The organism is Myxococcales bacterium, from assembly GCA_016703425.1.
GTDB lineage: Bacteria > Myxococcota_A > Polyangia > Polyangiales > Polyangiaceae > JADJCA01.
Genome location: JADJCA010000031.1, coordinates 288,358 through 343,156 on the forward strand (window position 1 = coordinate 288,358; position 54,799 = coordinate 343,156).

The window sequence follows — 54,799 nt, forward strand, 5'->3', positions numbered from 1 at the left end:
CGTGGCCCTCGGCAAGGGCCTCGGCGGCGGCTCGAACGTGTACGACGCGGTCAGCCTTCGCGCGCCAAGGGAAGCCTTCGAACAGAAGGCCGGTGCCCGGCGCCTCTGGCCCCAGCTCTACACGAGAGCCGCGCTCGATCCGTATTACGCGAAGGTCGAAGCGCGCCTGCGGGTGACGCGCCTCGCCTGGACCGACGCCGCAGCGCCGCATTGGGCGCTCGCGACGAAGCGCGACTTCGTGTTCGCCGAAGGTTGCCGTCGCATCGGAGCGACGGCGCTTCCGCTGAAGGTCGCGACCCACGACGACGCCAACGAGGGCTGGTGGAATCAAGGGCAGCGCTTTTCAGGCCGCCAGGACCTGACGAAGAACTACCTCGCCGACGCGAAGGCCTCGGGCGTCGCCTTCGCGACATCCTGCGAAGTCACGACCATCGCGCCGAGCAAGAAGGGCTACACGGTGAGCGGCATCGACCGCCGCGGCGGCGGCGAGGTGCCCTTCACGCTCGAGTGCCGACTGCTCGTCGTCGCCTGCGGCAGCATCGCCTCGTCCGCGCTCTTGCTTCGCTCGCGCACACAATTCAGTGAAAGCCGGACGCTCGATCCGAAAGGGGCCCTTGGGCGTTACCTGTCGTCGAACGGCGACTACGGCGTGTCGGGCGTCGTCGGAGATCGCTACGAACACGACGTCGAGGGCATGAAGGGCAAGCCCATGTCGAGCTTCTCCCCGACCTTCTGGGCCAAAGACAAGTTCATCCTGATCCCGTTCTACGCCGCGCCGCTTCACCTGGCGCTCGGGCAGCCGTCGACGCTCAAGGTCGCCCAGGACCCCGGGGCGCGAGGCCGCGGGTCGACGGAGGCGCGTTCCGGCGAGTCGGATTTCGGCCTCGCCTTCAAGAACCGACTGAAGCGCTTCGGGTCGCGCATGCTCACGATGGGGTGCCTCGCGCTCGACGAGTGCGAGGGCGAGATCAGCGTGGGCAAGTCGGGCGCCGCAGAGGTGCGTTGGCCCCGGACCAGCGACGCAACAGAAGCGCGCTGGTCGGCGGCCGTCTCGGCCATGGCGCGAATCTACGACGCCCTCGGCGGCGAGATGTACTTGGACAGCTACCGCGCGGAAGGGAGCGTCAACACGGCGCATCCGCTAGGCGGCTGCCGCATGACGGACCGCGACACCAAAGACGGCGTCATCGACGAGTTTGGCGAAGCGCTCTTGAACACGAACCTGTTCGTCGTAGACGGCGCATCCGTTCCCTCCGCTTTGGGGACGAACCCGTCCTTGACCATCGCCGCCGTGGCCGAGCTCATCGCCGACCGCCTCGTGCGCGGGGTCGGGACGACGAAGCTCGCGGAGCGCCTCAGCTAGGAAGCTAGGAAGCTAGGAAGCTAGGAAATCGCCATCGAGCCTGCGGTCACTCGCAGTGGGGCGCTGGTGCCACCGCCTCGGGTTCGACCTGGACGCTCACGTACTCCACGCCGAGCGTCTTCTTCAGCTTCTCGGAGACGCGAATCCCGAGGTCCGGCGTCGGAGCTTTCGAGAGGACGTGGACCATGATGGCGTCGTGCCCCGCGCCGAGGGTCCACACGTGGAGCGCGTGGATGCTGTCGACGCCGGGCACGGCGAGCGTCAACGTTCGGATCATGTCGACGGGGAGGTGACGCGGCGCCGACTCAAGCAAGACCATCAGGGCGTCGCGCAAGAGGCGCACGGCGCCGACGACGAGGATGCCCGCGACGACGAAGCTCATGATGGGATCGATGGAGGCTGGTCCTCCAAAGCGAATCACGAGCGCGGCGACAAGCGCCGCCACGGAGCCGAGCGTGTCCCCGAGAATGTGGAGGTGAGCCCCTCGCAGGTTGAGGTGGTGCCCTCCCCCGCCCCCCTTCGCCTTCGCGTGGTCGTGGTCATGGTCGTGCCCGTGATCGTGGCCATGATCGTGACCATGACCGTGGCCGCCGTGGGCGATGGCGCCGTGCAAGAGCCAAGCGCTGATGCCGTTGACGATGAGCGCGCCGATGCTCACGGCCAGCATAATGCCGGCAGCGGGCTTCTCATCGCCCCCGAGATGCTCCAAGCCATCGTGGACGATTTCAAAAACGGCGCCGAACACCAGCACGGTGTTGATGAGCGCAGCCAACGGCTCGGCGCGCCTTAAGCCGAAGGTAAAACGCTCGGTGGGCTTGCGCACGGCGACGCGCATCGCCACGAGGCTGAACGCCAAAGCCAGGATGTCCATCAAGAGATGGAGCGCGTCAGCCTTGAGCACGCTGCTCCGAGCGAGCATCGCGCCGGCGAGCTCAAGCCCAAAGAACAACGTCACGAGGATGAGCACGTACGTCAGCCGCCGCGCCTGTTTCGCCTCCTGCGCGGTGAAGCCCGGGTGCCCGCCCCCGCTCGGCGCTGCCTTCACCGTCTCCTTCGTCCCGACGTGCTCGTGCGCGTGCGCGTGGTCGTGGTCGTGGTCGTGGTCGTGGTCGTGGTCGTGGTCGTGAGGACCATGAGCCCCGTGACCGCGACCTTTGTGCGAATGCGGCGGTTCCACGTCGATTCCGTCTTGTCGGTTGCGTTTCGCGCGAGGCGAACGCCTCAGATGAGCACGAAGTCGTCGGCCACGTTGGTGGTCGAGTTTTCGATGACCGCGCTCGTCTCTTCGTCGCGCAGCACCGCCGACATGTAAAGGCTCAGCAGGATGGCGGGGTGGTCTTTGATGAGCGAGAGGAAGTCCTCTTTGGGCAAGTGCAGCGACACCGTTGGGTGCACGGCGACGACGTCGGCGTTGGCCTTGCGCCGAAGGACCAGCGCCACCTCGCCGGTCACCTCGCCGGCGCCCAACGCGGCAATGACCAGCGGCTCGCCTCCTTCGTACCCGACGACCGCGACCTCGCCGGACGCGATGAGGTGTAGACCTTGGGCGTCTTCGCCGGCGGTGATGAGCTTGTCACCCTTCTCGAAGACCAACGTCTCGAAGCGCTCGACGAGCGCCGGGCGATCGGCCGAGTGGACCGACATGAGGACGCGAGACGTGCGCACCAAGTTCGCGAACATGCGGCGCCGGCAGTGCGCGGCGAGCTCGGCGCCCACCTCGGGACGCGTCTCGGCGACGGACTCGAGCGACTCGCGGCGCGCCACGAGCAGGATGGAAGGTCGGCACGCGACGACGCTCGCCGCGCGCGGCGCCCTGGAGAGGAGCGCCATCTCGCCGAAGAGGGCGCCGTTGGTCAGCCGTGCCAGCGTGACGGGTTCGCCAACGTGGCCGTCCTCGGTATCCGGCGTTCGGCGGCGAACCTCCAGCTCGCCGCGCGCCACGATGTACGCTTCTGCGCCTTCTTCACCTTCAAGGATCACTTCCTTGCCCGCCGGCACGGTGATCATTTCGAAGGCGGAGATCAGGGCGCGCAGCGGTTCGGGTTCGAGCGCCGAAAACAGCGGGAGCGGCGCAATGACCGACTGGGCGCCGTTTTCCCCCGACTCATATTTCTGCCGCGCTTGGTGGACGATCGACTGGGCCTTCGACAAGAGGGCCGGCCCCGTGAGGTAGCTCGACAGCGGCTGAAACTTCTCGAAGCTCGGCAGGGGCGGCGGCGGCGGGGCCGTCTCCGCGAGCCGCGGCGACGTGGACGCGAATGACGCGGCGATGGAGTCGAGGTGCGCTTCGATGGACCGCCCCAACTGCCGAAGATCGGCGACGGCGGCCACCGCCAGCGGCAGGTTGCCGGTGTCGATGGCGCGCTTGACGCCCACTTCAAGGCCTTCGATGGCGGCTTCCGTTCGGCCCGCGTCGGCGAGGAGCCGGCACGTGAGGATCAGCGCGCTCGGCACCGACGCGTCGTGATCCACCACGGCAGCGCTCCAACGAAGCGCGGCTTCACGCTCGTCCGCGAGCATCAACGCGAGCGCTCGGTCGAGGGGCGAATCGGTGGTGTGCGTCCCGGGGAGCTCCGGCGGCCCGGTTCTCATGAGGGGTCGGAGGATACACCATCAAGTGCGGGCGGGCCGAGAACTTCGCCCCCTCGCAGTCGCGCTCCTTTGCGCTGGCCCACTGCGCTGGCCCACGCGGTCTCGAGCCAATCGGCGCTCAATCCTCGCCATCGTCCTTGTCGCGGCGCCGGTCGAGGAGCGCCGTCACCGCGTCGGCGGTGGCCCGCACGAGCGGCAAGACGCTGGGGTAGTCCATGCGCGTCGGGCCGATGACCCCCACCGTGCCGACGGGCTTGCCCTTCTCAAGGAAAGAAGCGCCCACGATGGCCAGGTGCCCGCCGCCCAGATCGCCGGCTTCGCTGCCCACGACGACAGAGCCGCCGGCGACAATGGTTTGATCGAGGAGGCGAACGATCTGCTCCGGGCTCCTCGAGGGCTGCGACGACCTGCCGGAGCCCGTCGCCACCAGCAAACTCGGGTCGCTCGAGGAGGCGCGATTGCCCCTCGATGAAGATGTCGGCAAGGCCGCCAGCGGCCTCACGAACGACCTCACTCCCGAGCGTGTACGCCTTCTGGCGGAGGGCATCGCCCTGCACATTTTCGTTGTTAAGGCGGCGCGCGAAGAAGTCGCGGAGCTCGCCGAGGGACCGGCCTTCCGTCACCTCGTCCAGGAGGTTGTGGATGCGCAAGAGCTCGGTGTCGGAGATTTGCGCGCGCAGGAAGCGGTTCTGGACGGCGCCGTTGGTCATGACGAGGACCGCCAGCAATTCGCCGGGCGTCGTGCGAACGAAGCGGAGGTGCTTGAGCTTGAGACTCTCGGCCTTGGGCGAGATGACCACGGCCGCCGTGCCCGTGAGATCGCTCAAGATGCGCCCCGTCTCTCGGAGCACGTTTTGCCCCGGCACGAGCTCGTCGAAGCGAGAACGGATGCGCTCTCGCTCCTCGGCGCTCAGCTTTCGGAGCTCCATCAGCGCATCAATGAAGAGGCGGAAGGCGCGATCCGTCGGTACGCGGCCGGCGCTCGTGTGCGGCTGGGCGAGGTAGCCGAGGTCTTCGAGATCGGAGAGAACGTTGCGAATGGTCGCTGGCGAGAGGAGGAGGCCATATTTCTTGGCGAGCGTGCGTGAGCCGACCGGCTCGCCCGTCGACACGTATTCGGAAATGGCAGCGTAGAGAATCTGCCGCGCACGCTGGTTGAGCTCCGTCATCGGTCAAAAGCGGAGGATAGCGCGCCTCCGCACGCGGCGCTTGCGCCTGGCCTCCGGCTATCGGCCTTTCCCGCCCTTGCGCGCCAGCCGCCCCAAAGTTCGGCGAGCCCCAAGGCGCGTGCTAGGACTGGGAGGTTCGGGCCTCCCCGGCCCGTGCCGCCGCATCCGAGATGCCCTTCGCCGCCCCCTCCCGAGGCCTTGCTCGTGCCGTCCGCGCCCTCTCGGGGCTCGCGGCGGCCGCCGTCGTTTGCACCCTCGACGGCCCCCTCGTGGCCGGCGACCCGGACGTTCAAACGCCAGAGAATCCCTCACAAACCCCCGCCGTCACGTACGCCGGCCTCGACGCGTCCGCGTGCCAGAGCGAGCTCACGCGCCGGGGCGTCTCGTTCCAGTCCGTGGACACCGCGCGCGGCGTGCTAGCCCCGCTAAGGCTCACGGGTCCTATCCGCGGGGTGACGTTCCGGTCGACCTTGCCCGAGAAGGCGCGCGCGACCGCCGCCTGGGAGATTGTCGACTGCCGGCTCGCGCTCGCGCTCGACGACTTCGCCGCCATCTTGGCGGAGCGCGACGTCAAAGAGGTCGTTCACTTCTCCATGTACCGACCGCCGCCGCTACGCGGCTGGATCGACGGGATGCTTGGAAAGCGGCACACGGGCGCCCTCGCCATCGACGCGGCCCGCTTCGTGAAGAGCGACGGCACGACGCTCGACGTCGAGACACACTTCGGCGGACGCATCGGACAGAAAACCTGCGGCACCAGCGCAGCGCCGCAGCCGAAGAGCACCGAAGGCCGCGTGCTTCGCGAGATTGTCTGCGAGGCGGCCGACAAGCATCTGTTCAACGTTCAGCTAACGCCGCACTACAACCGCGCGCACAAGAATCACCTTCACCTCGAGGTGACGCCCGGCGTGAAGTGGTTCCTCATTCGCTAGCGTGAGCACGGCTGCGGCTCACGGCGCCTTCGCGCGAAGGCGAGCGAGCGTCTCTGCAAAGTCCGCCGGCACCGGCACCGTGAACTTCATGGGCTCCTCGGTCTTCGGGTGCAAGAACCCGAGCTCGGCGGCGTGCAACATCAAGCGCGGCGCTGGGATGCGCTCGCCACTGTATTCGCGGCAATAGACGCGCTCGCCGATGAGCGGGTGCCCGACCTCGCTCAAGTGAACGCGGATTTGGTGCGTGCGGCCCGTCTCGAGACGACAGGTGACGAGCGTGGCGCCCTCCTTTGCGGCCGCGCCGCCGCTGAGCCGCTCGTCGACGTCCACGTGCGTCACGGCGCGCTGCCCTGCTTCGAGGCGCGGACGGTTTCCCTTCATGCGTTCGATGGAGCCGCGGAGCCCATCGCCGCGATCTTCGACGAGGTGCGACGTCAACGAGCGTGACGTCATGACGCCGTGAACCATGGCGCGGTAGAGGCGGTGCACCGAGTGGACGCGAAACTGGGAGGCCAGGCTCTGCTTGGCCAGCCACGAGCGCGTGAACACCACGAGGCCCGTGGTCTCCTTGTCGATGCGGTGAACGACGCCGAGCGGCGGGCGTTGACCGCGCTCGCGCCCGGAGCGCTGGAGCGCCGCGCGCACGCGCTCGTCGAGGGTTCCCGTCTCGGTGTCGTCGTACGGCACCGTGCTGATGCCCGCGGGCTTGTTCACGACGACGACGTGGGCGTCGACGAAGACGATGCGCTCCTTCTCGAGCTCGTCGGGTCGGGGCCGCCGCGCCGCGAGGTCGAGGCTCACCGTCACGCCCGCGCGCACGCGTCGCTCGACGACCGTCACGACTTCCCCGTCGGCCTCGATCTTCCCGGTCTCGATGTACCCGCGTGCCTTCCCCCACGAGACCTCGAAGAGGGCGCGCACGACGGCGTCGAGCGACTTGCCGCCAAGCTCGGCGGGGACCACGTGCGACGTCTTCATGCGAGGGCGAGTGTCGCACGATGTCGGCCCCGACGTCGCGAGAGGCGCCGGAAAGGCGTGCATTTGAGGCATGTGCACGTGCCCCCTTCACAAATCCCGCGAGCTTTGTATCGTAGGCGTCTCTGACAGCGCCTCCATAAGGAGCGCAGCCGCCCGTGAGTCCGTGAGGAGAAGCCCGTGCCGAAGACCCTGCTAGCCGTCGACGACAGCGTCACGATGCGAAAAGTGCTGGAGATCGCGTTTTCCGGTGAGGAGTTCAACGTGATCACGGCCGAGGGTCGCGACGATGCCCTCGGCAAGATGAGCGAGAAGCCGAGCGTCGTCTTGATCGACGGTGGCGAAGACTGGGGCTACGCGCTGGCGAAGGACGTTCGCGCCCAAGCGCCGGGCGCGACCATCCTCATGATGTCGAGCCGCTTCTCCCCCTACGACGCCGCCAAAGCGAAGGAGTCCGGGGCCGACGACAACCTCGAGAAGCCGTTCGAATCGAACGCCGCCGTCGACAAGGTGAAGAAGGCCATGGCCGCCCACGAGGGTGGTGGTGACGTCGCCGCCGCCGCCGCGCCCGCACCGGCTGCGGCTCCGGCTCCGAAGGCCGCACCCGTGGCGGCCGCCGCACCGGCTCCCAAGGCCGCGGCTGCCGCACCGGCTCCCGCCAAGGCCGCCGAAGCGCCCAAGCCCGCCGCCGCCGCGGCTCCCGCGAAGGCCGCCGCTGCGCCGGCCGCCACCAACGGCAAGGCCATGGCCGGCAAGCTCGCCGACCTCGGTCTCACGCCGCAGCAGGTGGAGGCGGTCATGGCGCTCTCGCGTCAGGCCGTCGAAGAGGTCATCTGGGAGGTCGTTCCGGTCCTCGCGGCGACGATGATCCGAGAAGAAATCACCCGCCTCACGAAGGAGTAACCATGGCCTTCGAAGGAAAAAAAGAGTCCACCGAAGCCCTCACCGAGGCCGACGTCAAGGCGCTGCTTCAGCAGGTTGCTTGGGACGTCGTCCCGCAGCTCGCTGAAGCGCTGCTCCGCGAAGAGCTCGACAAGCAGCTCAAGGACTGAGTCCACCAAGGCCAGCGGCGCACTGGGGCCACACGAGCCCCGTGCGCACGTCGCGTGACTGACGTGGAGGCCTCCCTCCGCGCGCCCGGCCGTGGTAATTCCGGCGGATGAGCGACGCGCCCCAGAACGACGGTTCCCCCGATCTGACCAAGGCCTACGAGCCGCGCGAGGTCGAAGAGCGCTGGTACGCGTTCTGGGAGAAAGAAGGCGTCTTCGACGCGAGCGACGCCCCCGACGGCCGCCCCGTCTACGTGATCCCGATGCCGCCACCGAACGTGACGGGCTCCTTGCACATGGGCCACGCGCAGCGTTGCACGCTCGAAGACGCGCTCGTCCGCTACCACCGGATGATGGGATATTGCACGCTTTGGCAGCCGGGCATCGATCACGCGGGCATCGCCACGCAGACCGTCGTGGAGCGGCAGCTCGCCCGCGAAGGCAAGACGCGCCACGACCTGGGCCGCGAGGCCTTCACGGAGCGCGTGTGGCAATGGAAGGCCGAGAGCGGCGGGACCATCGCGCGGCAGCAGCGGAAGCTCGGCGCGTCGCCCGACTGGAAGCGCAGCAAGTTCACGATGGACCCGGATATGAATCACGCCGTTCGGGAGGCCTTCGTGCGCCTCTTCGAAGACGGCCTCATGTACCGCGCCACGCGCCTCATCAACTGGTGCCCCGAGTGCCAGACGGCGCTCAGCGACCTCGAGGTGGAGAACGAAGAAGGGGCGCAAGGCGAGCTCTTCCAGTTCGCGTACAAGGTGGAGGGACTCGGCGACGAAGAGATCGTCGTCGCCACGACGCGCCCCGAGACGATGCTCGGAGACACGGCCGTCGCCGTTCACCCCGACGACCCGCGCTACACGCACCTCCACGGCAAGCGCCTCGTGCACCCCTTCCTCGAGCGAACGATCCCCATCGTGACGGACGCCATCTTGGTCGATCCGAAGTTTGGCACCGGCGCCGTCAAGGTGACGCCGGCGCACGACTTCAACGACTTCGCCACCGGCAAGCGGCACAACCTCGAGGAGATCAACATCCTCAACCTCGACGGGACCATGAACGCGGCCTCCGGCACCTTCGCCGGGCTCGATCGCAAGCGCGCCCGCACCGCCGTCAAGAAGGCGCTCGACGAAAAGGGCCTCGCGCGCGGCTCGAAGCCGCACGTCCTCACGCTGCCGCGATGCCAACGCTCTGCCGGCGTCGTCGAGCCGATGATCTCGACGCAGTGGTTTCTCAAGATGGAGGCCATGGCGAAGGCGGCGCAGCGCGCCGTCGATGACGGGCGCACGGAGATCATCCCCGTCGAGTGGAAGAAGACCTACGACCACTTCCTCTCGAACATCCAAGACTGGTGCGTCTCGCGTCAGCTCTGGTGGGGCCATCAGATCCCGGCGTGGCACGGCCCGAACGGCGAGATTCGCGTGGCCCGCGAGCGGCCCGCCGAGTGCTCCGAGGAGGCCGGTTGGAAGCAAGATCCGGACGTCCTCGACACGTGGTTTTCGAGCGCCCTCTGGCCCTTCGCGACGCTCGGCTGGCCTGAGAAGACGCCCTCGCTCGCGAAGTTCTACCCGACCAACGCCAAGCAGAAGAGCGATCTCGAGACGGGCTACGACATCCTCTTCTTCTGGGTCGCCCGCATGATGATGTTCGGGCTCTACTTCACCGGCGAGGTGCCCTTCCGCCGCGTCTTGCTCTCGGGCCTCATCGTCGACGAGACGGGCGACAAGATGAGCAAGGTGAAGGGCAACGTCATCGACCCGCTCGATCTCATCTACGGCGCCGAGTTCACCGAGATCGTCAAGAAGGCCCTGCCGGGGGCGCCCGAGGCGGAGGCGCTCGCGAAATTCAGGAAGGCGTACCCTTCGACGGCGCAGATGGGCAAAGGCTTTCCGGCCTTCGGCGCTGACGCGCTCCGCTACACGCTCGCGACGTTCCCGCCGAGCGCCAAGCGCATCGCGCTCGCGCCCAAACGCATCGAGGGCTACCGGTTCTTCCTCAACAAGGTTTGGAACGCGACGCGCTTCGTCCTCGGCAACTTGGGCGACCTCGCGTCGATCCCCGAGACGCGCCCCGAGCCGAAGAGCCTCTACGGGCGAGCGATCCTGGCCCAACTCGACCACGCGACACGCGTGAGCCACGAGGCCTTCGCGACTTTCCGCATCGACGACGCGGCCAACGAGCTCTATCGCTTCTTCTGGACGGACTTCTGCGACTGGTACGTCGAGCTCACCAAGATGGAGCTCAAGAGCGGGAGCCCCGAACAGCAGGCGGAGACGCGCCACGTGCTGGCGTACGTGCTCGAGGCGTCGCTTCGCCTCATGCACCCGCTCATGCCGTTCGTCACCGAGGAGCTGTGGCAACGGACCCCGAGGCCGCTGTCGCGCCCCAAGTCCATCGCCCTCGCGCCCTACCCCGCGGCCAAAGCTGACGTTGACGAGGCCGCGCTCTCTGAGATGACCCTCGTGCGGAACGTCATCTCCGCGGCGCGCACCGTCCGCAGCGAGCACGAGATTCATCCGGCGGCGCAGCTCGACGTCTCCATTCGCGGGCCCGAAGCGGTACTCACGACGCTGAAGCGTCATGGCGGAGCCATCGCCGCGCTCGTGAAGACGACGGGAGAACGTTTCGAGTCGCCGGACGCGCAGAGGGCTGCTGGCACCGTCGTCGCCGTTATCCCCACAGAGCTTGGGACCGTCGAGGTGCTCGTAAGCCTCAAGGGGCACGTCACCAAGGAGCAGGAGCTCTCGCGCATCGAGCGCGAGCTCAAGCGCATCGACAAAGACATCGCCGCGCTCGCGAAGAAGCTCTCGAGCGCTGGCTTCGTCGACCGGGCACCGGCCGAGGTCGTCGTCGAGGCTCGCGCCCAACTTCGCTCCTTCGAGGAAGCCAAGGAGCGGCTCGTCAGCGCGCGCGCCCTCGCCGACGAGCTTTCTTGACGTCAGCGCCCGTCGGCGCCCGTTGACCCGACGGACGCCGCTCAGAAAAGCTCGGCGACCACGTTGTCGAGGTGAAGCACCACGTCGGTGTCGCCGGAGGCGATGACACCGACGCCGATGATGGGATCCTTTAGCCACGGCGGGTTCGCGAGCGTGTCGGCAAGGGGCGCGCAATACGACTGCGCCAAGAAGCGGAGCAGCACACGCACGCCGTCGCCGGGCGCGTCGCACGCCAAGCCCTTTGCGAGGAAGAGCTCGCTTGTGCCCACCACGAAGTCGAACTCGATGCGGTTTTTGATGAACACCTCCCGATCGACCTCGGCAAGGCTGATGATGGGCAACACGGCGGCGCCGGGGCCGATGGCCCGCTGCTCGAGCGCAAGGCGAACCTTCTCAGACGAAGGCACCTCGTGGAAGACCAGGCTCATGCCGACGGGAAACGCCGAAAGGCCGCTCAGCCCCATGAAGGAGAAGTAGCGGTCCGGCGCACCGCCATCGGCGTCAAAGGCGACACGCTCGACACGGAGCTGCGCCTTGAAGCGAAACCCCTTCCCCGAGGCGCCTCCCGGCAAGAGCCGATGGGAGAAGAGGCCGACGGCCGCCGCCGTGGCGCGGACCGCGTTGGCGTGCGCCACAAGCTCCCGGGTCCCACCGGCGTCGTCGTCGAGGATCGCCATCGCGACGTCCCCGACTTGAAGCGGCTGCGGCACGTCGGCCGGTGCGGCCCACAAGGAGCTTCGCGCGCCGAGTGTGCCTTCTTGAAAGTCGTCGCAGAAGGCGGGCCGCGGGCAGAGGCTCGCGCAGTAGTTGGCCCCCACGATGCAGGCGTCGGACGCGTCGATGGAGGGGCGGCCGCGTCACCGGCATCGGGCGTCACGAGCGGGAGCTCCTCGAGCCCTAGGAGGAGCCGACATGCGCCGAGCCCGAACGCCGCGAGAGCCAGGGCGGAGAGCCCAACCGCCGGCCCCCTGGAAAAAGCGCCCACGAGGGGCGAGTCTACTCCCGTGAGGGATGACAGACCGCCCCCAAATCCGCGAAGATTGCCGGCTCATGGCAAAGAAGAACAAGAAGCCCTCGGCCTTGGCGGCCGCGGCATCCAAGCGTCTCGCGCGTATCGGTGCACCGGACCCCGGTGAGGTGGCCCACGCGATGTTCCACGCAGAACAAAACGGCGAGGTGGAGCGTGTTCCCCTCGAAGACGGAAGCTGGGCGTGGGCCGTGCCCGATCCGCAGGGCGGCCCGACGCGGCTCATGAAGCCGACGCCGGAGATGCTCGTGATGCTCGCGCAGTTCGAGCGCGAAGGGCACCCGCACCAGCACTGACGCGCCCATGAAGCGCGTCGGGATCATCGGGTACGGGCGCTTCGGGCGCGCCTTGGGCGCCCTCGTCTCGAAGCGCCTGCCGGACGCCGACGTTCTCTACTTCGACCCCGATGCGGCCCACACCGACGGCGCCGCGAGGCGCGTCGCGTCGATGGGCGACCTCGCACGGAGTTCGGACGTGGTCGTCGTGGCCACGCCCGTCGAGGTGATGCGGGCTGTCTTCGACGAGCTCGCCGGCGAGCTCGCGCCGCTCGCCACGGCGCCGCTCGTGATGGACGTCGGGAGCGTGAAGCTGCACCCCGCGAAGGCCATGGCGGCGGCTTTTCCCGAGGGCGCCCGCGTCATCGGAACGCACCCGCTCTTCGGCCCCGCGAGCCTCGCCGAGGGAGCGCCGCTCACGACGGTGCTGTGCCCGGCCGACGACGAAGCGGTGACGGCGGCCGCCGAGACGTTCTGGCAAGGGCTCGGGTGCGCCACCCTTCGCGTGACGGCTGAAGAGCATGATCGGGCGATGGCGCGCACCCACGCGCTAGCCTTTTTTTTCGCCAAGGGCCTGCTCGACGCCGGCCTCGCCGACAAGGCGGCCTTCGCGCCGCCGTCGTTCGCGATGCTCGCTCGCAGCGTCGACTCGGTGCGTGCCGACGCGGGCCACCTCTTTCGCACGATCGAGATCGAGAACCCTTTCGCCGCCGAGGCGCGGAGCGCGCTCCTCGCCGCGTTGGCTTCGGCGGACGCGAGCTTGACCTTGGGAGAGTCAAGCGACGTTGGTGCCTCCACCGGTCCGTCGCGGCCCCAACTCACAAGGCTGCGCGAGCGCATCGACGACGTTGACCGTGAGCTGCTACGCCTCCTCGCGCGGCGCGCTGCACTGGCCGAGGAGGTCTCGGTTGCGAAGGCCGCGCTCAACCTGCCAACGCGAGACGCGGCGCGCGAGAACGAGGTCTTTGCCACACGGCGAGCGTGGGCCGAGGCCTTCGGCTTGAACGGCGACGCGGTGACCGACGTCATGACGGCCATCCTGCGTTTCTCAAGGGGGCATCAGGGGTCAGGGCGAGGCTGAGCGATCTTCGCTCCGCGCTCCGACGGGCGACGGTTGGGCCCACGTCACCGTCGACGCGCCAGGGCCTCCGCGGATCGCTGCTGTCGTCTCTGTCAGCGCGGTGACGCGACTTTCGTTAGCGCCGTGACGCGACCCAGCTTGTCCCGCGTCCTCGACGTCACTTCGTAGAACGTCGTTCTGCCCGTGAACGTCGTGCCCGTCCCACCGCTGCGCGGCTTCCGCGTCTTCCGCTCTCTCGCGCTTCCGCGTCGTCTGAGCACATACGGTCGTCACCTCTTCCGCCAAACGATATTGACCCCCATGCGACAGCGAGCGCGCTGGCACTCCCCTTGCTTTGTGCCCCGCGATGATTCGTCCCCTCTGGCTCTCCGTTCCGCTCTCGCTGCTCGCCTGCTCCTCAACCGCGGACAGCGCTGTCTCCGTGTCACCAGCCCCAGAAGCCGCCGCGCCTCGCCTACCGAGCAGCAGCGATACGGACGCGAGCACCACGCCGCCTGACGCGCAACGGGCCACGCTCGTCGAGAGCGGCACGCCATGCGCGCTGACGGGCGTTCACAGCGTGGACGTGCCGGCGGTACACGCTTCGGCTCACGCAACCTTGTTGCGACATCGGTATCGCCTCTTCGCGGCAGCCCAGCCGAGCGGCACGACGGTGGTCGTCGTGCCCGGCGGCCCCGGGGGCCACATCATGGGAAAGTCGCCCGGCGACGACTATGCACTCGGTGCGATCCCGAACGACGCGTTCGACGTGATCTACACCGACGCGCGCGGAAGCGGATGCAACAGTTATCCCGCCCTCGTGGAGGCGCGGGAAGACGTGTACAGCATCGAGGAGGTCGCGCGTGACGTTGCCGCGGTCGTTCGCGCGCAGAAGCTCACCGACTACATCCTTTACGGCGCGTCATTCGGGACGACGGCGGCGACGGTGGCCGCGACCATCCTGGAGCACGACGGTGGGCCTCCGCCGAAAGCCGTCGTGCTCGAAGGCACCATGGGTCGGGCGTTCGACTCGTTCGACAGCTACTTCGCTGCGTTCCAAAACGAATGGACGCGAGTGAAGAGCCTAGTGTCGCCGGCTTGGCGCACGGAGTTCGAGAAGGAGCCGTGGTCACCTGCACTCTATTGGTCGAGAGAGCAGTGGGGCCTGTTCGTTTCGCAACAGCTCATCATCGGCGATATCCCTGGCTCCGGGCACTCGCTGAACTATTGGCTCGCGGGACTCTCCGCCAAGAGCTCTCGGGCCCAGAGCTACGTCGGAAACTTCATGGCCGCCGCGGCGAGCGGCGCCCCTGCTGGCGAGCTGTTTGCGACCATCGCGTGCAGAGAGCTGTGGGGCTCGTGGCGCGTCGCGCGCGAGATTAGAGACGGAAAGCTAGAGGCACCTGGCCCCGACATCTGTGGGGGAGCACCCAAGGCCGCGCCATACGATTCGGCCAAGTACGCGCTGAACGCGACGCTGGTCTACTTCCAAGGGCCTTTCGACCCCACGACGACGATGGCGCAGGCCGAGTATCACTTCGAGAGCCAATCCGCGGCGCGCGCGCGCCACCTCGTGAGGGTGCCAGCGGCGGCTCACGCGCCGCTCACGCTCGGTCTGAAGGGACGCGGCTGCGCCAAAGCCCTGTGGAGCGCGCTCGACAAGGCACCGCAGTCGCTCGCGCAGCTCTTGGCGACATGCACGCAGGGCGGTGCTGCCCCCGCAAGCGTCACGTCGTCCCCCTGAGCCCCAACATCAGGTGTTCGCGTCGGTCTCGCCGAGACCGAGCTCTCTGAAGAACTCACCGACCGAGCCGGCGAGGATCTCGTCCAGGCGGGACTCGGCTCCACCAACGCCGCGGTTGAGCGCCACATCACGAACTGCTCGGGAAGGCGACACGTCTCCAAGGCCTCGAACCGCTTCCTTCTCGCGACGCTGGAGTCGCGACGGCAGAGGTTGCGGCCTGCCCGCCTTCCCGCCCCTTGGCGGGGCTTCTTGCGGGGGCCGAAGCTTGCTATGACGCGGGTTCCGGCCCCTCCCCTATTTCTTCCCCGCCGTCGCCCTTAGCCAAACCGCGCGTGCCTTTGCCATGACCGACCGAAACGACTCCCCCCCCAGCGAACCTAGCGACAAGCCCGCAGCCGACGTCGCGAAGGACCCGTCCGCGAGCGAGGCAAAGCCGGCGCCGGCAGACAGCGGCGCCGAGGGCGCTCCGTCGGCCGACGCCGCGAACACCGACGCCCAGAGCGCCGCCGTCGCGCGAGTCTCCGAGGAGAGCGCCCCGGGCGATGCCGACGCGGCGCCGGCCGGTGTCGATTCGATGGCCACAACGGAGGCCGGCCTTGCGGCGCCGGCGGCCACCGACGAGAAGAAGAAGGGCACGCCGCGAGGCAATCCTCTGCGCCGCGGACGCGGGGGTGTCACCGCCGCTATCGGCGCCGTGCTCGCGTTCCTGTTCATGGCGCACGACGGGCAGCTGCGCTTTGGCGTCCCGCTGGGCATCGTGTGCTGCGCCATCGCCGCCTTCGGCTTGATGGACCTCTTGGGCACCTTCGACGACGGAGACGAGCACGTCGACGCGTCGACGACGCTGGGGGCGCTCGCATGGCCGCTGGCGCAGCTCGTGGCCGCCTTCGTGCTCTATGCCGCCACGATCGTCGGCGCTCAGAGCGGCCTGTGGAACCAGTGGGGCTGGGGCATCCTCGTGACGGCGAGCTTCCTCGGCTTCGTCGCGAGCGTCTTCGACCTCGGCGTGAAGCTCGGCCCGTGGGCCAAGGACGAAGACGGCCTTGAGCGCCCGCTCTTTCGCCGCCACGGCTTCTGGGTCCTCGCCATTGGCGCGACGCTCTACCTCCCGGCCCTCGGCGTCTTCTCGCTCTGGGATCCGTGGGAGACACACTACGGCGAGGTCGCTCGTGAAATCCTCGCGCGCAACGACTGGATTTCGCTCTGGTGGGCGCAAGACGGCTGGTTCTGGTCGAAGCCCATCCTGAATTTCTGGATCCAAGCCGTCGCCATGGCGACCTTCGGGACGCACTTCCAGCCGGATCGCATGCTGGCCGGTTACGCCGGCGGCCTCGGCCACCCCGAGTGGGTCGTTCGAACGCCGAACGTGCTCCTGACGCTCCTCGCAATGTACCTCCTCTACAAGGGCGTCGCGAAGGTGTTCGGACGGCGCGCGGGCCTCATCGGTGGGCTCGTGCTCGCCACGGTGCCCGATTGGTTCTTCTTGGCTCACCAGACGATGGCCGACATGCCGTTCGTCGCGCCCATGACGAGCGCCATGGGCCTCATGCTCTTGGGCCTGCACACCGACGAGGCGCGGCGCGTCCGCGTCTACGAGGTCAAGGCCGGCAAGTCGGTGTTCCGCTTCTCCGGCTGGCACGTCGTCTTCGGCGTGATCCTCGTCGTGGCGTTGCCCCAGATTCTGTACCTCCTCTCGCGCAACCTCGAGCTCGTGCTGAGCGGCGACGGCGCGCGGGGGTTTCGGCCCCACTGGGATGAGTTCAAGAGCGGCTCGGGCATGGGCAACTGCGGCCTGCCTGGCAACGAGGCGCAACGCGGCGAGACCCGCGAGCTTGCCAAAGGGCCTCCCCGCCAACGTCGACACGCTCGGCCTCGCGCTGCAGCGCTACTTCTTGGCCTTCGAGCCTTCGCTCCAGGGCATCGTGTGGAGCGTCTTGCTCGGCACGTTGCTCTACCTCAACTGGGGTGAACGCCGCGCGCAGCGCCTCTACTACTTGGCCGCGTGGTTCTTCGCAGCCCTCGCGACCATGGGCAAAGGGCCCGCCGGCTTCGCGCTGCCGATCCTCTGCGCGCTCACCTACATCGCGACGAAGCGCCGTTGGTCCGAGCTCACACGCCTCGAGCTGGTGAGCGGACTGATCGTCATCCTCATCGTGGCCATGCCTTGGTACGTGGCGATGTACGTCAGGCACGGCTCGCCGTTCACCGACCGTTTGATCTTCCACGACATGTGGAACCGAGCCTTCTCGCACGTCCACGACACCAACGAGGGCGACGACACGAGCCTCCGCTACTACGCGTGGCAGCTCGGCTACGCGCTCTTCCCATGGACAGGCCTCGCGCCTTTGGGGCTCGGCTATTGGCTACGCCGCTCCGACACATCCGACCGCGGGCGCGGCGACGTCTCGGTCTTCCTCTTCATGTGGTTCCTCTTCTCCTTCACGCTCTTTTCGCTGATGGGCACGAAGTTCCACCACTACATCTTCCCGGCGGTGCCGCCGGCGGCCATGCTGCTCGGCGTCACGTTCGACAACATGCTCGGCAAGATCGAACGGCCCAAGGCCGGCTGGCCGGCGGTCCTCTCGGCGGCCGCAGGCGTCGCACTCCTCGGCGTCGTGGGCATGACCATGGCGCGAGGCGGACACGTTTGGGGTGGGCCCGTCGCGGGTCTCCACGTGGCGCTGCTCGTCACATCGGTCCTGCTCATCGCGGGCTACTTCGTGATCCCGTCGCTACCGCTGCCAGGCCTCGCGTCCGCCGGCGTTGTTGCGGCGGCGCCCGCGACTGCGACCGCGACAGCCACGGAAGGAGCGCTCGTTAGCGTTCCCGAGCTCGCGAGCGGCTCTGCGGTGACGCTGCAGCGCTCTCTCGGCGGGAGCGAATCGGTTCGCGGCGAAGAAGAGCTGGTGGAGGAGCCCGTCACGGAGGTCGAACGTCGACGGGTGCACGAGACGCTGCTCCTCGGCGCGGCGGGCATCGGCGCCGCCTTCGTCATCGCGCTCATCGGCCGTGATCTGACCATGAAGGTCGCCGATGGCGTGGACCAACCGGGGGCGATCCGCCTCCTCCAACTCTTCACGTACAACTACCGTCGGCCGTGGCCCGACGACATCGACTTTGGCGCGGTGATCGGCTCGTTCGCCATCGCGGCGTCGGTCCTCATCCTGCTCGCGGCGCTCCTCCCGAAGCTCCGCGCGTGGGCCTTGCTCGGCTTCGCCGCCCTCGCCTTCTTGTGGGCCGCGTGGGGCGTTGACGTCTACATGGGCCGCCTGGGCCAACACTGGGGCCAACACGAGATCATCGAGGCGTACTACCAGAGTCGCAAGGGCACCGATGAGCAGCTCGTCGCCTACCAAATGAACTGGAAGGGCGAGAACTTCTACACGGGGAACAAGATCCCTGCCTTCGTCTCGTCGGGCGCAAACTTCACGACGTGGCTCAAGGCCCAACGGGACAAGGGCCAGAAGGTCATGTTCTTCGTCACGGAGCACTCGCGCGTGGCCGGCCTCAAGAACGAAGTCGGTGGCAAGGGTCTCCGCGAGGTGACCGACAAGAAGGTGTGCAACAAGTTCGTGCTCGTGCGCATCGAGCTCTGAGCATGGCGACGGCGACCCCCGGCGAGGCGGCGCTCCGCGGCTCGCCTCGCCTTCACTCTTCGGGGTCGGTCTCGCTGAACGAGGGCGCGACGTTGAGCGTCCCGTTCTGCACCTTGCCGGCGATGCTGAAGGTCGACAGCGTGCCGTCGCCGTTGAGGTCGCCGTTCGCCGTAGCCTCGAACGTATCGGCGCCGGTGGCGCGCGCCGACGCGACGTACGTGTACATGTAGTACTGGGGCTGCTCGATGGCGAAGCGGAGGCAGGCAAAGCCTTTGTTCGCGTTCGCGTCGAGGCCCCAGTCCTTGTTGGGGGAGCTGTCAGCTTGGTAACGCTTGCCGCGCACCCCGTCGGCGGTTGCGGGTACCGACGCCGTTGCGGAGTCGCAAACAGCCGCGACGTAGCCGGTCGACGCTCCCTGCGTCACGACCGCACCGGCCATCAGCTCCTTTTGGTAGGCGGTCACGGCGTCCTTTGAGATCTGACCTAGCGAGTTGCGCGCCTCGGCGGTCTTCGCGTTCGCCAGGTAACGCCGCACGCCGTAGACGGCCAAGACGGCGAGCACGCCAACGATGGCCACAACGATCATGAGCTCGATCAGCGTGAAGCCACGGCGACGTGGTTGGCGTGTTTGAACGGGGGTCACCACAAGGCCTCCTGCGGGGCTCGCACTCAGAACCCCGCAGTCGATCGGTAGCGAATTCACCGACAAGAGCAAACTTTACGCCAGTGCCTCACCGCACAGTCCCGGGCCTTAGCTCGGGCACCGCGACCTTGGCTTCGGCGAGCCACGCCAGCTCCGAGATCGACGTGTTGAACCACCACGAGAGCTTTCGCATCGGCACAACGCCGTCGACGGGCCAGCCGATCTTCTGCGCATCCAGCACAGCGTCGGCCCCGGCGCCGGCTGCCGCGGCCTTCGCCAACACGTCGGGAGCCACGCGGTCCGGATCCCGGCCGGGCCGTCGGGCCCGCGCGAGCGTCTCTTTGGCGCAAAACGCCAGCTCGTGATGGAGCGCCAGGATGGACTCGCCTTCTGTGGCGAAGCGCGAGAGGTCGACGCGGTACGCGGCCGAGGCGGGCACCGGAGGCTTGTCGTATTGCCCCGAGCGACGCAGCGCCAAGAGCGCCGCCGCCGTCACCGCCGTCGCGTCGGGGCAATGCTCGACATCGCTCCACTCGCCGCTGGGCTTGCGACGCCCCTCCTTCGTGATGCCGTAGCCGTAGAGCGGCGCGAGGAGCCGCGGCTCGTCATCCATCACGAACGGGCGGCTCGGCGACAGGAAGGCGTCGCCCAAGGGATTGTCTTTGAAGTACATCGTCCCTGCGTCGCGCATCGACCGCGCGAGTCGCACGAAGACCTCGTCGACGCGCGCGTCGCCGGTGACTTCGCGGTAGCGCATGAGCGGGTCGACCACGAGCTCGGCCATCCAGCTCGAACACCAAGGTTCGTCGGCGTTGCCCTCAGCTTGTTGGAGCGCGTTGTGAACGAAGCAACTCTGCGGCGGAAACTCCGTCTTCGTAATGGCCCGGAGCTCCGCCGCGTCGGTCGTCGTGATGTGCTTCAGCGCCGTCGCAACGAGGGCGCGCGCGCTCTCGAGGAAGCGACGCTCGCCGGTGAGCATGAATCCGTAGACCTGCCCTTCGAGCGACGCCGCGAGGAGCCGCTCGGTCCACAGCTTGTCGACGCCGCGCGTCGTGCCGTTGCGGTAAGGGACCACGAACAGCGGGTCGTCGTGCCACATGTCAGCGATGGCGCGCACCGCTTCGTAGGCGACCTCGTCGCCGGTCAGCGCGAAATACGCGTAGAGGCCTCGCGCGTGCGAATACTTAGTGTCGCGGTCCTTCTTCCCTTCGAAGATCCCTCGGCGCTCGCCGGCGAGCGCCACGTTGCGCGCGTAGTTGGCGCAGCTCAAGAGCGCGTGCTCAAAGTGACGCGCCTCGCCTCCGTCGGCGTACGCCAGGAGGTATGACGCGCAGCGGTCGTAGAGCCACGCCTCCGTGCCCAGCTCGAAGCCCTTCTCATGGATCGGGTAACCGGTGTGGGCCATCGCGCCGTCGGCGAACCGTCCGAAGGCCTCGGACAGAAACGCCATGCCCGAAAGACCGCGCGCAGCAAGGTCGCTCCGGGGCAGGAGATCGCCGAGGATGCGAGTCGCGGCGACATAGCCCGGCGGAAACGTCACAACGACGGGCGGAAGGACGGCGTCGAACAACGGGACGGCCTTCGCCTGCACGGGCGTCGCGCGCGCCGCCGCGCCGGCGCCCGCAACGGTCCAGCGAGCCGTCTTCACGACGAAGGATGCGGGCCGCGCGGTCTTTGAGAACGCGTAACTCGACGGCGATGACGCACCTCCGTCTCCGCCGAAGCGCACGTCGACGCGCAGCGGCAACGTTTGACCCGCGGGCAACTCGACGAGCACAGACCGAAGACCGGTGCGTTCGCCGGAGGTCGAGTGTTCGAAGACGAGCGGTCGCGTCTTGACGCCGAGGAGCCGCTTGCCCGAGACCCACACGGAGAGGCCGTCGGCCGTGCGGAGCGCACCTTTGGGAACGGGCAGCGCGAACGCCACCGCCGCCGAAGGCGCGCCGCCACGGAACTCCAAGAGCAAGGACACGCCTTTCGTGTCGTCACGCGCCGGCGCGGGCGGGCCGACCGGCATCGCGGGAGCCGCGGGGCCCGGCGGCGGCGCTACCGGGGCGACGGCGCTCACGCCGGCCAAGGGAGCGCGAAGCTCCGGCGGCGTCCAATCGGCGCGAGGACACGCCATGAGGGCGGGGAGCAGCGCGCACGCCGCCGCCCGCATCACCGTAGGGCCCTCTTCCATCACTCTCCGACCCATCAACGTTTCATAGCTCATCTCGCGGAGGACCCGAAGGCGTGCTCTCATCGGCGCGTGCGCCGCCTCGCTGTACCTCTCCTCGTTGCACTCTTGCCAGCACTCGCCCTGCCAGCGCTCGCGGGCTGCGGGCGCATCAAGTCCGTCGCCAAGCGAGTCCTCCGCGGCGACGACAGCGACAAGTCTAGCGCGGCGCCTCCGGTCATGAGCGGCCCCGCGGCGGCCACGCCCATCGGGCCTCACCCTCGCATCCTGCTCGAGCCAAAGACCCTCGAAACGTTGCGCGCTCGCGTGGCGGCCGCCGCGCCCACGTGGAAGGCGCTCGACGCCAAGTGCGCATCCCGAATGAACGGCCCCGTCGAATACCCCGACGGCTCCGACTACCCCACGCCGGGCATCGGAGAAGGCTATCAAGGCGAGGAGTACTGGCAGGCGATGCATGACATCGCCCTGTGCAGCGCCGTTCTCCGAACCATCGACGCGGCGCGCGCCAAGGCCCTCGCCGCGCGCGGGGCCGATCTTCTTTCGAAGATGAGCGAGACGAGCGGCCCCCACGCCGTGAACCCGCTGCGCGACGACGGCTTCGGCATTCGCTTCTTCGCGACGGCGATGGCCATCGGCTACGACTGGCTCTACGAGGAACTCTCACCGGAGCTGCGCGCGAAGGTCCGCGCGGCCCTCGCCATGTGGCTCGACACCTACGACGCGAAGGGCTTCGCGCGGGAGCATCCGCAAGGGAACTACTTCGCCGGGTATTACGCGGCGAAGGCCTACGCGGCGCTGGCGACGCAAGACGATGACCCGAAGGCGCTCACGTGGTTCGCCGACTGGCACGAGCGCATGCACCTCAAGATGGTGGTGCCCTACTACAGCAAGCACCTGGTCGGGGGCGGCTGGCCCGAGGGATGGAACTACGGCGCCCTCGCCACACTGAACATGACGTGGCCCGCTTGGGCCACGCAGACGGCGAAGGGCCGCGATCTCTTTCGAAACCCGGTTGCCCCCTTTGCGTTCCCTTTCGACCAGTCGATCCACCTTCTGCACTTCGCGTGGCCCGATCGCATCCACGTCGACGACCGCGGCACCAACTACGAAGGCGACGCCGCCGACGCCACAGCGCCGCTCTGGACCTTGACGGTGCTCCCCGAGCTCTTGCGCCGCCAAGGCGATCCCTTCGCAGCGACGCTGCAGCGCTACGCGAGAGAGATCCGCGATCGACGCGAGAAGAAGGCGCCCCCTTGGATGGACTTTCTGTTTTGGGATGCGGCTGCGCCGGAGGCCGACTTCACGAAGCTCCCGCTCTCGTACGTCGCCTGGGGCATGAACACCGTCGCGCTCCGCAGCGCGTGGGACGAAAGCGCGACTTGGGCGAGCTTCACCGCCGGGCCCCACGTCGCGAACGCCGAAGCGGGCCACATGCAATTCGACCAGGGCAGCCTCGCCGTCGTTCGCGGCGGTCGCCCGGTGCTCGTCAACGCTGCAACGGCCGTACGACGCCGCGAAGCGGGCCAGCCGTCGCTTCATTCATCGGGCGGCAACGATCCCGTCTACGAAGAGCTCTTCGGCGATCACGACAAGGACAAGAAGAAGGGCAACCGAACCGTCTTCAACATTCTCTACGCGCGCATGAAGCCAGGCGCCGGCAGCGCCGAGCCCGATGAGCGCTACGGTCAAATCGCCGCCATGCCGCCCAAGCCTAAGACGAAGCTCGCCCGCTTCGAGGAGAAGGACGCTTGGGTCTTCCTCCGCGGCGAGCACCTGGAGGACATGTACCGGCGCGGCAAGCGGGGCGAGGCGCGCGTGGCGGCATGGTCTCGCGAAGTCCTCTACGTTCGGCCGTCCTTGTTCTTTATCGACGACAAGAGCGAGGTCGGTGAAGGTGATCTCGAGCAGTGGCTTGCGTTTCACTTGGCCGCGCCGGCCGCGGCGCGCGCCGGAGAGCCCGGCACCTTCGACGCGGGCCCCGCCGACCGCTTCGCGGGCACGCTCGCCGTCGTGAAGCCCGCCGGGGCGACGTTCCGTACCGTCGACCTCTACGATCGAAAGCGGGTGACTCGCGTCGAAGCGCGCCCGTCAAACGCCGAGCGCGCGCAGCGTTGGCTCACGGTGCTCGACGCCTCGGGGACGGGCCCGGGAGCGGCGAAGATCCAGCCGCTCGACGGCGGTGTTCACGGAGCGACGGCCGAGGTGGGTGACCAATCGACGACCTTCGTAGCGGCGCCTCATGCGTCCCGAGCGACCTACAGGGCCAAGACCGGCACGCATTACGTGAGCAATCTCGCGCCCAAACAGGACTTCAAGATCGCGGCGACTTTGTCCGGCGACGCGGTCTCCGTGGTCGTCGAGCCGGGCGGCTCCGCCAAGAGCAGCGATGCGGGCGTCCTCGCGTTCCGTGTTGGGCGCGATGGACAGGTCACGGCAGGGGCGAAATAGACGCCCGGCCTTGGGGCCGTTGGGCGTTGAAAAGCGCAGGCGTTCGGCGATAAGGTGCGCGCGCGCGCCCGCACGATCTCGGCGCGAGGAGACGACGACCATGCTTCGAACCACGCTTCGTGTGCTTTCCTGGCCTGCAACGCTCGCGTTGCTTGCATCCCCTGTTGCCTGCGGCGCTCTGAAGAACGTCCCCGGCGCCGATGCGATCCCCGGCGGGGCCGCCAGCTGCCCCGACACGTCGAGCGCCGAGGCCATCGCCAAGTACGACTTCGTGGGCGGCTTCAAGCTCAGCGCGGAGAACGCCACGAAGCTCAAGGTCGGCCTCCAGTCGGCCATCGAGATCAAGGCCTTCGCCGACAAGGTCGACGCCGATCTGAAGGTCGCCTGCGGCGGCCTCGCCAAGGACCTCGGCGCCACGGGCGAGTTCAAGACGGCTGAGGAGGCCTGCAAGGCCGCCGGCAAAGCCATGGGCGACGTCAAGGCGAAGCTCGGTGGCAAGGCCAGCATCACCCTCGACGTGAAGCCGCCCGTCTGCTCGGCGTCGATGAACGCCATGGCCGACTGCGCCGGCAAGTGCGACGCGAACATCAAGCCCGGCTCGGCCAAGGTCGAGTGCGAGCCCGGCAAGCTCTCCGGCTCCTGCGACGCGAAGTGCGAAGGCAGCTGCGACATGAAGGCCGCCGCCAAGTGCGACGGCTCCTGCTCCGGCTCCTGCGACGCCCAGATGAAGGGCTCCTGCAGCGGCAAGTGCAACGGCAAGTGCGACGGCAAGGACTCGAAGGGTGCAAGCTGCACGGGTACCTGCGACGGCAAGTGCGAAGGCGGCTCCATCCAGGGCGAGTGCAAGGGCTCCTGCGGCGGAAGCTGCAAACTCAACGCGTCGGCCAAGTGCGAAGGCACCTGCACCGGCAAGTGCTCCGCCGAGTTCAAGGAGCCCAAGTGCACCGGCGAGGTCAAGCCGCCGGAGATGAGCGCCGATTGCAAGGCCAAGTGCAACGTCGACGTGCAGGCGAAGGCCGAGTGCACGCCGGCGATGGTCGCGCTCCGCATCAGCGGCGCGGCCGACGCGAAGGTCGCCGAGCAGTTCAAGGTCTCTGTCGAGAAGCACCTCCCGGCGATCCTCAAGGTCGCCATCGGCATCGGCGAAAACGGCGCGAAGATGGCCGGCCAAGTCGGTGAGCTCGTCGGCGCCGTCGAAGGCAGCGTCAAGGGCATGGTCTCCGGCGGCGGCGCCTCCGGCGCGATGCTCGGCGGCAAGCTCGCGGCGTGCGTCGCGGCTCCCTTCAAGGGCGCCATCGACGCCTCGGCGAACCTCAAGGCGAACATCAACGTGTCCGTCGACGTGAAGGCGAGCGCGTCCGGGTCCGCTTCCGCGGGCGGCAAGACCGGCTGAGCGCGAGCGCCTTGCGTGACGAGGAGGCAGTCCCCGCGGGGGCTGCCTTCTCGCTTTTTGTGCGAGCGCGACGCGCCGCCCCTTGAGAGACCTCGCGCTCAGCTCGTCGCGAGCAAGCCCTTCAAGCGCGCCGGCTCGACGCGGTACTCCTTGCGGCAGTAGTCGCACATCATCTCGAGCACCTCGCCGCGCGAGTAGAGCTCCTGGATGTCAGCCTTCGAGAGCGACGCGAGGCTCGCAAGGATTCGCTCGTCGGAGCAGTTGCAGCCGAAGCGAACGCTCGAATCGCCGACCGGCGAGAACGGCATGCCGTAGAGGATCTCGCTGGCGAGGTGGACCGGGTCGCCCTCGCCCTTCTGGAGGAGCTCCGCCACGCGCTCGAAATCGCGAAGCCGCTCGGTCATGACCATGAGCGGGCCGCGCCCCACTTCGGGGAGCAGCTGGACGATGTAGCCGCCAGCCTCGACGAGCTGGTCTTTGGCGAAGACGGCGCCAACCGAGATCATCGAGACGACTTGCTCGCTCGTCTGCATGTACGTCATGAGGGCGCCGGAGATGTCTCCGGACGACGGGACCTCCACGACGCCTTGGAGAAGACCGCCGTTGTGAACGGAGCGAGCGACCTGCAAGAGCGCCTTTGCCGTCGGGAACGTTCCGTCTTCCGACGCCCGCAGGAGACCCCGCGTGGAGCCGTCGGGATGAGCGTCGGCGACCATGCTGCACTTGTGATCCGTCGACTGCATGATCACCTGGACGCGAAGGTCCGGCGACATGGTCTCGCGCATCAGGATGGCGCCCGTCAGGAGGTCTGCGAAGGCAGGCCCTGCGCGCCCCGCCTTCTGCGCCTCGATGGCCGCCCGCACGGTGTCGGTCGTTCGCGCAGTGACGACGCGAAACGCGCCGTCATCGGTCATGGCCCGGTAGACCCGATCCTCGCGCGGTGCCTGGCTGAGGGCTGCCACCTTCATCCCGTCCCCGGAGCCTAGCAGGCTCCTCGCGACCTCGTCCGTTCGACTCATGTGCGCCGCCCCCCTACTCGGGGGAACGCCGGCAGTTTTGCGCCTTTGAGACGGCTTTGGGGGTTCCCCAATGGCACCCGGATCCTTAGACTGAGGCCCGACTGAATGGCCATTCAGTCACCAAGGAGTGCGCCGTGACCAAGCCCGTCCCCACCATCAATCGTTACAAGGCGGATATCCGGGAGTTCAACTTCCTCGCCTTCGAGCAGTTCAACCTCGCAGCGGTGCTCGGCAACGCGCCCTTCGAAGCTTGGGCCGAGGACACGGTGCGGACGTCCTTCGACGAGTGCTACCGCTGGGTGAAAGAGGTGACCGGCCCGCTGAACGCCATCGGCGACGCGGAAGGAACGCGCCTCGACGACAAGGGCGGCGTCGTCACCCCGCACGGCTTCAAAGATGCTTGGAAGAAGCTCTACGAGTCCGGCTGGCGACAGATCGGAACCAACCCCGAGTATGGCGGTGCCGGCGCGCCGCACACCGTTCAGGTCCTCGTCGAGGAGCTCCTCAGCGGCTCCAACGCGGCCTTCAACATGTACCCAGGCCTCGCGCGCGGAGCCGCCGAGGTCATCGAGTCGTTCGGTACGCCGGAGCAGAAGGCGCTCTACTGCCCGCGCATGTACAACGGCGAGTGGGGCGGCACGATGTGCCTCACCGAGCCCCACGCCGGCAGCGACGTCGGCGCCGCGAGCACCAAGGCTAAGCGCAACGACGACGGAAGCTACGCCATCAGCGGGACGAAGATCTTCATCTCCGGCGGCGATCACGACATGGCGAGCAACGTCGTCCACCTGGTGCTGGCTCGCGTCGACGGCGCGCCGCCCGGCACCAAGGGTCTCACGCTCTTCATTGTCCCAAAGCTTCGCCCCAACGCCGACGGCACCTTGGCCGAGTCCAACGACGTGGCCGTGGCGGCGCTCGAGCACAAGATGGGCATCAACGGCTCGTCGACCTGCGTCCTCAATTTTGGCGACAACGGCAAGTGCATCGGCTGGCCCGTCGGCGGCGAGCAGAAGCTCAACCAGGGCATGCCGCAGATGTTCCGCATGATGAACGGCGCGCGCATCGCCGTCGGCATTCAAGGAGTCTCGGTCGCCTCGGCGGCCTACCTCAACGCCCTCGAATACGCGAAGGACCGCAAGCAGGGGGCCGCCATCACGCACTGGAAGGACGCCACCGCGCCGCGCGTGTCGATCCTTCAGCACGTCGACGTGCGGCGCATGCTGCTCGACATGAAGGCTCGCGTCGAAGGCATCCGAGCGCTCGCCGTCAAGCTCGCGTGGCACATCGACATGAACGCGGTGCTCAAGGGCAAAGACGAGACGAAGGCCGCGTACCACCAGGGCCAGGTCGACCTCCTCGTTCCGCTCGTGAAGGCCTACGGCTCGGACCAAGCCTTCCGCGTCTGCGAGACGGCGATTCAGACCTACGGCGGCGCCGGCTACACGAGGGACTACCCCGTCGAGCAATATTGCCGCGACTCGAAGATCTTCTCGATCTACGAGGGCACCAATCACATCCAAGCCATGGACCTCGTGGGCCGCAAGCTCCCGCAGGCTGGCGGCGCCAACCTTCAGGCGTTCCTCGGCGACATCGCCGCCTTCGTGGGCAAGCACAGTGACCACCCGTCGCTCGGCGCGGGCGTGAAGCAGCTCGCGGCGGCGCAAGAGGCGCTCGCCGGCTCCTCGATGAAGCTTCTCATGTGGTTCCAGTCGGGCCAGATGGAGATGGTTCCGCTCTACGCGAACCGCTTCCTCGAGATGATGAGCGAGACGTGCGTCGCGTGGCTCCTCCTCGAAGGCGCAGTCATCGCGGAAGAGGCCAAGAAGAAGCTCGCCAAGGAGCACGTCGACTTCGCGTTCTACACGGGCAAGACCCACGCGGCGCTCTACTACGCGCGCAGCGTCCTTCCCGGCGTCGAGATGCGCGCGAAGCAGATGGCCGTTGAGGACAAGAGCCCCATCGATATCCCCGACGACGCCTTCGCAACGGTCTGAAGCCCCGACGGCGGCCGCCGCGAGGAGAAAAAAATACGGAGAGCCGCCGACGCATCCCTTTACTTGAGCGCGCCATCGGCGAAACTGACGGGATGCGTTCTCGGCTGCTGTTCCCTTCGGGCCTGCTCGCGCTCGCGGCGCTCGTTCTCATTCACTGCGACAAGAAGTCTGAGGCGCCGGTCGCCGAGAAGGCAGCGCCACAAGCGGCCTCCGCCAGCCCGGCCGCGGCGCCGCCGGCCGCTCCCCCCTCCCCCTCCACCGCGCAGCAAGAGCCGGCCCCCACGGCGGCCGTGACGCCGGCGCCTTCGGCGAGCGGAGCCCTGCCGGCGAAGACCGAAAAGGCAGGCCTCGCCAAGCTAGACGTGGGCAAGGGCGACAAGGACAAGAACGTGCCCGCCACCGCGGGGAGCGCTGCGCCCGCGACGGCAGCCCCCACGGCGCCGCCCGTCCGCTTCCAGCACTCCACCGCGCTCTACACGCTCGACGCGAGCCCGCCGGCCTCTTGCAAGGCTGGCGCGGCCTGTGAGGTGGTCGTGCGGCTCGAGGCCAAGGGCGCTTATCACATCAACAAGGAGTACCCCTACAAGCTCAAGGCGCAGCCAAGCGACGGCGTAGCGTTCGCCAACACCGACGGCACCTTCAGCAAGGCGAGCGGTGACTTTTCGCAACAAGGCGAGAGCGTCGGCTTGCTCAAGGTTCGCTTCACCGGCCAGGCACCTGGCCAAGCGAAGGTGCGTGGAGTCTACAAGTTTAGCGTCTGCTCCGAATCCGATTGCAAGCTCGACCAGGCCGAGGTCGCCTTCGAGACACCGATCCGCTGAGTCGCTCCCTTGACCGACCGGGCTCCGACGTGCGCCGCGAACTGTAAAGAAACATGGGGCTTGGGCGCGCCGCGATTGACGCAGCCGCGGGTCGACCCCAAGAGTCTCGCGAGATGAGAAGCGTTATCGTCCTCGCGCTGGGCGCTGTCGTCGCGGCGCTGTCTGCGTGCAATGGCACCGGCGATCCCACAGGGGCCACTTGCCCCCCGAACTCGACGTTGACGTACGAGACGTTCGGCAAGGCCTTCTTTGCGGCCAACTGCGACGCGTGCCACGGCGCGGGCGGCGATACGCAGCCTCGCCTTTCGAGCCAGGAGACCATCCGCCGCCAGAACGACGACGTCGACAAGGCCGCCGCGAAGGGCCCCAACGCGACCAACACGTACATGCCAGACGGGCGCAGCGTCGACGACGAAGAGCGCCGGAAGCTCGGTGAGTGGCTCGCCTGCGGCGCGCCTTAGCGGCGGCGATGCTGCTTACCGTGGCTATTTGACGTCGACCGATAGGCCGAAGGTCCCGCCCTTCGCTTTGACCGCATCGACGATCACGACATAGTCGCCAGCGGGCACGTTCGTGAGCGTGAGGGTAGACGACGCGCCCTGGTCGTCGTCGTTGCAACCGAGCGCGACGGTGCCGGCGCTCGCGCAGGTTGGCACCAGGTAGATGGATGTGTCGAAGTCGGTCTCGGGGAGAGCCGTCGAAAGCGTCAGCGAGCTTGCGGGCGACGCGAGGTGAAGCTTCAGGGCCGCCTCGGGGCGACCCGTTGCGTCGCCTGTCACGCAGCCTTGCGGCGCGTCCCAGAGGCTCGCCCCTTCCACCTTCCCAAAGACGACGGTCGCGCCCTTCGCCGGGTCAAGGACCGGCGCTCCACCACACTTCGTGTTCTTGAGCGTCGCGACGGCAGCGCACGTGTTCGTCGCCGTCGCGAGCCCCGGGGCGCAAGCAGCACCCGCGGCGCACACATCGAAGCCCGCGAAGTCGCACGCTTGCCCGATCGCGCGCACGGGCCTCACGCTTACCGACGTCGTCGTCTTGGGCCCCGCGTGCCCGTGCTCGTCGGTCGCCACGACGGCGATCTTCGGCACCTTCGCGTCAAAGCCCACGATCGGCTCGCTCACGAGGAAGAACTGTCCTCCCTCTGCGGCGCCGATGGCGTCGATGGGAAAGCCCCCGCTGAACCCGCTGCCATCACCGATGAGGTCCACGGACTTTGGATTGCCTGCGGCGTCGAGGAACTCGATGGCGAGCCCCGCAAGGTCGTCGTCGGGCTCGCTTCCGCGAAACAACATCCTCGGCTGCGCGCCGCCGAAGTAGGCGGTCTTGGTGAGCGTCGGAGCGACACCAGCGACGCATTTTGCCGTGGCGCCCGAACACGAGAGGCCATCGGCGCAGCGGTCGGCGATTTTGGCGACGTCGCAGAAGTCGAACTCTTCGCGAACGGGCTGGACAGCGAGGCTCGCGGTGAGCGGCTGCGAGCGGGCGCCCGTCGCGTCCTCGAGCATCGCCACCACCTTCGCGATCGTGGACTGCCCCGGCGCGTACACGGAGGGAATCGTCACGACGCCAGTGAAGGTCGCCTTCCCGAGCGCGCTTGTCTCGAACCGGAATCGCTTCTCGGAGGCGTCGGCCACGCCGTCCCAGTTGGTGTCGAGGGCGATGACCGGCGCGTCTTGCGAGTCGAGCATGCGAAGGACCACGCTGGTGGTTCGCTTGTCCTTGTCGGCGCCGTTCAAGGAGACGCGGAGCGCATCGCCGCGACGCCCAACGTTTCGGACGCTGAGCGACGTCACGCTGAGACTTGCGCTCACGACGACGTCGGGGCCTGCGTCGGCGGGGGTCTTCGCGTCGGTGGCGCCATCCACGGGCGTGGAGTTCGGACCGCCGCCATCGACCGGCGAGACGGTCGCGTCCACCGCGCCGCCGTCAACCGGCACCGTCGTGGCCTCACCGTCGAGCGACGGTGGCGCGGCTGAATCCGACGCCGCCTGCCCCGACCCGGTGGTGGCCGAGCCAGACCCGCCAGGGCTGCACGCGAAGAGGGTTGGAACGACTACGGCGAGAGAGAGCGTCGACCGGAGTGTCATCGACCGAGACACGAGCAACCCGTGTGCCGTGTCGTCCTGCGCCCAATCGTCGCGCGTCAGCCAAAGGAGCGTCACCGCCGTGACGAAGCGAGGCTCCTGATCGCGCGGACCGTCAAGGCGTCGTCGCCTCGAGCGTCACGGTACCGCCGCGGCGACCGAGCGTGTCTACGACGACGAGGTAGGTGCCTTCGTCCACGTCAGACAGCGTGAGCTCGGCGTCGGGCGGACGCGTGTCGTCGTTGCACGCGAGCGCGGCGCCGCTTCCGCTAGCGCAACCGGGCAGCACGTACAGCACCGCGTCGACAGAGCCTTCCCCCTTCGTTCGCAACGTGATCGACGCCATCTTGGTGGGCACGGTCATCCAAAGCAGGGCCTCGGGCTTTCCGTTCCGCTCGGGTGATGCGCAACCGGCGGGCGGGTCCCACAGGCTTGCGTCCGCGGCGTCGAGGCGCATGGTGAAGGGCGCCGTCGCGTGCGCCGCCGAAGAACACCGGCTCGTCCTCAGATCTTCGCTGTCCACGCATCGATTCATTGCGGCCAGACGCCCCGGCGCGCACACGCCGCCGGGCGCGCACTCGTCAAAGCCGTCGGGGCTGCAGCGCTCCCCGAGGCCCCGCGTCACCGGCACCGACAACACGGCCAAGCGGCGCTCGGGTGCGGTGACCATGCCTCCCGCCGGCGTCACCGCAACCTGGCGCGCGATTCGTTCAAAGCCGCGCGTCGGGTTCACCTCAACGAGGAAGCCCTCCTTGTCGCGCTCGAGCACGTCGACGTCGACGGCCATGGCGTCGAGCTCGCCGTCGCCGTCGGCGTCAACCTGCGGCGACTCTCCGTCGCCATCGAAGAACTCGAGATGCAGGCGCTCGACGGTCTCGCCCGAATCCTCGCCACGAACAAGAACGCGAGGTCCCTGAGGCGTCAGCGTGTAGTGGACATCCGTGAGCCGCGGCGGCGGCGGCGGCGTCGCCGCGATAGGCCCCGCCACCGGCGGAGAGGCGCCTTCGACGCCGGCGGGCTCACGGGCCGGCCCCGCGCACGCGGCCACGACCGCCAGAACGAAGCTCGTCGAAACGGGGACGCGGGGCATCACGCGCCTCGTTGCACCTTGCATGCCGACAAAAAGCCGAAGGGCGCTGCTCGCGCAGCGCCCCGGCTCCCTCCCCTGTCTTGCCCAGCTCAGATTTCGCAGTCGGTCTTCGAGCCAGCGGAGCCCTCTCCGAAGGCGATGTCGATGCCATCGCCGCAGGTGAGCACGTTGTTCTCCGAGCCGCCGCCGCCTTCGAGCGTGTCGTCACCGGTGTCACCGTCGAGCGTGTCGTCGCCAACACCGCCGACGAGCTCGTTGGAAGACGAGTTGCCCGTCAGCGTATCGTCGCCGTCGCCACCCCAGAGGTTCTCGACGTCGCTGCCGAGGGTGTCGGACTCACCGGACTCGCCAGAGCCGGCCGTCCCGTCGAGCACCGCCGTGATGTCGTTGGTGCGACCGCTGTAGTCCACCGTGTCGGAGCCGGTCCCGCCGTTGATGACGTCATCACCGTCGGTGGCCGCCTCGGCCACGAAGACGTCGTCTCCGGCGCCACCGGTAAGCGTGTCGTCGCCGTCGCCGCCCCAAATCTTGTTGTGCGAGGTGTTGCCGGTCACCGTGTCGTCGCCGGCGCCGCACTTCACGTTCTCGACGTCAGACTTGACGTTGTCGCCTTCGCCCGACTCGCCGTCGTTGGGGTCCACGCCGTCCATCGTGACGGCCAGGTCCGCCGTGCGCGCGCTGTAGTCGACCGTGTCGACGCCCGCTCCGCCGTTGAACACGTCCGCGCCGTTCGCGACGGATCCGTCTTCCTCGTCGAAGGAGTCATCGCCATCGTCGCCGTTGAGCGTGTCGTCGCCCTCCTTCCCGCGAAGGGTGTCGGCCCCGGCCCCGCCGTTGAGCGTGTCATCTGCGCTGCTTCCCTCCAGCGTGTCGGCGCCCGCGCCGCCGTTGAAGGTGATCGCGACGGCAGCCGCCGCCGTGAAGGTGTCGTCGCCGGTGCCACCGGTCACGACCTCGAGATCGTCGGCGAGGTTGTCGGCCTCGCCGGCGAGGCCGTCGTTGGCGCCGGCTCCAAGGGTCACGGTGAGCGCCGCGGTTCGCGACGCGTAACTCACGGTATCGGTCCCTGAGCCGCCGTAGATCGACTCGCTCGGCGTCGCCAACGCGCCTTGATTGAAGGTGTCGTTGCCAGCGCTGCCGTAGACGGCGATGGGGCCCGGGAACACCGCTCCGGCCACGGAGCTGCCCGCACCCGAGTAGGTGTCCGCACCGTCGCCGAGCGAGAGCACGTAGCTCTCGATGTTCGCCGGAACGACGTCCTTGTTATTGTCCGTATTGAGCAACATGCCACCGGCGCCAAAGACGAAGCTGTCGTCGCCGGTCGTACCCTTGATGGCCAAGACGTCGGTACCAGCACCGAGATCCACGGAAATGCCGCTGGTCGTCGCCGAGCTCGTGCCGAGCGCGTAGAGGCCGTTGGTGAAGTCGAGAATGACGGTGTTTGCTCCGGTGGAACCGGTGATGGCGATCTTCTTGAGCGACGTGCTCGTCGCCAAGACGTTGCAGGCGACGCCGTTCTGGAGGATGCCCGAGTCGGCGGCGCGCTTCGAGATGATCGCCGTCTCGCCGTCGGCGAGGACCACGGTCATGAGGCCCGTCGTCGAGTTGAACGTGCAGGCCGTCGCGAGCGGCGTGAGTGACGCTTCGTCGTACGCGAGCGGGTCATCGGGGTTGGCCGTCGGCGCGGGACGCGACTGGTCGGCGCAAGCCGTGAACCCCGCCATCGCCACGACGGCATAGAGTTTCGTTGAGTTGAACCGATTGAGTCGACGATGTCGCATGTGAAACGCCTCCCTGTGAGCATGTCCACCCCGCTCTGTTGAGTGGCGGGAGCGGCAGGACTCGATGCAATGTGCCTGCCGGGTACAACGGCACGCCGCGGCGATACTTGAGCCGATGTTTTTCCACAGGCTGGCCTCCCGCCCTCGGGAGTCACGGGGCTGACGCGTCAGGATCTCGGCGACCAAACGTTGGCGCTTCGCTCCGCGCGAGACGTTGCGGCGGCTGCGCGAACGTGCGACCGGAACGCATGACGCTTCAACGGCTCACGCAGCGCTCCCTCTTGTTCGTCGCGATCTCCGCCTGCGGCGGCGCGCCGCCCGCCCCGTCGACGACGGCGACACCAGCCGCGCCCGCCAGCACGGCGGCGGGCGCCAACGCACCGCCCGCCAGCGCCGGCATGCAACCGCTCGTCGACTCTGCCGATCGCTCGCCGCAGGACCGCGCCCTCGACGCGGGGCGGAAGCCCGCCGAGCTCCTCGCTCTTCTCGGCGTCAAGCCGGGGATGCGCGTCGCCGATCTCGCCGCCGGTGGTGGCTACACGACCGAGTTGCTCGCTCGCGCCGTGGGCGAGAAGGGTGTCGTCTTCGGACAGAACAACCCGTGGGCCGTGGAGCGCTTCGCCAAGAAGCCCTGGGAAGAGCGCGTCGCCAAGCCCGTCAACAAGAACGTCGTCACCGTCGTGCGCGACTTCGATGAGCCGTTGCCTCCCGAAGCGAAGGACCTCGACGCCGTCGTCTTCGTGCTCTTCTATCACGACACCGTCTGGCTCAAGGTCGACCGCGCCAAGATGAACGCGAACATCTTCCGCGCGCTCAAGCCCGGCGGCGCGTACGTCGTCGTGGATCACAGCGGTCGCCCGGGGACCGGCACGACGGAGTCGAACACGCTCCACCGCATCGAGGAGAAGGTCGTTCGCAGCGAAGTCGAGCAGGCCGGCTTCAAGCTGGCGGTGGAGGGCGCGTTCCTTCGTGAACCGTCCGACAGCCGCGACTGGAACGCCTCCCCCATGTCCGCCGGCGACAAGCGAGGCAAGAGCGACCGCTTCGTCCTCAAGTTCGTAAAGCCCTGATATTTCGGGGGGCCCCCGGCGCACGGCTCCTGGAACCTCCACGCGCGCCGGGTGTCTCTACGACGATGTCGCTAGGGCACGTTTTTGTCGCTTGCGCGATGACTCTGGGCGCGTGCGGGGGCGCGTGCGGGGGCGTGCCCGCCAGCCCGCCGCCTCGTCCGGCGCCCGAGGCGACAACGGCGGTGCCGTCACCACCGCCGCGCGCGACCGTGGCCCCGCTCCTCACCGCCAGCGACGGCTCGGGTCTGCGCGTGACGTCCATCGCCGCGCGCGCGGTGATGGACGAGCCCCTCGCCTACACCGAGCTGCGCCTGGTTCTCGAAAACCCCACCGACGCCGAGCGAGAGGGAACCTTTCGACTCGCGCTACCGGGAGCGCGGTCTCTCGTTCGCTTTGCGATGCGGGTCGGGTTCGAGTGGAAGGAGGCACAGGCTGTTCCGCTTTCGCGCGCTCGGTCGGCGTTCGAGTCGATCGTTCACCAACGTCGCGATCCCGCGCTCATTGAGCTTTCGCTCGGCAACGAGTGGAGCGTGCGCATCTTTCCGCTGGCCCCCCGCGAGAAGAGAGAGGTCATTGTCTCGTACGCCGAGGACCTCGTCGGCTCTGCCTACACCCTGCCGCTGTCAACGCTACCCGGAGCGGGGACGCACGCCGACGTGCGAGTCGTATCAGCAAGAGGTGACACACTCGCGGAGCACGCGCGCTGGCCGCCAGGAGAAGACCTCCGCGTGGCGCGAAGGAATCAGAGCCTAGACGGTCTGCGCGACGACGCGTTTGCCCTGATGGTCCTCCGGCCGAAGCTCGCCAGCGTCCCGTCGCCGTTCTCGGGCACGATCCTTTCGATCGACACGAGCGCGTCGCAATCCGCGCTCTTCCCGAGCTCCTGCGCGATCGTCCAACGCCTTGCCGAGGCGATCGGCAACCAGAATCCCGCCGAAGCGCTGGCCATCGTCGCCTTTGATCAGACGGCGGAGCTCCTCTACGACGGCCCTGCGACGGGGCATGGCTCGGCTGTGAGCGCGCTGCTCCGGCGAGGCGCCCTCGGCGCATCGAGCCGCGCCCCGCTCTCGAGATTGCTCGCGAAGCTCGTGGCCAGTGGCAAGTTCTCGCGCCTCGTGTCGATCGGCGACGGCGTCACGAGCGCCTTCCGCACCACCGACGGCGGGGCAACGAGCACGTTTCCTTCAGCCAGACTCCGCCGCGTCGACGCCATTTCGGTGGGAGCCGTTCGCGATGACCAAGCGCTCAAGGCCTTGGTGCACGACGGCGCCGTCATCGACGGAGCCGACCCGTGGGACGTCGTTTGGCGCAAGCTGACGACGATGCCCGCCACCTTGCCGGTCCGCGTAGACGGTGCGCATGACTGGTATCCGAAGGCGTTCACGGGTGTCTTTCCCGGTGACGAGCTCCATCTGTTCGCGAAGGTCGCCGCGACCGACAGGCCTCGCGTGACGCTCGGCTCCGTGGCGATCACGCCCAGCCTTCAGAGGGCCAGCAGCCCGCTCCTCGAGCTCGCCTGGGCGCGAGCAAAACTGACGCACCTCCTCGCCACGCCGCGGGAAGCAACGCGCCCAGCGCTCGTCGACGAGGTCGCCGCGTTCGCTGGCAAGTACCAGCTCCCGTCGCCGTACACGGGTCTCCTCTGAGACCAAGCGTGTGCTCCACGTCGACGGGAACCAACTCGTCGTCGCGGAGCAAAAGCGGCCGCCGCGACCGCTGCCAAGGAAGGAGGCTTCGGGCCCTGATTTGCCCTCTTCACCTTGGGGCCGCATACGTGGTGTCGACGAACCGTTCCCGGCGGCGGGGCACTTGTGGGGCTCGGGAGCGTTGCCACCGGTGGCTTCTCCGGCCGCGGCGCCTGGGTCCTCCGTCGCTCCAAGCGCGCCCTCGATGGGCAAGCTCAACACCGGCTCCGACGTGACGGTCTTCGGCCACATCTCGCCGGAGGCGGTGCGGCAAGTGGTCCGTCCAGCTCTCGGAACCCTGCGACGCTGTTACGACGTTGGCCTAGCCACGGACGCGCACCTCGAGGGTCGCGTCGTGGTGGCCTTCGAGATCGATGGGACGGGCCGCGTACGAAGCGCGCGCGATCAAGGCTCGGTGCTGCCATCCCGGTCGGTTGTCGATTGCGTGGTCATGGCGTTCCAGAAGCTGCGATTCCCGGCGCCGTCGGGCGGGCCGGTGCGGGTCGTCTACCCCGTGTTCTTCGCTCGAGAGGCGTCGGCGACGCCGGTGGCCAACGCGAGCCCGTCACCTTCCCTCGACGTCGCCGCCGAACGATGGCGCAGCATCGAGAAGACGCGGAACGGCGGCGACCTCGCGGGTGCGGCACGCGCGACCGAAGCCTGGCACGCGGAAGCGCCCACCGACGTCCTCGCGCTTCTCGCATTGGGCGAGGGCGCGGAACGCACGTCGAGACGCGAGCGAGCGGCGCGCGCGTACGGCTCGCTCCTTGACCTCAACCCCAGCAGCCCGAACCTCACCAGCCATGCCGGCATGCGCCTCGCGCGGCTCGACGACGACCACGCGCTCGCGTTGGCCATCGACGCGTATCGGCAGGCGTTGCTCGACCGGCCGAGCCACCCGAGCCGCCATCGGCTCTTGGCCTACGCGCTCTACAAGCGAGGCGCGACGAGCGACGCCTTCAACACCCTCCTCGCTGCGCTGCGCGTCGACTTCGCAGAAGAGCGCTTCCCGGGCGCGAAGCGGGTCCTCAAGGAAGACCTGGCGCTCATGGGCGAAGCCCTGATGCTGCGCGCGCCATCGCGCGGCGCCGATGTTCTTGATGCCCTCGCAAACGCGGGCGCCATGCGGGAGGGGTCGCCCTCGCTTCGCGTCGTTCTAAGCTGGGAGTCGGACCTTTCCAACCTCGACCTCGAGGTCGAGAGCGCCTCCGACCGCGGTGTCGCCGGCGAAAGCTACGGCGACGTGACGAGCGGTTATGGCCCCGAGGCCTGGGTGCTCCGCGGTGCCGCTGCCATGCGCGCCCATACCATCGGGGTCCGTTGCGTAAGCCGCGGCCCCGGCGGCTACGCCATGGGCGTGGTTCAGACCGTCGACCACGACGGACGGGGGACACTTCGGGTCCGAGAGCGACCGTTCGTCCTCACGGCCGGCGGTGAGCGCGTCGCGCTCGGAACGGTCGGCCAAGAGTCCACGGCGGACTAGCACCGGAAACGCTGCCTGCACGCGAAATCAGCGCGGTCGCTTTTTGCGGTTTTCATCAGGGAAGGCTGCACAGATGCCGGCGTATAGACGGCCGAGATGAAGACCTCGCGCTACCCCCTCCCGCTGCTCGCTGCCGTTTTCGCCCTTCAGGGTGTCGCCTGCGGAGACGCCACCCCCGAAGAGACGCTGACCTCCGCAAGCGATGAGCTGACGGACGTCAAGCAGAGCCGGGTCAAGCGCCAGTCCATCGGCAACTGCTGGATCTACGCGACCGCGAGCTGGGCCGAGTCGCTCAACAAGAGCGCGCGCAAGTCTGGCGAGATGAACATGTCCGAGTCGTATTGGACGTACTGGCACTGGTTCGACCAGATCAGCGCCGGCTGGCTCTCAAGCGGTGAGCTCTCCACCGGCGGCGACTTCGAGACCTCGTCGGACATCATTCGCCGCTACGGCGTCGTGACCGAAGGCGACTTCGTCTACGGCGAGGCCTCGATCGAGATGAGCGCGCGGCAGAAGGAAGCGCTCGCCGTCGTCAACGAGTCGCTCAAGACCGGAGCCCTCAAGGACCTCACGGCGCGCCGCGATCGCGCGCTCGTTCGCCGCGAGCTCGACCGCGCTTGGCGCCTCACGCCGAGCGTCAAGAAGCGCCTCGACACGGCCTTCGGCCCCGACGTCTCGCGCACCATCGGCAGCGGAGCGACGCTCGCCGGAACGCGCATCGCGTCCCCCGACACCATCCCCGCCAAGCTCATCGACCCGGCGACGAAGGAGCCGGTGACCAAGACGCTCGCCGACGCCATCGGTAGCGGCTCGAGCGCCTTTCGGTGGCGCGAGGCGTACTACCCGCGCGACGCCGCAGGTCGCCGCGATCTTCTGAAGCGCGTGCAGCGCGCGATGCACGACCGCCAGCCGGTCATCATGAGCTGGTTCGTCGACTTCAACTCGCTCGACAACCAGGGCCGCTTCGCGGCGCCGCCCACGACACCGGGGCACCAAGGGGGCCACATGGTCGTCGTCGAGGACTACCAAATCAACGATGTGCCGGGCTTCGGCACGCTCCCGGCCGGCGTCCTTGAGACGCGTCCCGCCGCCCTCGAGGCCGCGCTCTCGAGCGAGGCCAGCATCGAGTTCATTCGCGTGAAGAACTCCTGGGGTTCGTTCCGGCCCGATCGGCAGTTCGTCCTACCGGGCTACCACGACCTCTACTTGAAGTACCTGAACGGCCCCGTGAAGAAGTGCGCCGAGCGGCCCGACGGAACGCCCGACACCACGCGCTGCTCGGACCATGTGCCGCTCTGGGACGTGGTCCTGCCGGCCGGCTACTGAGAGTCGAGGGGCCCAGGCGCAGCCGGCCCAAACGCTCGCCTACCTCGCGGAGGCGAAACACTCGCCTTCGCCGCGGTAGTGACCGATGGTCCGCGAGAGGCCCGTGACGAAAGCGCCGAGATCGTTGATGCCCGCAGCGCTGCCGGTGCCGTAGGGTCCTTGCGCCTTCGGAATCGATGCGAGCTTCACCTTCGACAGCTCGTCGAAGGTGACCGTTCCGTCGCTGTCGGCGTCGGCTGCGGCGATGGTGTCGAAGCGCACCTTCGCGTCCGGCGACTGGAGGTCGTCGTAGTAGAAGTGATCGCCGTGGATCGTGAGCTGCGGCTCGTCGGTGCCGCCGTTCTTCACGACGACGCCGTCGACGTCTTTCCCGTCGATCTCGCCCTTGCAGCGGTCGTAGAGCGTCGCCGTCTTGAACCCCCAGGTGTACTTCTTGATCACGGCGCCCTTCGTCGCCACGGCGTCGAGGTAGATGCTGTAGCCGCCGGCGGTCATGAGCGCCTTGTCGGCGTCGGTCGCCGCCGCCAGCTCCGTGTCGGCCGCCGCGGGGGCGATCTCATAGCTGACGTGCTCCCAGGCCTTGGCGCCGACGCCGTCGAACTTCACCACCGGCTTCACGCCGGGTTTGGTCATATCGAAGAGCTTCGAAGCCTTCATCTCGCCGGCGACGGCACCGCTCGCGTCGGCGACCTTGATGTTCCGGAGCACGACGAGGAACTTGTTGTACTTGATCGTCCAGCCGTCCTCGACGTCGGCGGCGGGGAGCTCCTGTTCGATGAACTCCTCGCCCCACGCGGAAAAGGCGATCGCCACCTTTCCCTTCCGTCGCAGAGATCGAATCGCTGCTGCAAGCCGCAAGAGTGATCGCAATCAAGCCAAGTACGCTACGCATGATCGATTCTCCGGTTGATAGACAAAGAGACCCCGCCACGCCGAGCGATGGGCGCGCGCCGGTCTATGGTGCGGGTCAGGGTTTCGAGTAGCTGAAGACGTATCCGTCGCCGGCCTTCATGCCGCGAACGAGCTCATTGCGAGCGATGGCAGCGGTTGGCATCAGCGCCGCCTTGCCGTCGGGTGTGGCGGGTAGCGAGTCGAACTCGACTTGGTCGAACCAAAGAGCGACCTTAAGGCTGAGCGTTACGGTCCCGCTCTCGGTCATGGTCGCTTCCGTGAACGGGCACCCCTCCACCGAAGGAGCGCCCTTCGTGTTGGCGAGGTCGGCGGCGTCGAGCTCGGCGCGAAAGGCGCGCGTGTCCGCGCCCTTGGTTGCCACGCCTTCAAAGACCACCGCGTGGCCCGACAACTCCGCGGCGACCGGCCCCTGCGCTGGCGTACGAAACGAGAACGTCGCGGACCGAACGACGCCGGTCACGCCCGAGCCAGCAGGCAGCGTCGAGCCATCGGCGAGAAGGTCGACGGAGAAGGGCGTGAGCATTTCGCCGCGCGACTCGCCGGGGATGTAGTGCCCAGGGTGTGCGTGAGCCGAACGCAGAAAGAGGCTGTGCCAGCCAGGTCGGCGCGGCGCCGCTTGGGAAAAGATCACTGCGCCGTCGAAGTAATAGAGCGCCCCTGTCGAGACGACCGCCTTCGAGAGCTTGACGTTCCACCCCATCGCGTTGGTAAAGCCCGCCTTCGCCTCGGGAGACGCGGCGACTCTGGTGGCCAGCGTGATGCGCTTGCCCGTGGTGGCATCGGGCGCGTCTGAGCACCCGGCTCCGGCGACGAGTGTGGAGAGGGGCACGAGAGCACAAAGCGCGAGGGTCGGAAGGAGTCGCATGAAGGTTCGCTAGAGGTGAAGCGTGAGCGACGCGAAGAGCGCGCGAGGGGGGCCGACGGTCACGTGACGCTGCGGCACCAGCTCAGCCGGCGCACCGCGAACGAAGTTTGAGGCGAAGACGAACTCACCGTCATAGTGAGCGGTATCGAACACGTTGGTCACGTCGACGCCCAGCTCCACCTCACGAAGGCGAAGGCCCGTCGACGCGTCGACCACGAAGAGGTTCTTCCCAAACTCGCCGTAGGGCAAAGGTCTTCGCGCCAGCGCCTCGATGCCGTAACCCACGCGTCCCTCGAGCTCCCTCCCCGCTACGCGCCAGAGACGGCCGCGGATCGCCGTGTCGGCCCGGATCACGAGCTGAGGTACGTAAGGAAGCAGGTCGCCGGCGACGAAGCGGGCGTCGGTGTTCGTGAAGCTCGCCCGGGTGTAGGTCGCGCTCACGCTCGACGTCCAGAACGAGCGCGGCCGCGCGACCAGCTCGATGGCGGCCCCGGTGCGCTGCGTTGCCGGCGCCCGTTCGTTGCGCGCCGTTTGCTCGTCGAAGGCGAGATCGTCGGTGAGCCGCGTATGGAACGCCGCGAGCGACCCTTGGAGCCTGAGGCCGTCGCCGTAGCGCACGCCCGCCTCGTAACTCTTCACCTCGGTGAACGGCGTGCGCTCGCCCGATGCGAGGCTGCGGGCCTGCGGCGAGCGGAAGCCTTCGCCGTAGCTGGCAACCGCGTGGAGCGCGGGAACCACGAGCACGTCCGCCGTGAGCTTCTTGCCGAAATGGGCGCCCTGGGCCGTACGCTCAGCCCCCGCGCTCGCGACACCGCCTTGCGGGAGTCGGTCTTGCGCGGAGAACGACAGCGCATCAACCCTCACGCCTCCACGAAGGGCGAGTCGCCTGAGCGGGTGGAGCGCGCCGTCGAGGTACCCGGCCACGTTCGTCGCGCGGACCTTGGCGTCGACGAGCGTATCTGTTGGCGCGCCGCCCACGGCGGCGAGACGCCGCTGCGACTGATCGATCCAATCGGTCCGGCCACAGAAGCCGACTTCGAAGGCGTCGCGTTTGGAGAAGACCGCGACGTTCCGTCGATAGGACGCCGTGGCACCGGTCGTCACCGCGTCCTGGAGCTGCTGCGTGTTGTCGCTGTCGATGCGGTCGGCGCCGCCGCGCTGGCTCTCGACGAGGAAGCCCGTGAAGTTCTGCCGCAGCGAGAGGCCTCGAAAGATGACGAAGGGGGCCATGGCCCACTTCGCGCCCTCTTCGTCCTTGTGCAGTTCGAGCAAGAGCTGCGTGCGCGACGAGGCGCCGCCTTGGTTCGGATCGTAGGTCCCAAACCGATCGATCGTTCCGCGCTCGATGTCGCGAAGGCGAACGACGCCTGGCGAGTCGAAGCGCCCCGCCGACGTCGTCGCGAGGAGGCGCGCCGCGAGGCCCTCGCCGAAGTCGTGGGTGACCTGCCCCATGAACGAAGCGCGCCTCGCCGCGCGGCTCGGCCCGAAGCCGTCGGTCGTGTACTCCTCAAAGGCGGCGAAGGTCTCGTCGGACGCTTCCTTTGGGTGGTAGCCCAAAAACAGGCGCCTCGTTCCAAACGACCCCAGCGTGCCCTTGGCCGTGATCCCCGGCTCGGCAAACCCCAGCTTCATGCGAATGCTCCCAGCCACGGCGAAGTCGCCCTGCCTCGGATCGTAGGTACCCGGCGTCGACTGGATCTCTTTGATGACCTCGGGCATCGCGAAGTGCAGATCGGCGTAGCCCTGCCCGTGAATGTTCGAGACCTCGTTGACGGGAATGCCGCCGACCCAGAGCTCCAAGTCTTGCCCATGAACGGCGTCGAAGCCGCGGAGGAAGATCTGGTGCGCCTTCCCTTCCCCGCTGTGTTGCGACACGAACACACCAGGCGCGACGCGCAAGAGCTCGCTCGCCGTCTTGTGAGGCGCCGCACCGAGGACGTCGCGGTCACGCGTCGCCTCTGAAGCGCTGCGCGGTGGCGAGGCGCCTTGAACACGAACCTCGCGATCGGTGGCCGCGACCATCGTGCTGGGAGCCGCGGTGCCAAGGGCGGGCGCTTCCACCCTCGCAGCCTCTGGCGCACCTGCCGCCGCATCGCCGAGGAACCGCACGGCGACGCGAACGCGGGCCGACACGTTGCGACCATCGCGCCGCGCCGGCTCGAACGAGAAGCGGCGCGCGCTCTTGACGGCAGCGTCGTCGAAGGCCGGCGAGACCGTGGCCTCCACGGAGACCTCCTCCACGGTGCCGGTGGGGCTCACCGTCACGAGCAACGGGACGACGACGTCGTGCGTCTCCGCGCGCCCGGGCCACGGCGCCGTGGGCTCTCCGACAAGACGCGGCGGCGTCAAGTCATGCGCAGAGGCCGGCTGGCTGAGCGTGGTCGAAAGCGCGCCGACGAGCGCTGCCGCGCAGGCTCGGCGGAGTGGCCGACACCATCCTTGCCTCATCGAAGGCGTACGAAGGCCGAGTCGTCGCATGGGACGCCTTCGTATCACGACTGGGGCTCTCCTCGTGGCACGCAGCAAGGAATTCGTGCTACCAGGTAGCACGAATTAAGTAAATCGTGTCACGAACGAATCGCTGCGCCTTGCTCGGGCTGGCCTAGAGCAGCTTCCAGCGGACGCCTTGCGCGGCGTCGTCGATTTGCACGCCGCGGGCCTTGAAGACGTCGCGCAGCTTGTCGGCCTTGGCGAAGTCCTTCGCCTTGCGCGCGGCGTGGCGCGCGAAGATGAGCGCCTCGATGGCGGCCGCATCGAGGGCCCCCTCCGGCGCCTCGGCCAAGGGCACGCGGCCCGCGGCCAAAGCGTCGTTCATGGAAGCGAGCGTTACGAGGCCTGCGTTCACGCGGCGGTCGAGGACGCCGAGAACGCCGTCCATGCCGTCCATCACGCGGAGCGCTTCTTTCGCATCACCGGGCGATAGGTCCTTTTCTTTCTGGTTGAGCGCCGTCACGAGGTCGAACCACGCGGCGATGGCGTTGGCCGTGTTGAGGTTGTCGTCGAGCGCGTCGTCGAAGGCGTCGCTCTTCTTCTGGAGTAGCTCCGCGATGGCCGGCGTCGCCGCAGCCGCGTCCGTGGCGGCCGCCGTGGCAGCAAGCTCGGAGAGGCGCTGGTAGCTCGACTGCAGGCGCTCGACGCTCGCCTTCGCTTGGGCGAGCAGCTCCATGCTGAAGTTCATCGGCTGCGTGTAGGGCGCACCCACGAGCGCGAAGCGCAAGACGTTGGCCGGCGTCTTCCCTTCCGGAAAGCCCACCTTCTCGAGATCCTTGGCGAGGTCAGTGCGGCCTTCGCCGTGCGGGTCGAGTAAGTCGCGCACCGTAAAGAAGGTGCCGTCGCGCTTGCTCATCTTGCGGTTGTTCACGAGCAAGTGGCGGCCGTGAACCCAGTGGCGAGCGAGCGGCGCGCCGTGAGCGCCTTGGCTCTGCGCGATCTCGCACTCGTGGTGCGGGAAGATGTTGTCTTCACCGCCGGTGTGCACGTCGATCGTCTCGGCGAGGTGGGCCCGCGACATGGCGGAGCACTCGATGTGCCAGCCAGGGAAGCCGCGCTTGATGCGCGCGTCGACGCCCTTTGGCGCAAGCGCCCGGTAGCGCTCGTAGTCGCCGGCGGGCCAGCCGCTGTCGCTGTGCGGATCCCAGAGCATGAGGTGCTTGTCGTCGACTTTCCAGAGGGCGAAGTCGCGCGGATCCTTCTTCTCTTCGCGCACGGCGACGCGAGCGCCGGCCTCGAGATCCTCGAGCACCTTGCCCGAGAGCTTGCCGTAGTCGGGGAACTTCGAGACCTCGAAGTAGACCTCGCCGCTCGGCACCACGTAGGCGAAGCCGCGATCCAAGAGCCGCTGGATCATCGCGAGCATCTCGGGCACGTGCCGCGTCGCCTTCGGGTGAAGCTCCGGTCGGTCAGCCTCTTCGCCGCTGTAGATGGCAAGGCCAAGGGTCTTGGCGTCGGCGACGAAGGCGCGCTCGAAGTGCTCGGCGACCTTGTAGGGATCGGTCCCTAGCTCGCGGGCGGCGCGACTGAGCTTGTCTTCGCCGGACGCGTCGGCGAGGTGATCTTCGGTCATGTGGCCCACGTCGGTGATGTTCATCACCTGCTTCACCGCGTAGCCGTGGCGCGTGAGCGTCCGACGCAAGACGTCGGCGAAGAGGAAGCTCCGAAAATTGCCGATGTGCGCGAAGGAGTAGACGGTCGGTCCGCACGAATACATCGTGACGGTCTTGCCCGACGGATCGAGCGGCACCAGCGGCTCGACGTTTCCCGAATACGTGTTCTTCAAGCGCAGCTGTCGCATCGATTCCGTTCCTTCAAGGGCCCCGCGCGCAGAGGGCGCGTCAGGCCCTGCAAGGCTACTTCATCGCACGGCGGGTGTCCCGGCCCGGGCGACGGCGTCCGGCTCGCGCTACTTGCAGCGAAGGCGCGCGACCTCGGCCTCGAGGGTGATGGCCGCGTCTCGCGTGACGAACAACGGCGAGACCCCAAAGCCGTCGGCCACGATCTTCTGGTCGAAGAGAAACTGGTGCAGCACCTCGGACGGATAGGCCTCGAGCGCGAGGCCGTAGCCTTCGGCGAGCTGACCATCTTTGGCCCGCAGGTGATGGGCACGCGCGCCCTCGCCGCCGAGCGAATGGCACTGAAGGCATCCTTGCGGTCCCGTGAGCACGCCGCGCATGGGCTCGAGGCGCGCACGTGCGGCCTTCCAGGGGTCGTCCTTGTGGAGCTGAAAGCTCCCCTTTGTGAGCGCGAAGTGAGCGAAGGTCGTCACCTCGAGGGCGGGACCGGCCGGCACGTAGAGAAACGCGCCGACGGGCCGCGCGAGGAGCGGACGCGGCCCGGCCTCAGGCTTCCATGAGTAGGTCTTGTAGACGTTGTACGTCACGAGCATGCGGAACAGGTTCGGCTCGTCGTCGATGCCAATGACGATGACGGGGCGCTTGGCCCGCAGCTCCTTCATCGACAACGTGACAACCTCCGAGCGCGCGTTTTTCACCGTGAGCCACGCCGAAGCGTTCAGCGGGCCTAGCTCATGATGGCGCGCGAGGTACGCCGCCAGGTCGATCGCGTCGTAGGTCTGGCTGGGCCACGGCTCGAGCTCGCCGAGGACGCCGTCGTAGAGGTTGCGGAGCTGCGCGCGAAAGCGCTCGTCCACGGGCCGACGCTGGATGAGGTCGGGATCGTCCTTCCAGAAGGCCTCGGTGGTGAGCGGCGCGTCCCTGCCCCAGGCGTCGTGAACGCGAAAGGCGCTCTCGTCGCTTAGGCGGTTCGCGCCGAAGGTGAAGGCCGCTACGTAGTCGGCGACCTCATCGCGCTCCGTGGAGAGCGCCGAGAGGGGCGTGAGGCGGTCTGCGACGTGGTGATGATAGACGTGACGCGAGCCGGCCTTCTCGAGACCACGCACGACGAGCCGGCTCCCCTGCGCGGCGGCTGGATCGCCCCCGTGGGAGAGGAGCGCGACGGGCGGAAAGGTCGGTGGCAACGTCAGCGGTGCGCCGAGAAAGCGCGGATGCTGGTGCTCTCGGTCGTATTCGCCGTCAAGCCCGACGACGGCGCGAAGCTCGCTCGCGACCGCTACGTTGCCATCGAGGCGCAGCGCGGAGCACAAGCACCGCCGCGGCATCGGCGCCCACGAGCGAAGGCTTCTCCGCGAGGCCACCCCGTTGCTTGGCCTCCCGCGAAAGGTCCCGAACGGCCTCGGCGATCCTGGCGACGCGCTTGTCGGGACTTCCGAGCATGGCCACGCGCAGGAAGGCGACGCCGACGCCGCGGGCACGAAGCGCCGCGCCGAGCTTTGCGCCGTCGTTCTGATCGTGGTCGACGACCACGACCACAGCCCAGGCCGGGGCGACGGCGCCCGCCGGAACGTCGATGCGTGACGCCGACCGCGGCGCGACGGCCACCCCTGCGTCGGGCCCCGTCGCAGCGACGCGCGCCGGCGATGGCGACTGCGGCGCCGAGCACGCGGCCGCGCCCGCAACGACCACCGGCGCGAATCGTTTCAACACCAACGAATCCGTCGGCTCACGGCCCCGCGGCGCGCGCGCGCGCGCGCGGCGACGTGCCGTCGATCAGAACCAGGTCCACGGCTTGTACCAAACCTTCGCGGGGGCTGCCGGAGGCGGCGGCGGCGCGACCGGCTCCGGCGCGGCCGGCGGAGCCGCTGCGGCGGCGGCGACCGGAGGAGGAGGCGGCGGCGGCGTCGGAGCGGGGGCCGGCTTCAGGACGACGAGCGCCTTCTTCTCGGGCACCACGCCGGCAGGCTTGCCCGGCGGGCAACCGTGCGCCTTCGGATCATCGGCGCGAACGCCGACCTGATCGGGGCACGCGTCAGTCGCGTCGGGCACGCGATCACCGTCGCGGTCGGATGCGCCGGCGGGAGCGCCCCAGGGGTTGTTCGGGCAACCGTTGGTCTGCGGCTCGCTGGTCGCCACGCCGGCGACGTCGGGGCAGTGATCGATGCTGTCGGGCACGCGATCCTTGTCGCGATCGGACGCGCCGGCGGGCGCGCCCCACGGGTTGTTTGGGCAACCGTTGGTGATGGCTTCTTCAGTGCGCACGCCTGGCGTCGTCGGGCACTTGTCGATGTTGTCGGGCACACCGTCTTTGTCGGTGTCGGCGACGGGCGCGCCCCAAGCGGCGGCCGCCGCGGGACAGCCGTTGGTCTTCGGATCGTCGGTCTTCACACCGGCGGTGTCTTTGCAGGCGTCGATGCTGTCGGGCACCTTGTCGCCATCGCGATCGGAGGCGCCCGCGGGCGCGCCCCACGGGTTGTTCGGGCACCCGTTGGTCTTCGTTTCGTCCGTCTTCACACCTGCCACGGTGGGACACGCGTCAACGCTGTCGGGGACGCCGTCGCCGTCTTTGTCGGCACCGGCAGGAGCGGCCCAACCACCACCCGTCGCGGGCGCGGGCGCCGGGCAGCCGTTGGTCTTGGGGTCGTTGGTCTTGACGCCAGCCTGATCGGGGCACGCGTCGATGCTGTCCGGAACCTTGTCGCCGTCGCGATCGGACGCGCCGGCCGGAGCGCCCCAGGGGTTGTTCGGGCAGCCGTTGGTCTTCGCCTCGTTGGTCTTGACGCCAGGCACGTCGGGGCACGCGTCGACGTTGTCGGGGATGCCGTCCTTGTCTTTGTCGGCGGGTGCGGCGCCCCAAGCGGCGGGCTTCTGCGGAGCGGTGGCGGCGGGCGCATCGGCGTGGGCAACGCTTGGTGCAAAGGTCGGTACAGCAAGAATGGCGGCGAGGGCGAAGCTGGTCCTGCGAATCGACATGTCCCGAATTCCCCTTTTTCTTCCTGACCGATGGGCCCGCATGGGCCAGCGCGCGGTAGGGCGTTGGACGGCTTGAGCGGCCAACGATTCAGCGGCCAGCGTACACCGCCCACAAGGCGCAAAGGCAGAGCGTTTTGTCGACAGATCGCGAGGTTGCGGGAGGCGCTAGGGGCCAAGGTAGGATGCCCGGATGAACTCCGTCGTGCCGGCGCTCGTCGTCCTCGCGCTCCTCGGCGGCTGCACGGCCGATCGCGCACGCGGAGGTTCGAGCCCGGCGCCAAGCGTTCCAACGCCAACCGCGCCCACCGCGACGACGGCGGCAAAGGGCCCCGCGTCCGCCAACGCGCCTCGCCGCTACGTTGCCCTCGGCGACTCGTTCACCATCGGCACGGGCTCGAGCGCCGCAGCCTCGTTCCCAGCGCGGCTCGCCTCGCGCTGGGGCACGACCGAGCTCTTGAACGTCGCCGTGAACGGCTACCGCGCGCGCGACGTCATCGACGAGGAGCTTCCAAAGGCGCTCGCTTTTGGCGCCGACTTCGCGACGCTCGCCGTGGGCGCCAACGACATCGTTCGCGGAGACGGCAACGTGGACGAGTACCGCCGCGAGGTGCGTCTCATCCTGGCGGCGCTCGGCAAGAGGATCCCGAAGTGCCGCATCGTCGCGTTGCCGCAGCCCCGTTGGTCGACGAGCGACGTGGGCCGGTCCTTCGGCGACGTGGCGACGCTCGACGCAAAGATCCGCGCCTTCAACGCCGCGCTCCGCGAAGAGGCACTCGCATTCGGTGCACGTTACATCGATCTGAGCGAGCTCATGAACCGACAGGCCGACAAGAAGATGTTCGCGAGCGACGGCCTGCATCCGTCGGCGGCCGCGTACGGCGAGTGGGCCGGCGCCATTGGCGAGGCCCTCGCGCGAGAGCCGCTCAAGGCCGAGTGCCCGTAGCGTGGGCGGTAGCGCCGCTGGCCGTCACGTCGGTAGACTGCCGCGATGGCCGCCGCCAAGAAGAAGACGTCGACCGCTCGTGAGGAGCCGCTCCTGGAGTTCGCGACGCGAAAGGCCTGGGGCACTTGGCTCGCGAAGCATCACGCATCGTCAGGAGCCGTGTGGCTGAAGTTCACGAAGGGCGCCGGGGCCACCGGCGGGTTCACATACGATCACGCGCTGCGCGAGGCCCTCGCATGGGGCTGGATCGACAGCCAGAAAGGCAGCCTCGACGAGAAGCATTGGCGGCAGCGCTTCGGGCCGCGCAAGAAGACGAGCCCCTGGTCGCAGATCAACTGCGCGAAGGTCGACGAGCTCCTCGCGCTGGGCGAGATGCAACCGCCGGGGCTCCGTGAAGTCGACCGCGCCAAGGCCGACGGTCGCTGGGCGCGAGCCTACGCGCCGCAGAGCCGAGCCGAGGTGCCCGCGGATCTGGCGGCGGCGCTCGCGAAGTCACCCAAGGCGAAGCAGTTCTTCGAGACGCTCTCGGGCGCGAACCGCTTCGCGGTGCTCTATCGCGTGCAGGCGAAGGGCAGCGACGCGACACGCGCGAAACGAGTCGAGCGCATCGTGGGGATGCTGGAGCGTGGCGAGTCGTTTCACGCACAGAGCAAAGCGGAGGCGAAGCGTGCGAGCGCGAAGGACGCGGCCATGACGGGTGCGTCCAAGGCGCCAGCGCAAGCCGCGAGTAAGGCACCAACGACGACGCCTGCAGCCAAGGCGGAAGGGCCAAGCCCGGGGCGCACGACCAAGTCCGGCGCGAAGACCGCCCAAAGACCGAAAAGCCAGTCTTGACGCGGACGTCGCCGAACGATACGAATCCGAAGCGTTACCCTTTCCGACTTAGCTCAGTTGGTAGAGCAGGCGGCTGTTAACCGCCGGGTCGCAGGTTCGAGTCCTGCAGTCGGAGCCATTTTTCTCTCGTCGCCAACAAGGGGCGAGGGTCGGTAAACAGAAGCCCCCAAGGAGCGATCCGAGGGGGCTTCGCCGTTTCTCCCCAGAACTCCGGGCGTTTCGCGCGCTGCGCGTGCTGCGACGGTGCTCTCGCCCGTGCTCGCAGAGAGCGCCGAGCGAGCTCGATGAGCGCCGCCTGGGACAGCTCTCCCGCTCTCTCTCCTGTCCCGTGGGGAGAGAGAAGCCGAGAGGCGTTTAACTGCGTACCCGGCGATCAACAGTCGGCCCCGTTGGTCAACAGCTTCGGCGCCCGCGACGGGGCCGAGCCTGTTGATCATCGGGGCGACGGCTCGCGACGCGCGACGAACGGTGCCCGCCTTGGTGCGTGGAGAACTGGTCGCGTGAGGTTCGTGGGCGTACTCGCGGGCGTCGGCGGGCCTATCAACCTACGTTCACCGCGCTCGGCGGCGTGGGTATGCGCGATGACATCGGCAGCGGTCGCAGGTGCTCACTAATTTCTCCTCTCCGGCCGCGTTCATTGGTCAGGGAAGCGCGTGACCTGACCACGTGGTGTTCCGTATGCCGAGCTCACTCCTCTGCAAGAAGCTGCGCCGCCGCGGCTGCACGATGCTGGGGATTCCTGCTCTGCAGCGCGAACAGGCCGTAAGCCAGCGGCGCAGCCGCAGCGAGCTCCGCGCAGCGTTCGGCGAGGTGCGGGAGCAGAACGCCACCGGCCTCGATGTAGGCGGCCACGGTGGCCTCGAACGCGGCAGGTCCCATCATGTGCTGATAGGTGAAGTCGACGGCCGGGTCTCCCACCTTCGCCGTCGTCCAGTCGAGCACTCCGACGATGCGCGAGGGTCCGTCGACCAGCACGTGGGCGGCGTATAGCTCCCCGTGGGTGAACGCGGTGCGCTCAGGCCAGAGCCTGTCGTTGCTGAACCAGGCCTCCCAACGCGCTTGGAGCGGATGCGCGATCCGAACGCGGCGCGCGCTCTCGAAGTCGGCGCGCCACTGCGACCGCACCTCGGACATCGACATCACCGCACGCCGGCCTCCCTGGCGGCGTCGACGTCAAAGGCCTGTAGCTCGGCGATAAGCCGCCCCAGCGCTGTCGCGAACTCGGGGACGAAGGATCGGAGTGCCAGACGGGCTGGCTGCTCCCCGTCGAGGGTCAACCCTGGTTCACCAGGAAGCCGCCGATACGCCACGAGCTCATCGCTGCACACCAGCCAGATCGGCACCGCCACCGAGAGCCGGGGCCGAACGAATTCCAGGATTCGCCCTCGTCGGAGAGCTTGGCCGCAGCGTCGCGACTTCGGAGGTACCCGAAGCACCAGTCCTCCCCATCGGCGGCTCACTCGAAGGCGACGCGGTAGTCGAGCCCCGCCTCGTTGATGCACGGCGCCGGCATCCACTACGAGGCCGTGGCGAGCGGCCAACCCGACGAGTTGCACCGAGGCAGGGGCGCGCGCGCGACCTTTGGCAGGGGTACGCCTGCCATCGGGACCGCGCCTGGGCGTCAAGCACGGAAGGCTCGGGGACCGTGAGCGAAGAGGGTGCCGTGACCTCGGCGAGCCGCCTCCGCAATCGCTCGACGAGCGCAGGCGCGGCGCGCACCGTCACGGTGAGGCTCTCGCCGTAGGACTCGGCGAGCACTCACCTGATCGCGCAGTTCTGCAAAGAGTGACTGGCGGTCATAGGACACCTCGGAAAGTGGCGGTTTCGAGCCCCATGTCGAAGGAGTCGATCAACCGCTGTCGAAGCGCTGCCACGTCGCCAGACGAGAACGCGGAGAGCTGGGATCGCTTCGGGAAGCTCGTCACGGAGCGCACGCCGAACGTCCTCGGAGACCCGGTCGATCTTGGTGAGCACCACGAGATGCGGGAGCGAGCCTGCGCCGATCTCCTTCACCGTTTGGCGCGTGACCTCGAGCTGCCGGCGGCTCTCGGAGTCAGCGGCATCGACGACGAACAGGAGGAGCGACGCTTCGTGTACCTCGTCGAGAGTCGAGTTGAAAGAAGCGAGCAGCGGATGCGGGAGCCGCTCGATGAACCCGACGGTGTCGGCGATGAGGATCGGCGGTGAGGTCGGAGGAACCAGCGTGCGCACCGTGGTATCGAGCGTGGCGAAGAGCTTGTCCTCGACCAGCACATCGCTGCCGGTGAGCGCTCGGCCCATGAGCGAGGACTTTCCAGCATGGTGTACACGACCAGCGCGACCCTCTGCGCCGACGCCCGTCGCTGTCACGGCGCACCGCCGCGCCCATCCTGAAGCCCGGCGAGCTCGCGTCGCAGCTCGGCGATCCGATTCCGGGTACGCTGCTTGGCGAGGGCGACATTGGTATTCCCGCGCGAAGCGCGTCCGCCACCTCCTCGCGATCGCCGAGCGAGACATCCTCCCGAATCCGGGAAGCTCGTAGGTGAGACGGGCGAGCTCGACCTCGAGCATCGCTCCGTGCGCCCGCGCGCCTTCGAACCGAAGGATGACGGCGGTCCGATCGGGAACCTCTGCAGCAGTGGCCTGCTCGAGGCTGCGCTGCTGGCGGGCAAGCTCGTCATCGACCACCACGAGCCGATGGCACCGGCGCGCGGTGCAGAACCGCTGGGTATCGGAACCCGTGGGACTTTGCTTACTTCCGCCGGTGGGAGCGGCCAACTCACGCGGCACCTCGCGACGTGAAAGTTGCGGTCGGATGCTGCCGCTGGACCGAGCCGGGCGTGCACGCGAATGCCGAGCCCGCGCAGCAACTGTTCGCGCTCGTTCAGCAGGCGCTCGGCCGCGGCATCAGAGCGATTGGGGCATTGAACGGAGACCAGCACCGCATGGCGTGGGGCTTTGTGGCGAAGAGACGTGAACAAGTGAACCTCCTGCTGGCGCATGACGAGCGCAGGAGATCGGGGCGAGGAGCCTGGTGGCAGACGCGTCCGGGTATATGTATTCGCGTTACCGGAGCAGGCGCGCGCGCCGGATCTCCCGACGGTCGACAATCCAGGGTCGGCCGGGAGACGGGGGACGGAAGGCAGCGCCCCGCGGGTCGCTCACGATGAATCGTGCCGATGCGGGAACCGCTGCCGGCGCTCGCGCAGGCGGATGAAGAACTGCGCGATGACATGGGCCAGAATATACTGCTGCAGCGCGGAGGGTACCAAGCGCCCTGCCGGAAGTTGCGGCTCCAGTGAACGCGTTCACGCTCGCCCGCTGGAACCCGCGTTGGTGAGCCGCGCGGCCGCGTCGCGCGCGCCGAGATGCGCGAGTAGTGACCGATGGCCCCCGGACTCCATGCGGTTCTTGATGCCCTTCACTTGCGCCAGGCCTTCGTCCATCTTGTCGGCAACGTCGGCGCTCGAGAGCCGCAGCAGGAGAATCTTCACCTCAAGCGGCTCGCCATCGCGCGCGCGGGTCTTGCGCGGCCCGACGTTGATGCGGCCCTTCTCGCCCTCGCGGATCTTCCAGGTGAGGTAACGGCGGTCGTCGCTGCCCGTCGAGCGCCCGACGACCTCCGGGTACTTCGCGTGCAGCTCCTCGATCGTCATCGACGCGAACCGACCGCGCTGGCCGCCGACGGCGATGCTCTCCGGCGAAGCGTCGTCTCGAGCTCGAGCGCCGACGTCGCGCGCGCTGGTGCGCGTCGGGCGCTGCGGCTCTTCGGCGGGTGCAGGCTCGACGGCAGGCGCGGCGTTAACGCCTCCTCCGTGCGCCAGATCTTGGCCTTCGTCTTCGCGGTCTTGGTCTTCGTGCTCATGACTGCTCTCCTCGTCGGGCGCTGGGTACACGTCGCCCTTCACGCGCGCGCCCGTGGCTCGCGTGGTGGGCTTGCGCTCCGTGATGGAGCGCGTCGTCGTTCATGTCGTCAGCACTTCCAGGCTCGCGGGGCTTACGCGAGGTCGATGGCGCGCAGGTCGCTCGACACGAAGCTGAAGCGTCCCTCTGCTGCGAGCCAGGGCTGCACCTCGACGCGGTCGTCGGCAGTCACGCCGCCCGCGCGCGCGAGTCTTTACTCGTCGCGGATGTACGCCGTCTCGGTCCGGGTCATGATCGGCGCGCAGCGCGTTCTTCAACACGGCGACGATGCGCGCACCTTGGCCGCGCAGGTAGGCGTGCTCGGTGCCCGTCGTAGGTCGTCGTGGTGCCGAGCGTCGTCATCGCTCCT

General features: G+C 68.2%; 39 protein-coding genes, 1 tRNA gene and 4 pseudogenes (1 of these 44 cut by a window edge). 22 read left to right on the plus strand and 22 right to left on the minus strand.

Translation table 11 applies throughout. From position 1 onward, the window contains the following. Positions 1 to 1,363, plus strand: the 3' portion of a protein-coding gene (locus IPG50_39645; GenBank protein ID MBK6698256.1) for a GMC family oxidoreductase. It extends 287 nt beyond the left edge of the window; only the last 1,363 of its 1,650 coding nucleotides appear in the window; its start codon lies off the left edge, out of view; the stop codon is at positions 1,361 to 1,363. 46 nt (positions 1,364 to 1,409) lie between these two features. Here IPG50_39645 and IPG50_39650 read toward each other — a convergent pair whose 3' ends face one another. The 3 genes and pseudogenes from IPG50_39650 to hrcA form a co-directional block, all read right to left on the minus strand. After that, on the minus strand, positions 1,410 to 2,540 hold the full coding sequence (locus IPG50_39650; GenBank protein MBK6698257.1) for a cation transporter: 1,131 nt from the start codon (positions 2,538 to 2,540) through the stop codon (positions 1,410 to 1,412). Positions 2,541 to 2,584: 44 nt separating this feature from the next. Further along, positions 2,585 to 3,955: a cyclic nucleotide-binding domain-containing protein gene (locus tag IPG50_39655; protein MBK6698258.1), complete on the minus strand. Its 1,371-nt coding sequence runs from the start codon at positions 3,953 to 3,955 to the stop codon at positions 2,585 to 2,587. Positions 3,956 to 4,073: 118 nt separating this feature from the next. Beyond that, positions 4,074 to 5,124 (minus strand): annotated as a pseudogene (gene hrcA, locus IPG50_39660) (heat-inducible transcription repressor HrcA). Between the two features lie 170 nt (positions 5,125 to 5,294). On the opposite strand from hrcA, the gene IPG50_39665 reads away from it, so the two are divergent. Continuing rightward, complete coding sequence (locus IPG50_39665) at positions 5,295 to 6,056, plus strand: extensin family protein (GenBank protein MBK6698259.1); 762 nt, start codon at positions 5,295 to 5,297, stop codon at positions 6,054 to 6,056. An 18-nt stretch (positions 6,057 to 6,074) separates the two neighbouring features. Here the strand turns inward: IPG50_39665 and IPG50_39670 are convergent, their stop codons facing one another. Next, positions 6,075 to 7,034 carry an RluA family pseudouridine synthase gene (locus tag IPG50_39670; protein ID MBK6698260.1) on the minus strand — a complete coding sequence of 320 codons (960 nt, stop codon included), beginning with the start codon at positions 7,032 to 7,034 and terminating at the stop codon, positions 6,075 to 6,077. A 177-nt stretch (positions 7,035 to 7,211) separates the two neighbouring features. On the opposite strand from IPG50_39670, the gene IPG50_39675 reads away from it, so the two are divergent. The 3 genes from IPG50_39675 to IPG50_39685 all read left to right on the plus strand — a co-directional run bounded on the left by IPG50_39675 (position 7,212) and on the right by IPG50_39685 (position 11,016). Further along, positions 7,212 to 7,934 (plus strand): response regulator, encoded by a 723-nt coding sequence (locus IPG50_39675; GenBank protein MBK6698261.1) that lies wholly within the window; start codon positions 7,212 to 7,214, stop codon positions 7,932 to 7,934. A 2-nt stretch (positions 7,935 to 7,936) separates the two neighbouring features. Then, a complete protein-coding gene (locus IPG50_39680; GenBank protein MBK6698262.1) occupies positions 7,937 to 8,083 on the plus strand; it encodes a hypothetical protein in 147 nt (48 codons plus the stop codon). Positions 8,084 to 8,190: 107 nt separating this feature from the next. Then, a complete protein-coding gene (locus IPG50_39685) occupies positions 8,191 to 11,016 on the plus strand; it encodes a valine--tRNA ligase (protein ID MBK6698263.1) in 2,826 nt (941 codons plus the stop codon). Positions 11,017 to 11,057: 41 nt separating this feature from the next. On the opposite strand, the gene IPG50_39690 is transcribed toward IPG50_39685, so the two are convergent. After that, complete coding sequence (locus IPG50_39690) at positions 11,058 to 11,834, minus strand: hypothetical protein (GenBank protein ID MBK6698264.1); 777 nt, start codon at positions 11,832 to 11,834, stop codon at positions 11,058 to 11,060. Between the two features lie 232 nt (positions 11,835 to 12,066). Here IPG50_39690 and IPG50_39695 point away from each other — a divergent pair, with 232 nt between their 5' ends. The 4 genes from IPG50_39695 to IPG50_39710 all read left to right on the plus strand — a co-directional run bounded on the left by IPG50_39695 (position 12,067) and on the right by IPG50_39710 (position 17,091). Next, positions 12,067 to 12,339, plus strand: coding sequence for a hypothetical protein (locus IPG50_39695; protein ID MBK6698265.1), 273 nt, complete (start codon positions 12,067 to 12,069; stop codon positions 12,337 to 12,339). A 7-nt stretch (positions 12,340 to 12,346) separates the two neighbouring features. Continuing rightward, positions 12,347 to 13,399 (plus strand): prephenate dehydrogenase/arogenate dehydrogenase family protein, encoded by a 1,053-nt coding sequence (locus tag IPG50_39700; protein ID MBK6698266.1) that lies wholly within the window; start codon positions 12,347 to 12,349, stop codon positions 13,397 to 13,399. A 346-nt stretch (positions 13,400 to 13,745) separates the two neighbouring features. Beyond that, positions 13,746 to 15,122, plus strand: coding sequence for an alpha/beta fold hydrolase (locus tag IPG50_39705; GenBank protein ID MBK6698267.1), 1,377 nt, complete (start codon positions 13,746 to 13,748; stop codon positions 15,120 to 15,122). A gap of 343 nt (positions 15,123 to 15,465) precedes the next feature. After that, positions 15,466 to 17,091, plus strand: coding sequence for a glycosyltransferase family 39 protein (locus IPG50_39710; GenBank protein MBK6698268.1), 1,626 nt, complete (start codon positions 15,466 to 15,468; stop codon positions 17,089 to 17,091). Positions 17,092 to 18,770: 1,679 nt separating this feature from the next. Here IPG50_39710 and IPG50_39715 read toward each other — a convergent pair. Both IPG50_39715 and IPG50_39720 read right to left on the minus strand, forming a co-directional pair. Further along, entirely contained in the window at positions 18,771 to 19,304 is a 534-nt protein-coding gene (locus IPG50_39715) for a fimbiral protein pilA (protein MBK6698269.1), read from the minus strand. A gap of 145 nt (positions 19,305 to 19,449) precedes the next feature. Continuing rightward, positions 19,450 to 21,558, minus strand: a complete 2,109-nt coding sequence (locus tag IPG50_39720) for a hypothetical protein (protein MBK6698270.1) — start codon at positions 21,556 to 21,558, stop codon at positions 19,450 to 19,452. Between the two features lie 54 nt (positions 21,559 to 21,612). Here IPG50_39720 and IPG50_39725 point away from each other — a divergent pair, with 54 nt between their 5' ends. Further along, positions 21,613 to 23,988: a hypothetical protein gene (locus tag IPG50_39725; GenBank protein MBK6698271.1), complete on the plus strand. Its 2,376-nt coding sequence runs from the start codon at positions 21,613 to 21,615 to the stop codon at positions 23,986 to 23,988. A 100-nt stretch (positions 23,989 to 24,088) separates the two neighbouring features. Further along, entirely contained in the window at positions 24,089 to 25,381 is a 1,293-nt protein-coding gene (locus IPG50_39730) for a hypothetical protein (GenBank protein MBK6698272.1), read from the plus strand. A gap of 98 nt (positions 25,382 to 25,479) precedes the next feature. Here the strand turns inward: IPG50_39730 and IPG50_39735 are convergent, their stop codons facing one another. Next, positions 25,480 to 26,349, minus strand: a complete 870-nt coding sequence (locus tag IPG50_39735; protein ID MBK6698273.1) for an Hsp33 family molecular chaperone HslO — start codon at positions 26,347 to 26,349, stop codon at positions 25,480 to 25,482. A gap of 206 nt (positions 26,350 to 26,555) precedes the next feature. Between IPG50_39735 and IPG50_39740 the strand changes: the two genes are divergently transcribed. From IPG50_39740 to IPG50_39750, 3 genes are all read left to right on the plus strand, one after another. After that, the gene (locus tag IPG50_39740; protein MBK6698274.1) at positions 26,556 to 28,394 is read left to right on the plus strand and encodes an acyl-CoA dehydrogenase; all 1,839 of its coding nucleotides are present in this window, start codon (positions 26,556 to 26,558) and stop codon (positions 28,392 to 28,394) included. Between the two features lie 92 nt (positions 28,395 to 28,486). Continuing rightward, positions 28,487 to 29,215 (plus strand): hypothetical protein, encoded by a 729-nt coding sequence (locus tag IPG50_39745; protein ID MBK6698275.1) that lies wholly within the window; start codon positions 28,487 to 28,489, stop codon positions 29,213 to 29,215. Between the two features lie 113 nt (positions 29,216 to 29,328). After that, entirely contained in the window at positions 29,329 to 29,676 is a 348-nt protein-coding gene (locus IPG50_39750; GenBank protein ID MBK6698276.1) for a cytochrome c, read from the plus strand. Between the two features lie 24 nt (positions 29,677 to 29,700). Here the strand turns inward: IPG50_39750 and IPG50_39755 are convergent, their stop codons facing one another. The 3 genes from IPG50_39755 to IPG50_39765 form a co-directional block, all read right to left on the minus strand. Further along, entirely contained in the window at positions 29,701 to 31,374 is a 1,674-nt protein-coding gene (locus tag IPG50_39755; protein ID MBK6698277.1) for a hypothetical protein, read from the minus strand. 37 nt (positions 31,375 to 31,411) lie between these two features. Then, a complete protein-coding gene (locus IPG50_39760; protein ID MBK6698278.1) occupies positions 31,412 to 32,386 on the minus strand; it encodes a hypothetical protein in 975 nt (324 codons plus the stop codon). An 89-nt stretch (positions 32,387 to 32,475) separates the two neighbouring features. Continuing rightward, a complete protein-coding gene (locus tag IPG50_39765; protein MBK6698279.1) occupies positions 32,476 to 34,167 on the minus strand; it encodes a hypothetical protein in 1,692 nt (563 codons plus the stop codon). A 248-nt stretch (positions 34,168 to 34,415) separates the two neighbouring features. On the opposite strand from IPG50_39765, the gene IPG50_39770 reads away from it, so the two are divergent. The 4 genes from IPG50_39770 (at position 34,416) to IPG50_39785 (ending at position 39,731) form a co-directional block, all read left to right on the plus strand. Beyond that, positions 34,416 to 35,237 carry a class I SAM-dependent methyltransferase gene (locus tag IPG50_39770; protein MBK6698280.1) on the plus strand — a complete coding sequence of 274 codons (822 nt, stop codon included), beginning with the start codon at positions 34,416 to 34,418 and terminating at the stop codon, positions 35,235 to 35,237. A 209-nt stretch (positions 35,238 to 35,446) separates the two neighbouring features. Continuing rightward, entirely contained in the window at positions 35,447 to 36,883 is a 1,437-nt protein-coding gene (locus IPG50_39775; protein ID MBK6698281.1) for a hypothetical protein, read from the plus strand. Between the two features lie 244 nt (positions 36,884 to 37,127). Further along, entirely contained in the window at positions 37,128 to 38,405 is a 1,278-nt protein-coding gene (locus IPG50_39780; GenBank protein MBK6698282.1) for an AgmX/PglI C-terminal domain-containing protein, read from the plus strand. Between the two features lie 96 nt (positions 38,406 to 38,501). Next, positions 38,502 to 39,731 carry a hypothetical protein gene (locus IPG50_39785; GenBank protein ID MBK6698283.1) on the plus strand — a complete coding sequence of 410 codons (1,230 nt, stop codon included), beginning with the start codon at positions 38,502 to 38,504 and terminating at the stop codon, positions 39,729 to 39,731. 39 nt (positions 39,732 to 39,770) lie between these two features. Here IPG50_39785 and IPG50_39790 read toward each other — a convergent pair. The 7 genes and pseudogenes from IPG50_39790 to IPG50_39820 all read right to left on the minus strand — a co-directional run bounded on the left by IPG50_39790 (position 39,771) and on the right by IPG50_39820 (position 48,812). Further along, positions 39,771 to 40,626, minus strand: a pseudogene (locus tag IPG50_39790) (hypothetical protein). Positions 40,627 to 40,698: 72 nt separating this feature from the next. Continuing rightward, a complete protein-coding gene (locus IPG50_39795; GenBank protein MBK6698284.1) occupies positions 40,699 to 41,508 on the minus strand; it encodes a hypothetical protein in 810 nt (269 codons plus the stop codon). A 9-nt stretch (positions 41,509 to 41,517) separates the two neighbouring features. Beyond that, positions 41,518 to 43,857 carry a TonB-dependent receptor gene (locus IPG50_39800; protein MBK6698285.1) on the minus strand — a complete coding sequence of 780 codons (2,340 nt, stop codon included), beginning with the start codon at positions 43,855 to 43,857 and terminating at the stop codon, positions 41,518 to 41,520. 253 nt (positions 43,858 to 44,110) lie between these two features. After that, entirely contained in the window at positions 44,111 to 45,799 is a 1,689-nt protein-coding gene (locus IPG50_39805; GenBank protein ID MBK6698286.1) for a cysteine--tRNA ligase, read from the minus strand. A 108-nt stretch (positions 45,800 to 45,907) separates the two neighbouring features. Further along, positions 45,908 to 47,122 carry a hypothetical protein gene (locus IPG50_39810; GenBank protein ID MBK6698287.1) on the minus strand — a complete coding sequence of 405 codons (1,215 nt, stop codon included), beginning with the start codon at positions 47,120 to 47,122 and terminating at the stop codon, positions 45,908 to 45,910. Continuing rightward, positions 47,037 to 47,507 (minus strand): hypothetical protein, encoded by a 471-nt coding sequence (locus IPG50_39815; protein MBK6698288.1) that lies wholly within the window; start codon positions 47,505 to 47,507, stop codon positions 47,037 to 47,039. The genes IPG50_39810 and IPG50_39815 overlap by 86 nt, the downstream gene beginning before the upstream one ends. 63 nt (positions 47,508 to 47,570) lie before the next feature. Beyond that, on the minus strand, positions 47,571 to 48,812 hold the full coding sequence (locus IPG50_39820; GenBank protein MBK6698289.1) for a thrombospondin type 3 repeat-containing protein: 1,242 nt from the start codon (positions 48,810 to 48,812) through the stop codon (positions 47,571 to 47,573). Between the two features lie 148 nt (positions 48,813 to 48,960). On the opposite strand from IPG50_39820, the gene IPG50_39825 reads away from it, so the two are divergent. The 3 genes from IPG50_39825 to IPG50_39835 all read left to right on the plus strand — a co-directional run bounded on the left by IPG50_39825 (position 48,961) and on the right by IPG50_39835 (position 50,665). Next, entirely contained in the window at positions 48,961 to 49,713 is a 753-nt protein-coding gene (locus tag IPG50_39825) for an SGNH/GDSL hydrolase family protein (GenBank protein ID MBK6698290.1), read from the plus strand. A gap of 45 nt (positions 49,714 to 49,758) precedes the next feature. Beyond that, positions 49,759 to 50,547 carry a YdeI/OmpD-associated family protein gene (locus IPG50_39830; protein ID MBK6698291.1) on the plus strand — a complete coding sequence of 263 codons (789 nt, stop codon included), beginning with the start codon at positions 49,759 to 49,761 and terminating at the stop codon, positions 50,545 to 50,547. A gap of 42 nt (positions 50,548 to 50,589) precedes the next feature. Continuing rightward, a tRNA-Asn gene (locus IPG50_39835) sits at positions 50,590 to 50,665 on the plus strand. 569 nt (positions 50,666 to 51,234) lie between these two features. Here the strand turns inward: IPG50_39835 and IPG50_39840 are convergent. Together IPG50_39840 and IPG50_39845 are read right to left on the minus strand one after the other, a co-directional pair. Continuing rightward, positions 51,235 to 52,103 (minus strand): annotated as a pseudogene (locus tag IPG50_39840) (macrolide 2'-phosphotransferase). A 202-nt stretch (positions 52,104 to 52,305) separates the two neighbouring features. Further along, a complete protein-coding gene (locus IPG50_39845; protein MBK6698292.1) occupies positions 52,306 to 52,827 on the minus strand; it encodes a 50S ribosome-binding GTPase in 522 nt (173 codons plus the stop codon). Between the two features lie 276 nt (positions 52,828 to 53,103). On the opposite strand from IPG50_39845, the gene IPG50_39850 reads away from it, so the two are divergent. Continuing rightward, on the plus strand, positions 53,104 to 53,328 hold the full coding sequence (locus tag IPG50_39850; protein ID MBK6698293.1) for a hypothetical protein: 225 nt from the start codon (positions 53,104 to 53,106) through the stop codon (positions 53,326 to 53,328). A gap of 506 nt (positions 53,329 to 53,834) precedes the next feature. Here the strand turns inward: IPG50_39850 and IPG50_39855 are convergent. Further along, on the minus strand, positions 53,835 to 54,434 hold the full coding sequence (locus tag IPG50_39855; protein MBK6698294.1) for a hypothetical protein: 600 nt from the start codon (positions 54,432 to 54,434) through the stop codon (positions 53,835 to 53,837). A gap of 89 nt (positions 54,435 to 54,523) precedes the next feature. Beyond that, positions 54,524 to 54,792 (minus strand): annotated as a pseudogene (locus tag IPG50_39860) (hypothetical protein). Between the last annotated feature and the right edge of the window lie 7 nt (positions 54,793 to 54,799).

Coding starts and splice junctions, on each gene's coding strand:
- IPG50_39705 (MBK6698267.1), top strand. CDS start 13,746: ATGATTCGTCCCCTCTGGCTCTCCGTTCCGCTCTCGCTGCTCGCCTGC.
- IPG50_39720 (MBK6698270.1), bottom strand. CDS start 21,558: ATGGGTCGGAGAGTGATGGAAGAGGGCCCTACGGTGATGCGGGCGGCG.
- IPG50_39810 (MBK6698287.1), bottom strand. CDS start 47,122: ATGCCGCGGCGGTGCTTGTGCTCCGCGCTGCGCCTCGATGGCAACGTA.
- IPG50_39785 (MBK6698283.1), top strand. CDS start 38,502: ATGAAGACCTCGCGCTACCCCCTCCCGCTGCTCGCTGCCGTTTTCGCC.
- IPG50_39710 (MBK6698268.1), top strand. CDS start 15,466: ATGACCGACCGAAACGACTCCCCCCCCAGCGAACCTAGCGACAAGCCC.
- IPG50_39665 (MBK6698259.1), top strand. CDS start 5,295: ATGCCCTTCGCCGCCCCCTCCCGAGGCCTTGCTCGTGCCGTCCGCGCC.
- IPG50_39780 (MBK6698282.1), top strand. CDS start 37,128: ATGGGCAAGCTCAACACCGGCTCCGACGTGACGGTCTTCGGCCACATC.
- IPG50_39845 (MBK6698292.1), bottom strand. CDS start 52,827: ATGGGCCGAGCGCTCACCGGCAGCGATGTGCTGGTCGAGGACAAGCTC.
- IPG50_39735 (MBK6698273.1), bottom strand. CDS start 26,349: ATGAAGGTGGCAGCCCTCAGCCAGGCACCGCGCGAGGATCGGGTCTAC.
- IPG50_39830 (MBK6698291.1), top strand. CDS start 49,759: ATGGCCGCCGCCAAGAAGAAGACGTCGACCGCTCGTGAGGAGCCGCTC.
- IPG50_39750 (MBK6698276.1), top strand. CDS start 29,329: ATGAGAAGCGTTATCGTCCTCGCGCTGGGCGCTGTCGTCGCGGCGCTG.
- IPG50_39700 (MBK6698266.1), top strand. CDS start 12,347: ATGAAGCGCGTCGGGATCATCGGGTACGGGCGCTTCGGGCGCGCCTTG.
- IPG50_39795 (MBK6698284.1), bottom strand. CDS start 41,508: ATGCGACTCCTTCCGACCCTCGCGCTTTGTGCTCTCGTGCCCCTCTCC.
- IPG50_39655 (MBK6698258.1), bottom strand. CDS start 3,955: ATGAGAACCGGGCCGCCGGAGCTCCCCGGGACGCACACCACCGATTCG.
- IPG50_39825 (MBK6698290.1), top strand. CDS start 48,961: ATGAACTCCGTCGTGCCGGCGCTCGTCGTCCTCGCGCTCCTCGGCGGC.
- IPG50_39680 (MBK6698262.1), top strand. CDS start 7,937: ATGGCCTTCGAAGGAAAAAAAGAGTCCACCGAAGCCCTCACCGAGGCC.
- IPG50_39670 (MBK6698260.1), bottom strand. CDS start 7,034: ATGAAGACGTCGCACGTGGTCCCCGCCGAGCTTGGCGGCAAGTCGCTC.
- IPG50_39770 (MBK6698280.1), top strand. CDS start 34,416: ATGACGCTTCAACGGCTCACGCAGCGCTCCCTCTTGTTCGTCGCGATC.
- IPG50_39760 (MBK6698278.1), bottom strand. CDS start 32,386: ATGCCCCGCGTCCCCGTTTCGACGAGCTTCGTTCTGGCGGTCGTGGCC.
- IPG50_39820 (MBK6698289.1), bottom strand. CDS start 48,812: ATGCGGGCCCATCGGTCAGGAAGAAAAAGGGGAATTCGGGACATGTCG.
- IPG50_39765 (MBK6698279.1), bottom strand. CDS start 34,167: ATGCGACATCGTCGACTCAATCGGTTCAACTCAACGAAACTCTATGCC.
- IPG50_39695 (MBK6698265.1), top strand. CDS start 12,067: ATGGCAAAGAAGAACAAGAAGCCCTCGGCCTTGGCGGCCGCGGCATCC.
- IPG50_39805 (MBK6698286.1), bottom strand. CDS start 45,799: ATGCGACAGCTGCGCTTGAAGAACACGTATTCGGGAAACGTCGAGCCG.
- IPG50_39685 (MBK6698263.1), top strand. CDS start 8,191: ATGAGCGACGCGCCCCAGAACGACGGTTCCCCCGATCTGACCAAGGCC.
- IPG50_39730 (MBK6698272.1), top strand. CDS start 24,089: ATGCTTCGAACCACGCTTCGTGTGCTTTCCTGGCCTGCAACGCTCGCG.
- IPG50_39745 (MBK6698275.1), top strand. CDS start 28,487: ATGCGTTCTCGGCTGCTGTTCCCTTCGGGCCTGCTCGCGCTCGCGGCG.
- IPG50_39715 (MBK6698269.1), bottom strand. CDS start 19,304: ATGATCGTTGTGGCCATCGTTGGCGTGCTCGCCGTCTTGGCCGTCTAC.